This is a genomic window from Micromonospora sp. B006 (genome assembly GCF_003408515.1).
Lineage (GTDB): Bacteria > Actinomycetota > Actinomycetes > Mycobacteriales > Micromonosporaceae > Micromonospora > Micromonospora echinospora_A.
The window spans coordinates 112,389-167,271 of record NZ_CP030865.1; the positions used below are offsets into that span (position 1 = coordinate 112,389).

59 protein-coding genes (2 of these 59 only partly in view) are annotated in these 54,883 nt (G+C 72.7%); 36 read left to right on the forward strand and 23 right to left on the reverse strand.

Features of this window, described 5'->3' with window-relative positions; translation table 11 throughout:
- Positions 1–330, reverse strand: the beginning of a protein-coding gene (locus MicB006_RS00545; RefSeq protein WP_116503135.1) for an alpha/beta fold hydrolase. Its footprint begins 603 nt before the window's first position; 330 of the gene's 933 nt are visible here — the first part of the coding sequence; it begins with the start codon at positions 328–330; its stop codon lies off the left edge, out of view.
- A gap of 94 nt (positions 331–424) precedes the next feature.
- Here MicB006_RS00545 and MicB006_RS31755 point away from each other — a divergent pair, with 94 nt between their 5' ends.
- Entirely contained in the window at positions 425–787 is a 363-nt protein-coding gene (locus tag MicB006_RS31755) for a hypothetical protein (protein ID WP_161565902.1), read from the forward strand.
- Between the two features lie 146 nt (positions 788–933).
- Here MicB006_RS31755 and MicB006_RS32160 read toward each other — a convergent pair whose 3' ends face one another.
- Positions 934–1,122: a hypothetical protein gene (locus MicB006_RS32160; protein ID WP_225980596.1), complete on the reverse strand. Its 189-nt coding sequence runs from the start codon at positions 1,120–1,122 to the stop codon at positions 934–936.
- Positions 1,123–1,422: 300 nt separating this feature from the next.
- On the opposite strand from MicB006_RS32160, the gene MicB006_RS00560 reads away from it, so the two are divergent.
- Positions 1,423–2,034, forward strand: coding sequence for a dihydrofolate reductase family protein (locus MicB006_RS00560; RefSeq protein ID WP_116503139.1), 612 nt, complete (start codon positions 1,423–1,425; stop codon positions 2,032–2,034).
- A gap of 143 nt (positions 2,035–2,177) precedes the next feature.
- On the opposite strand, the gene MicB006_RS00565 is transcribed toward MicB006_RS00560, so the two are convergent.
- Together MicB006_RS00565 and MicB006_RS00570 are read right to left on the reverse strand one after the other, a co-directional pair.
- Positions 2,178–2,519 carry a GNAT family N-acetyltransferase gene (locus MicB006_RS00565; protein WP_225980597.1) on the reverse strand — a complete coding sequence of 114 codons (342 nt, stop codon included), beginning with the start codon at positions 2,517–2,519 and terminating at the stop codon, positions 2,178–2,180.
- A 9-nt stretch (positions 2,520–2,528) separates the two neighbouring features.
- A complete protein-coding gene (locus tag MicB006_RS00570) occupies positions 2,529–2,924 on the reverse strand; it encodes a VOC family protein (RefSeq protein WP_116503141.1) in 396 nt (131 codons plus the stop codon).
- An 86-nt stretch (positions 2,925–3,010) separates the two neighbouring features.
- Between MicB006_RS00570 and MicB006_RS00575 the strand changes: the two genes are divergently transcribed.
- From MicB006_RS00575 to MicB006_RS00590, 4 genes are all read left to right on the forward strand, one after another.
- Complete coding sequence (locus MicB006_RS00575; protein ID WP_116503143.1) at positions 3,011–3,904, forward strand: LysR family transcriptional regulator; 894 nt, start codon at positions 3,011–3,013, stop codon at positions 3,902–3,904.
- A 32-nt stretch (positions 3,905–3,936) separates the two neighbouring features.
- Positions 3,937–4,503 (forward strand): NUDIX hydrolase, encoded by a 567-nt coding sequence (locus MicB006_RS00580; RefSeq protein ID WP_116511037.1) that lies wholly within the window; start codon positions 3,937–3,939, stop codon positions 4,501–4,503.
- Between the two features lie 76 nt (positions 4,504–4,579).
- Positions 4,580–5,632: a MerR family transcriptional regulator gene (locus MicB006_RS00585; protein WP_116503145.1), complete on the forward strand. Its 1,053-nt coding sequence runs from the start codon at positions 4,580–4,582 to the stop codon at positions 5,630–5,632.
- A gap of 20 nt (positions 5,633–5,652) precedes the next feature.
- Complete coding sequence (locus MicB006_RS00590) at positions 5,653–6,564, forward strand: LLM class flavin-dependent oxidoreductase (RefSeq protein WP_116511039.1); 912 nt, start codon at positions 5,653–5,655, stop codon at positions 6,562–6,564.
- Here MicB006_RS00590 and MicB006_RS00595 read toward each other — a convergent pair.
- On the reverse strand, positions 6,561–6,974 hold the full coding sequence (locus tag MicB006_RS00595; protein ID WP_116503146.1) for an ASCH domain-containing protein: 414 nt from the start codon (positions 6,972–6,974) through the stop codon (positions 6,561–6,563). The two genes, MicB006_RS00590 and MicB006_RS00595, sit on opposite strands and share 4 nt — an antisense overlap.
- Positions 6,975–7,002: 28 nt before the next feature.
- Positions 7,003–7,551 carry a phosphoribosyltransferase family protein gene (locus MicB006_RS00600; protein WP_192900168.1) on the reverse strand — a complete coding sequence of 183 codons (549 nt, stop codon included), beginning with the start codon at positions 7,549–7,551 and terminating at the stop codon, positions 7,003–7,005.
- Between the two features lie 160 nt (positions 7,552–7,711).
- On the opposite strand from MicB006_RS00600, the gene MicB006_RS00605 reads away from it, so the two are divergent.
- From MicB006_RS00605 to MicB006_RS00620, 4 genes are all read left to right on the forward strand, one after another.
- Complete coding sequence (locus MicB006_RS00605) at positions 7,712–8,344, forward strand: septal ring lytic transglycosylase RlpA family protein (protein WP_116503148.1); 633 nt, start codon at positions 7,712–7,714, stop codon at positions 8,342–8,344.
- Between the two features lie 68 nt (positions 8,345–8,412).
- Complete coding sequence (locus tag MicB006_RS00610; protein ID WP_116503149.1) at positions 8,413–9,540, forward strand: PP2C family protein-serine/threonine phosphatase; 1,128 nt, start codon at positions 8,413–8,415, stop codon at positions 9,538–9,540.
- A 116-nt stretch (positions 9,541–9,656) separates the two neighbouring features.
- A complete protein-coding gene (locus MicB006_RS00615; RefSeq protein ID WP_116503150.1) occupies positions 9,657–11,513 on the forward strand; it encodes an acyl-CoA dehydrogenase in 1,857 nt (618 codons plus the stop codon).
- A gap of 186 nt (positions 11,514–11,699) precedes the next feature.
- The gene (locus MicB006_RS00620; protein WP_013283345.1) at positions 11,700–11,969 is read left to right on the forward strand and encodes a DUF6458 family protein; all 270 of its coding nucleotides are present in this window, start codon (positions 11,700–11,702) and stop codon (positions 11,967–11,969) included.
- Between the two features lie 9 nt (positions 11,970–11,978).
- Here the strand turns inward: MicB006_RS00620 and MicB006_RS00625 are convergent, their stop codons facing one another.
- On the reverse strand, positions 11,979–12,845 hold the full coding sequence (locus tag MicB006_RS00625; protein WP_116503152.1) for an aldo/keto reductase family oxidoreductase: 867 nt from the start codon (positions 12,843–12,845) through the stop codon (positions 11,979–11,981).
- Positions 12,846–12,982: 137 nt separating this feature from the next.
- On the opposite strand from MicB006_RS00625, the gene MicB006_RS00630 reads away from it, so the two are divergent.
- Entirely contained in the window at positions 12,983–13,393 is a 411-nt protein-coding gene (locus MicB006_RS00630) for a helix-turn-helix domain-containing protein (RefSeq protein ID WP_116503154.1), read from the forward strand.
- Positions 13,394–13,396: 3 nt separating this feature from the next.
- Here MicB006_RS00630 and MicB006_RS00635 read toward each other — a convergent pair whose 3' ends face one another.
- Positions 13,397–13,933: a histidine phosphatase family protein gene (locus MicB006_RS00635; RefSeq protein WP_116503156.1), complete on the reverse strand. Its 537-nt coding sequence runs from the start codon at positions 13,931–13,933 to the stop codon at positions 13,397–13,399.
- 117 nt (positions 13,934–14,050) lie between these two features.
- Between MicB006_RS00635 and MicB006_RS00640 the strand changes: the two genes are divergently transcribed.
- Complete coding sequence (locus tag MicB006_RS00640) at positions 14,051–14,341, forward strand: DUF6458 family protein (protein ID WP_073826882.1); 291 nt, start codon at positions 14,051–14,053, stop codon at positions 14,339–14,341.
- An 85-nt stretch (positions 14,342–14,426) separates the two neighbouring features.
- On the opposite strand, the gene MicB006_RS00645 is transcribed toward MicB006_RS00640, so the two are convergent.
- Positions 14,427–15,104, reverse strand: coding sequence for a hemolysin III family protein (locus tag MicB006_RS00645; RefSeq protein WP_073826881.1), 678 nt, complete (start codon positions 15,102–15,104; stop codon positions 14,427–14,429).
- Positions 15,105–15,179: 75 nt separating this feature from the next.
- Between MicB006_RS00645 and MicB006_RS00650 the strand changes: the two genes are divergently transcribed.
- The 3 genes from MicB006_RS00650 to MicB006_RS00660 are packed head-to-tail and all read left to right on the forward strand — an operon-like array spanning position 15,180 to position 17,393.
- On the forward strand, positions 15,180–15,794 hold the full coding sequence (locus MicB006_RS00650) for an allophanate hydrolase subunit 1 (RefSeq protein WP_116503158.1): 615 nt from the start codon (positions 15,180–15,182) through the stop codon (positions 15,792–15,794).
- Positions 15,791–16,660 (forward strand): biotin-dependent carboxyltransferase family protein, encoded by an 870-nt coding sequence (locus tag MicB006_RS00655; RefSeq protein WP_116503159.1) that lies wholly within the window; start codon positions 15,791–15,793, stop codon positions 16,658–16,660. Before MicB006_RS00650 ends, MicB006_RS00655 begins: the two co-directional genes overlap by 4 nt.
- Entirely contained in the window at positions 16,644–17,393 is a 750-nt protein-coding gene (locus MicB006_RS00660; protein ID WP_073826876.1) for a LamB/YcsF family protein, read from the forward strand. The genes MicB006_RS00655 and MicB006_RS00660 overlap by 17 nt, the downstream gene beginning before the upstream one ends.
- A 60-nt stretch (positions 17,394–17,453) precedes the next feature.
- On the opposite strand, the gene MicB006_RS00665 is transcribed toward MicB006_RS00660, so the two are convergent.
- The 6 genes from MicB006_RS00665 to pdhA form a co-directional block, all read right to left on the reverse strand.
- A complete protein-coding gene (locus MicB006_RS00665; protein WP_116503161.1) occupies positions 17,454–19,286 on the reverse strand; it encodes an NHL domain-containing thioredoxin family protein in 1,833 nt (610 codons plus the stop codon).
- A gap of 120 nt (positions 19,287–19,406) precedes the next feature.
- Positions 19,407–22,205, reverse strand: coding sequence for a hypothetical protein (locus MicB006_RS00670; RefSeq protein WP_116503163.1), 2,799 nt, complete (start codon positions 22,203–22,205; stop codon positions 19,407–19,409).
- Between the two features lie 337 nt (positions 22,206–22,542).
- Positions 22,543–22,680, reverse strand: coding sequence for a hypothetical protein (locus tag MicB006_RS31920; RefSeq protein ID WP_013283356.1), 138 nt, complete (start codon positions 22,678–22,680; stop codon positions 22,543–22,545).
- A gap of 224 nt (positions 22,681–22,904) precedes the next feature.
- The gene (locus MicB006_RS00675; RefSeq protein WP_116511043.1) at positions 22,905–24,365 is read right to left on the reverse strand and encodes a dihydrolipoamide acetyltransferase family protein; all 1,461 of its coding nucleotides are present in this window, start codon (positions 24,363–24,365) and stop codon (positions 22,905–22,907) included.
- A gap of 5 nt (positions 24,366–24,370) precedes the next feature.
- Entirely contained in the window at positions 24,371–25,360 is a 990-nt protein-coding gene (locus MicB006_RS00680; RefSeq protein ID WP_073826870.1) for an alpha-ketoacid dehydrogenase subunit beta, read from the reverse strand.
- The gene (gene pdhA / locus MicB006_RS00685) at positions 25,360–26,538 is read right to left on the reverse strand and encodes a pyruvate dehydrogenase (acetyl-transferring) E1 component subunit alpha (RefSeq protein ID WP_116503165.1); all 1,179 of its coding nucleotides are present in this window, start codon (positions 26,536–26,538) and stop codon (positions 25,360–25,362) included. Before pdhA ends, MicB006_RS00680 begins: the two co-directional genes overlap by 1 nt.
- Positions 26,539–27,026: 488 nt before the next feature.
- Between pdhA and MicB006_RS31760 the strand changes: the two genes are divergently transcribed.
- On the forward strand, positions 27,027–27,785 hold the full coding sequence (locus tag MicB006_RS31760) for a hypothetical protein (RefSeq protein ID WP_161565903.1): 759 nt from the start codon (positions 27,027–27,029) through the stop codon (positions 27,783–27,785).
- 846 nt (positions 27,786–28,631) lie between these two features.
- Here MicB006_RS31760 and MicB006_RS00695 read toward each other — a convergent pair.
- From MicB006_RS00695 to MicB006_RS00705, 3 genes are read right to left on the reverse strand one after another with little or no spacing between them, the layout of a single operon-like run.
- A complete protein-coding gene (locus MicB006_RS00695; protein WP_116503167.1) occupies positions 28,632–29,858 on the reverse strand; it encodes a hypothetical protein in 1,227 nt (408 codons plus the stop codon).
- A 52-nt stretch (positions 29,859–29,910) separates the two neighbouring features.
- Positions 29,911–31,569 (reverse strand): GTPase, encoded by a 1,659-nt coding sequence (locus MicB006_RS00700; RefSeq protein ID WP_116511046.1) that lies wholly within the window; start codon positions 31,567–31,569, stop codon positions 29,911–29,913.
- Between the two features lie 17 nt (positions 31,570–31,586).
- The gene (locus MicB006_RS00705) at positions 31,587–33,413 is read right to left on the reverse strand and encodes an ABC transporter (protein ID WP_116503169.1); all 1,827 of its coding nucleotides are present in this window, start codon (positions 33,411–33,413) and stop codon (positions 31,587–31,589) included.
- Between the two features lie 210 nt (positions 33,414–33,623).
- Between MicB006_RS00705 and dnaK the strand changes: the two genes are divergently transcribed.
- The 5 genes from dnaK to MicB006_RS00730 all read left to right on the forward strand — a co-directional run bounded on the left by dnaK (position 33,624) and on the right by MicB006_RS00730 (position 38,397).
- Positions 33,624–35,489, forward strand: coding sequence for a molecular chaperone DnaK (gene dnaK / locus MicB006_RS00710; RefSeq protein ID WP_073826860.1), 1,866 nt, complete (start codon positions 33,624–33,626; stop codon positions 35,487–35,489).
- 48 nt (positions 35,490–35,537) lie between these two features.
- Entirely contained in the window at positions 35,538–36,275 is a 738-nt protein-coding gene (gene grpE, locus MicB006_RS00715; RefSeq protein ID WP_116503171.1) for a nucleotide exchange factor GrpE, read from the forward strand.
- A gap of 79 nt (positions 36,276–36,354) precedes the next feature.
- Complete coding sequence (gene dnaJ, locus MicB006_RS00720) at positions 36,355–37,539, forward strand: molecular chaperone DnaJ (protein WP_073826857.1); 1,185 nt, start codon at positions 36,355–36,357, stop codon at positions 37,537–37,539.
- A 24-nt stretch (positions 37,540–37,563) separates the two neighbouring features.
- Positions 37,564–38,004, forward strand: coding sequence for a heat shock protein transcriptional repressor HspR (locus MicB006_RS00725; protein WP_073826855.1), 441 nt, complete (start codon positions 37,564–37,566; stop codon positions 38,002–38,004).
- A gap of 186 nt (positions 38,005–38,190) precedes the next feature.
- Positions 38,191–38,397: a hypothetical protein gene (locus MicB006_RS00730; RefSeq protein ID WP_043327580.1), complete on the forward strand. Its 207-nt coding sequence runs from the start codon at positions 38,191–38,193 to the stop codon at positions 38,395–38,397.
- Positions 38,398–38,493: 96 nt separating this feature from the next.
- Here the strand turns inward: MicB006_RS00730 and MicB006_RS00735 are convergent, their stop codons facing one another.
- The 4 genes from MicB006_RS00735 to MicB006_RS00750 all read right to left on the reverse strand — a co-directional run bounded on the left by MicB006_RS00735 (position 38,494) and on the right by MicB006_RS00750 (position 41,390).
- Positions 38,494–38,922 (reverse strand): hypothetical protein, encoded by a 429-nt coding sequence (locus MicB006_RS00735; protein ID WP_116503173.1) that lies wholly within the window; start codon positions 38,920–38,922, stop codon positions 38,494–38,496.
- Between the two features lie 164 nt (positions 38,923–39,086).
- A complete protein-coding gene (locus tag MicB006_RS00740; protein WP_073826851.1) occupies positions 39,087–40,304 on the reverse strand; it encodes a cation:proton antiporter in 1,218 nt (405 codons plus the stop codon).
- Positions 40,305–40,309: 5 nt separating this feature from the next.
- Entirely contained in the window at positions 40,310–40,810 is a 501-nt protein-coding gene (locus tag MicB006_RS00745) for a cation:proton antiporter regulatory subunit (RefSeq protein ID WP_030500543.1), read from the reverse strand.
- A 304-nt stretch (positions 40,811–41,114) separates the two neighbouring features.
- A complete protein-coding gene (locus tag MicB006_RS00750) occupies positions 41,115–41,390 on the reverse strand; it encodes a hypothetical protein (RefSeq protein WP_116503175.1) in 276 nt (91 codons plus the stop codon).
- 606 nt (positions 41,391–41,996) lie between these two features.
- On the opposite strand from MicB006_RS00750, the gene MicB006_RS00755 reads away from it, so the two are divergent.
- Complete coding sequence (locus MicB006_RS00755) at positions 41,997–42,410, forward strand: hypothetical protein (protein ID WP_116503177.1); 414 nt, start codon at positions 41,997–41,999, stop codon at positions 42,408–42,410.
- Between the two features lie 197 nt (positions 42,411–42,607).
- On the opposite strand, the gene MicB006_RS00760 is transcribed toward MicB006_RS00755, so the two are convergent.
- The gene (locus MicB006_RS00760; protein ID WP_030500544.1) at positions 42,608–42,826 is read right to left on the reverse strand and encodes a winged helix-turn-helix domain-containing protein; all 219 of its coding nucleotides are present in this window, start codon (positions 42,824–42,826) and stop codon (positions 42,608–42,610) included.
- A 205-nt stretch (positions 42,827–43,031) separates the two neighbouring features.
- Between MicB006_RS00760 and MicB006_RS00765 the strand changes: the two genes are divergently transcribed.
- The 14 genes from MicB006_RS00765 to MicB006_RS00835 all read left to right on the forward strand — a co-directional run.
- The gene (locus MicB006_RS00765) at positions 43,032–43,349 is read left to right on the forward strand and encodes a DivIVA domain-containing protein (protein ID WP_116503179.1); all 318 of its coding nucleotides are present in this window, start codon (positions 43,032–43,034) and stop codon (positions 43,347–43,349) included.
- Positions 43,346–43,600 (forward strand): hypothetical protein, encoded by a 255-nt coding sequence (locus MicB006_RS00770; RefSeq protein WP_116503181.1) that lies wholly within the window; start codon positions 43,346–43,348, stop codon positions 43,598–43,600. Before MicB006_RS00765 ends, MicB006_RS00770 begins: the two co-directional genes overlap by 4 nt.
- A gap of 102 nt (positions 43,601–43,702) precedes the next feature.
- Entirely contained in the window at positions 43,703–46,294 is a 2,592-nt protein-coding gene (gene clpB, locus MicB006_RS00775; protein WP_116503183.1) for an ATP-dependent chaperone ClpB, read from the forward strand.
- Between the two features lie 206 nt (positions 46,295–46,500).
- The gene (locus tag MicB006_RS00785; RefSeq protein WP_116503185.1) at positions 46,501–46,878 is read left to right on the forward strand and encodes a hypothetical protein; all 378 of its coding nucleotides are present in this window, start codon (positions 46,501–46,503) and stop codon (positions 46,876–46,878) included.
- 84 nt (positions 46,879–46,962) lie between these two features.
- Positions 46,963–47,601, forward strand: a complete 639-nt coding sequence (locus MicB006_RS00790) for a DUF4178 domain-containing protein (protein ID WP_116503186.1) — start codon at positions 46,963–46,965, stop codon at positions 47,599–47,601.
- Position 47,602: 1 nt separating this feature from the next.
- Positions 47,603–48,097 (forward strand): DUF2617 family protein, encoded by a 495-nt coding sequence (locus tag MicB006_RS00795; protein ID WP_116503188.1) that lies wholly within the window; start codon positions 47,603–47,605, stop codon positions 48,095–48,097.
- The gene (locus MicB006_RS00800) at positions 48,094–48,519 is read left to right on the forward strand and encodes a DUF4247 domain-containing protein (protein WP_073826839.1); all 426 of its coding nucleotides are present in this window, start codon (positions 48,094–48,096) and stop codon (positions 48,517–48,519) included. The genes MicB006_RS00795 and MicB006_RS00800 overlap by 4 nt, the downstream gene beginning before the upstream one ends.
- Before the next feature lie 31 nt (positions 48,520–48,550).
- Positions 48,551–48,973 (forward strand): DUF350 domain-containing protein, encoded by a 423-nt coding sequence (locus tag MicB006_RS00805; RefSeq protein ID WP_043327571.1) that lies wholly within the window; start codon positions 48,551–48,553, stop codon positions 48,971–48,973.
- On the forward strand, positions 48,973–49,746 hold the full coding sequence (locus MicB006_RS00810; protein ID WP_116503190.1) for a hypothetical protein: 774 nt from the start codon (positions 48,973–48,975) through the stop codon (positions 49,744–49,746). The genes MicB006_RS00805 and MicB006_RS00810 overlap by 1 nt, the downstream gene beginning before the upstream one ends.
- The gene (locus MicB006_RS00815) at positions 49,743–51,311 is read left to right on the forward strand and encodes a polyamine aminopropyltransferase (protein ID WP_116503192.1); all 1,569 of its coding nucleotides are present in this window, start codon (positions 49,743–49,745) and stop codon (positions 51,309–51,311) included. Before MicB006_RS00810 ends, MicB006_RS00815 begins: the two co-directional genes overlap by 4 nt.
- Positions 51,312–51,375: 64 nt before the next feature.
- Complete coding sequence (locus tag MicB006_RS00820) at positions 51,376–52,374, forward strand: hypothetical protein (RefSeq protein ID WP_192900246.1); 999 nt, start codon at positions 51,376–51,378, stop codon at positions 52,372–52,374.
- Between the two features lie 67 nt (positions 52,375–52,441).
- Positions 52,442–53,233 carry a preprotein translocase subunit SecG gene (locus tag MicB006_RS00825; protein WP_116503196.1) on the forward strand — a complete coding sequence of 264 codons (792 nt, stop codon included), beginning with the start codon at positions 52,442–52,444 and terminating at the stop codon, positions 53,231–53,233.
- Positions 53,234–53,305: 72 nt separating this feature from the next.
- Positions 53,306–54,088, forward strand: a complete 783-nt coding sequence (locus tag MicB006_RS00830) for a hypothetical protein (RefSeq protein ID WP_116503198.1) — start codon at positions 53,306–53,308, stop codon at positions 54,086–54,088.
- Positions 54,085–54,883, forward strand: partial view of an SDR family oxidoreductase gene (locus tag MicB006_RS00835; protein ID WP_116511047.1) — the 5' portion only. 11 nt of this gene lie beyond the right edge of the window; only the first 799 of its 810 coding nucleotides appear in the window; it begins with the start codon at positions 54,085–54,087; the stop codon falls past the right edge of the window. The genes MicB006_RS00830 and MicB006_RS00835 overlap by 4 nt, the downstream gene beginning before the upstream one ends.

A 54,883-nucleotide genomic window follows, 5' to 3' on the forward strand; every position in this document is an offset into this window, starting at 1 on the left:
GCATTCCGGGTGGCGCTGCGCCCAGAGCGCGGCCACCATCCCGCCGAGGGAAACGCCGACCATGGCGGGAGCGGTCAGGGCCAGGTCGTCGGCGACCGCGGCCAGGTCGGCCAGCACCTCGTTCCAGTGCCATGGGCCGTCTCCGGACCGCCCGTGCCCTCGAAGGTCGACGGTGACCACCCGGTGGGCCGGCCGCAGGTGTTGGGCCAGCCCCGTCATCTGGGCGAGATTGCCGCCGGCGCCATGCAGAAGTAGCAGCGGGCGCCCGGGCCCGCCGAAGTCGCGGACTGCGATCGGCGCGGTCCCCGAGCTGATGAAGGTTTCACCCACGTCTGGTCCTCTCCTGTAGCAATCGGTCACGGACGGAGGCGCAGAGCACGCCGCGCTCGGGGTGACGGGCCAACTTGCCGCGGGAGACCAGGTCGTGGACGCCCTGTCGGGTGATGCCGAGCATGGCGCCGGCCACGGCGTACGACACCGACTCGGCGGTGGGGTGACCCACCCGCCGCGCAACCGCCTGGCCGAGCGGGCTCCGCCACCAGTCGAGGGGAGGCTCGAACGGGCCATCCCCTGGATACAGGGTGGAGATCACTCGCATGATCGCTCCAACGGCCGCTCGATCGTCGCCGCCGAGCATCGTGGTGGCCCAGGTGCGGGCCCGCTCGTGGACGACGGCGCGCAGCGAGTCGACGCGGTCGTGGCCGTCGAGCAGGATCTCGAGGGGGTCGAGCAGGCGTATCTCGATCAACCTGACGAGCTGTTCGACAAGGTCCCCATGGCTTGGTGACATGCAGCCTCCCCACTTACTTGACGGTCATCGTCAAGTACTTGACGCAGCGTGTCAAGGACTGCGGGTGCGATGAGCGTCGTGCCGCCGAGGGACTCGCCTGACGGGCGGCTTCACTACGCGTGGGTCCGCAAGCCGGACGGCCATCAGGTCAAGTTCGTACGGAAGCGATGAGCCCACTGCGCTTGGGTGGGCAGGTTCCCGTGGTCGAGGCGATGGGCTACCGCCTGCTTCGCGGCCCGGTCCAGCGTCTCGGGCAGCCGGTCGAACGAAGCGGGCCAGACGTCGAGCAACGAGAAGATCTCCTGGCCGTCGCGCACTGTCAGCAGCAGCATGCACCGCCAGTGCGGAACGAACTCCGGCCGCCGCCCCGCCCGGTGCACCAGGAACGGGCGTAGGTAGTGCAGGGCGTGCGGGGTCGGCCAGCCAGCCGTGGCCGTGATTGCGGCTGAACCCGTACTCGATCGCCTGGCTGTCGAGTTGGATGAGCGTGGCGGTGTCGACCGCCTTGACGGTCCGGGGCACGGGAGACGGCACCCCGGAAGCATTCCACCGACCGGGTGGGCGGAGCGATGAGTCGCGGGCCGCAGCCGGGTCTGACGGGGGAAAGCAGCGGAAACCGGAGGAGCAGACCCATGGGTACGTTGATCGTGACCGAGTTCCTGACCCTCGACGGCGTGGCGCAGGCGCCCGGCGAGCCCGACGAGGACCGCGAGGGCGGCTTCAGCCACGGTGGCTGGCAGATGCCGCTGCTGGACGACGAATCCGGCGCGGTGATGTTCCAGCGGGCGAGCAGCATGGACGCGCTGCTGCTGGGCCGCAAGACGTACGACATCTTCGCCGGCTACTGGCCCAAGGCGCCGGAGGAGATCCCCTTCACCGGCCTGCTCAACGGCGTGCCCAAGTACGTGGCCAGCCGTACCCTGACCGAGCCGCTGGCCTGGGCGAACTCGACGCTGGTGAGCGGCGACCTGGCCGAGCGGGTGACCGAGATGAAGGCCCGCCACGACGAGGTGCACGTGATCGGCAGCCTCGACCTGGTGCAGTCGCTGCTGCGCGCCGGCCTCGTGGACCGGCTCAACCTGTGGGTGTACCCGGTGCTGCTCGGCACCGGCAAGCGGCTGTTCGGCGAGGGGACGGTGCCGAGCGCGCTGCGGCTCACCGAGTCGGTCACCCACGCCCACGGCACGCTCCAGCTGACGTACGAGCCGGCCGGCGCGCCCGCCTACGGGGACGCGGCCGCGTAGCGCGCGTCGAGGTCGAGCACGTGCCGCAGGCCGGGCTCCCCGTCCAGCTCCACCGGACCGTCGGGTACGAATCCGGCACGCCGGAGCACCGACAGGGAGGCCGGGTTCGCCAGTGCCGCCGAGGCGACCAGCCGGCGCAGCCCCTACTCGGTGCGGGCCAGTTCGCAGACGCGCCGTACGCCGTCCCGGGCGAGCCCGCGCCCGGCGGCGCGCTCGGCCACCCGGTAGCCCAGCTCGGCGCTGCCGCCTGCGACGTCGACCAGGTTGAACCGTCCGACCACGGCGCCGTGGTCGCCGACCAGCACGTGGAAGTGGCAGGTGCCGCGGTCCTGCTCGTCCAGCAGGGCCGCGTGCCGGGCGGCGTACCGGGTGAAGAAGTCGTCGCCCCGGTCAGGTACGTACCGGGCGAAGTACGCACGGTTCTCCCGCTCGAACCGCAGCACGGCGGGTGCGTGGTGAGCGGCGAGTCGTTCCAGCTCCGGCATCGGGCCAGGTTAGGCGTCGGCCGGGTAGGAGCGCAGTTCGATTGTGTTGCCGTCCGGGTCGCGGACGTAGATCGAGGTGCCGGTGCCGCGCGCGCCGAAGCGCGGTACCGGGCCGGTCAGCACCGTGAAAACCCCGGAGCCGATCACCCGCTGCCAGTCGACCGGCTCGACCACCAGGCAGAAGTGGTCCACGTTGGACCCGGCCGGGTCGCCCTCGACCAGGTCGATGATGGTGCCGGCGTCGACCCGTACGGACGGGAAGGGCGCCTCGCCAGCCCGCCACCTGTCGACCCGCACCGGGGCCAGCCCGAGCGTGCCGCAGTAGAAGTCGAGGGAGCGCTCGACGTCGCTCACCGAGAGCACGAGATGGTCGAATCCGGTCACCGTCACGAGATCGTTCCGCATGCGCCAACCCTGGCCCGGCGCGGCGGCGGGACCAACCCCCGATCGCACTACGATCGTTGACTCACGGGCAACGACGGAGGTGCCTTGTGCTGGAGCGGTACGAGATCGAGACGTTCCTGACGCTGGCCGGGGAACTGCACTTCGGGCGGACCGCCGAGCGGCTGCGGGTGAGCACCGGACGGGTCAGTCACGTGGTGCGCAAGCTGGAACGCCGCATCGGCGCGCCGCTGTTCGAGCGCACCAGCCGGGTCGTCCGGCTCACCCCGATCGGCGCCCGCCTGGCCGAGGAGATGCGCCCGCTGGTGGCCGGCATCGAGGAGGCGGTCCAGCGGGCCGTGGACGCCGGGCGCGGGCTCACCGGCGGGCTGCGGGTGGCGTACGTCGGCGAGTCGACAGCGCCGGTGCTGCTGCGCGCGGTGGCCCTGTTCACCGAGCGTCACCCGGACTGCGAGGTGCACGTGCACGAGGCACCGCTGGCCAGCACCCGGTCGAGCCTGCTGGACGGCACGATCGACGTGCTGATCGCCTCGTACCCCTTCGACGGGATGGCGAACGGCCCGGTGCTGCTGCGCGAGCGCCGGGTGCTCGCGGTGGCCGCGGGCCATCCGCTCGCGGCCGAGGAGTCGGTGTCGCTGGAGGTGCTGGGCGACCATCCGGTGGTGCAGTACCCGGCGGTGACGTCGACCGCGTTCAAGCAGGACCGCACGCCGGACCGCACCCCGTCGGGCCGTCCGGTGCCGAAGGGCCCGGTCGGCGGCAGCTTCTCCGAGATGCTGGCGCTCGTCGCGCTGGGGCGTGGCGTGCTGCCGGTGGGCGAGCAGGCCCGGCAGTTCTATGCCCGTCCGGACGTGGCCTACGTGCCGATCCACGACGCGCCGCCGATCTGTCGCGGTCCGGTGTGGACGGCCGGGAACACCACGTCCCGGGTACGTGAGTTCGTCCGCGCGGCGGCCGACGCCAACCCGCTGCCGCCGGACTGACCGTGTCGTACCCGGGTGGCAGCATCGGCGGGATGCGGGACGAGATCCGGGCACTGGTCGACGAGCTGACACCTGGTGACGAGCAGGAGGCGCGGCACCGGGAGGCGGCGCTGTCCTGGCTCGCCGCCACGGAGGACATCTTCCGCCGGGCCAAGCCGCGTACGCCGTCGCCGCATCTGGTCGCGTACTTCCTGCTCCGCGACCCGGCCGACGGCGCGGTGCTGCTGGTCGACCACCGTCTCGCGGGCATGTGGCTGCCGAGCGGCGGTCACGTCGAGCCCGGTGAGCACCCGGCCGACACGGTGCGCCGCGAGCTGCGGGAGGAGCTGGGCGTGGCGGCGGTCTTCGCGCCGCCGTTCGGCGAGCGCCCGGCGTTCCTGACCGTCACCGAGACGGTCGGCCCGCCGGAGCAGCGGCACACCGACGTGAGCCTCTGGTACGTGCTGTCCGCGCACCGCGACCAGCGGTTCACGCCCGATCCGGTGGAGTTCGCCGGCATCCGCTGGTGGACGACGGCCGAGGTGGCCGAGGCGCCGGCCGGCACGATCGAGCCGCACCTGGGCCGGATGCTGACCAAACTGGCGGCAGCGACGCCTTGACCCGTCCCCTGCGGCAAGGCCCAGCGTGATCAGTGCCGGTCGCGGTGACCGGCACGAGGAGCGCGAGGGAGGACACGTGCGACTGCTGACCATCGGGGCGTTCGCCCGCGCGACCGGCCTGAGCGCCAAGGCGCTGCGCATCTACGACGACTGCGGGCTGCTGCCCCCGGCCGCGGTGGACCCGCACTCGGGCTACCGCTACTACGCGCCGGAGCAGGCGGACCGGGCGCGGCTGATCGCCGGGCTGCGCCGAGCCGGGATGCCGCTGGCCGAGATCCGTACCGTCTGCGGTCTGCCGCCCACAGCCGCCGCCGAGGCGCTCGACGCCTGGTGGCGGCGGGTCAGCGCGGACACCGCGGCGCGCGGCCGGGCCGTCGCGCTCCTCGTCGACAGGCTCAGCGAGAGGGGCACCACCATGTCCGAGACGACCTTCCGGTACGCGGCGCGCTGCGAGACCGGCGCGGTCCGCGACTCCAACGAGGACACCGCGTACGCGAGCGCCACGCTGCTCGCGGTCGCCGACGGCGTACGCGGTCCGGCCGGGTCCACCGCGAGTGCGGAGGCGGTGGACGCGCTGCGGCCGCTGGAGCAGGCGGACGAGTCGCAGGCCGATCTGCTCGCCGCGCTCGCCGACGCGGTCACCCGGGCCGACCGGGCGGTACGGGCGCACGCCACCGACGCCGATCAGCCCGCCACCACGCTCACCGCGATCCTGCGGCGCGGCACCCGGCTCGCGCTGGTGCACGTCGGGGACAGCCGGGCGTACCTGCTGCGCGGCGGCGAGCTGTCCCGGCTCACCCAGGACCACACGTACGTGCAGACGCTCGTGGACCAGGGCCGGCTCACCCCGGCCGAGGCCGGGACGCACCCGCAGCGGGCACTGCTGGCCCGGGCGCTCGGCGCGGGCGTCGAGGTGGAGGCGGATCTGGCGCTGCGTACCGCACTACCGGGCGACCGCTATCTGCTCTGCTCCGACGGCCTCTCCGCCGTGGTGGACCCGGGCGCGCTGCACGCCGTGCTGACGGAGGCGGACGATCCGGAGACCGCCGTCGAGCGCCTGGTCGAGCTGGCGTACGCGGCCGGCGCGCCGGACAACATCGCCTGCGTGGTCGCCGACCTGGCGGCGTGATCCCCGCGACCCGGGTCGGCATGTCCGGCCCGGGTCGTACCCTGGCGATCATGCGAATCGGCATCGTGATCCTGCCCGACCAGCGCTGGTCGGAAGCGCGCCGGCGGTGGGCGCAGGTGGACGAGTGGGGCTTCGACCACGCCTGGACCTACGACCACCTGGGCTGGCGTGACCTGGTCGACGGCCCGTGGTTCGACTCGTGGACGACGCTCACCGCGGCGGCGGGCGTGACGTCCCGCGTCAAGCTCGGGACGCTCGTCGCGTCGCCGAACTTCCGGCATCCGGCGGCGTTCGCCCGACAGGTCACCGCGCTCGACGACGTCTCCGACGGCCGGGTGCTGCTCGGCCTCGGCGCGGGCGGCATCGGCTTCGACTCGGCTGTGCTCGGCGGGGAGACGCTGCCGCCCCGGCAGCGCGTCGACCGGTTCGCCGAGTTCACCGAGCTGCTCGACGCGATCCTGCGGGAGGACGGCACGACCTGGCGCGGGGACTGGTTCACCGCTGTGGACGCGCGCAACAACCCGGGCTGCGTCCAGCAGCCCCGGGTGCCGTTCGTGGTGGCCGCGAACGGTCCCCGCTCGATGCGGCTGGTCGCCCGGTTCGGGCAGGGCTGGGTCACCACCGGGCTCGGCGGCGACGACATCGAGGCGTGGTGGGGCACGGTGGCGGAGCTGTCCGACCGGATGACGCGGACGCTGGAGCAGGCCGGGCGCGACCCGGCGACGCTCGACCGCTACCTGTCGCTGGACTCCGCTCCGGTGTTCTCGCTCACCAGCGCCGACTTCCTCGCCGAGCAGGTGGCGCGGGCGGCCCGCCTGGGCTTCACCGACGTGGTGACGCACTGGCCCCGGGCCAGCAGCTGGTACGCCGGTGACGAGGCGGTGCTGGTGGAGGCGGCGGCGCTGCTGCCGGAGCTGCGCCGGGCCGGCTAGGTGCCGACGCTGCCCTCGGTGGAGACCAGCCGGAACCGGAGGCAGACGATCCGGGTGTCGTCGGTGACCGGGGTGCCCTGCCGGGCCCAGTAGGAGCCGTGGCCCTCGCGCCACTCCTCGATCGACCGGTCGCCCTCGCCCTCGGCGCGGGCGAAGTCCCACGGCACGTCGGCGAAGCGCACCACCTCGACGCCGGTGACCTCCACGACGCCGACGAACGTGTCGTTGTCGTCGACCAGGACCAGTCGCTCGCCGACGTACTCCAGTTCCTCGTTCTCGTCGTCGTACTCCTGGACCAGCCCGGCGGTGGCGGTCTTCACGCCGGAGAGCACGAGGGTGTTGAGCCGGGTGCGCAGCTCACCGGGCGTGCCGAGGGCGAGCGCGCGCAGTCCACCGATGCGGGGCCACATGCCGTGGACGCTACGGCACCGTCCCGCCTCACGGCAGTTCGTCGCCGGTGAGCAGGGCGCGCAGCCTCAGCCGCTCGCGTACCTCGGGCGGGCAGGTCGCCACCAGCGCCACGGCGCCGATCATGTCGGCTCCGGCGTCCCGGACGACCCGGCACAGCGCGTCCAGTTGCGCGCCGGTGTCGACCCAGTCGTCCACCAGCAGCACCCGGTCGCCGGGGCCGAGCCGTCGGCCGTCCACGCCGACCCGCAGCCGCCGTCCCCGGTAGTCGGGGGGTGTGTCGGCCCAGCGCGTCGGCCCGGCCCGGCGTCGCTCGCCACCGTCCTTGTACGCGGGCAGGAAACCGGCGCCGGCGGCGACCGCGACGAGCGGGCCGAGCAGCAGCCCGGTCACCTCGGGCGCGATGACGACGGTCGGGCGGGCGTCCGGAAAGAGCCCGGCGAGCGCGGGGCCGACCTGCGCGAGCACCTCGGGGTCACGCCACCAGCCGGAGATGTCGCTGACCAGGTGGGTGCTGCCCGGCCCGGGGTCGATCCACCGGAACAGCTCGACCAGGCGACGGTTCAGCACGGTTTCCATCCTCGCGGATCGGTGGGCCGTTCGGCCGATCGACTGTGGCGTGATCGGCTACACGTACCGGGGTAAATACGGGCATAGCACCATGATCACGTTGACTTCGGAAGTGCTTCTCTCGTTACGGTCCGGGCCGGTTTGTTCAGTTGACGAAAGGACCGGGCCGGTGGCTGCTAGGCACCTTCGTACCCGCAAGTTCTCCTCGCCCGCCGCCATCGCCGCGACCGCGGCGGTCGGCGTGGCGCTCGCGGTCGGCGGTACCGTCGGCGCCGTGCGGCTCACCTCCGCCGAGCCGCCCGCCGAGCAGGTCGCGGTCGAGGCCGTGCCCAGCACGCCCGCCCCCACCTCGGCCGCCCCCTCGCCGAGCGCGTCGCCCTCGCCGACGGCGAGCGTCAGCCCGTCGCCCAAGGCCACCGCGAGCCCGAAGTCGAGCCGCACCCAGGCGGCCTCCCGGAGCAAGGCCCGGACCGCCTCTCCGAAGCCGACGGCGAAGAAGACGAGCAGCCCGAAGGTCGTGGACAGCGGCTCGTGCGGCGCGTCCTTCTACGCCGAGGGCCAGATGACCGCGAACGGCGAGTCGTTCAACCCGAACGCGCTGACCGCCGCGCACAAGACGCTGCCGTTCAACACCAAGGTCCGGGTCACCAACCCGGACAACGGCAAGTCGGTGGTGGTGCGGATCAACGACCGGGGCCCGTTCATCGAGGGCCGCTGCCTGGACCTGTCCCGAGCCGCGTTCGCGTCCATCGCCGCCACCGGTCTCGGCCACATCCAGGTCCGGTACGAGGTCCTCGGCTGACCGTCCACTCGGCCAGAACTTCCACGGCCGACGGGCCAGGTTCATTCTCCCGTTCACGTCCATCAGGCATGCTGTCCGATGTACGCACGCAACCCTTCCAGCCGGGCCGCGGCCCGCTGAGCCCCGGATCCCGCGCCGGCCTCGGCGCGGCCCTCGGGCTGCTCGCGATCGTCGTCGCGGCGGAGCTTGCCGACGGTCGCCCGGCGCACTACCTCGCGATGATGGTCGTCGCGCCGTTCCTCGCGGCGGCGCTCGCGTCCTGGCGGGTGGTGCTCGCCGTGGGTGGGCTGGCCACCGCCGTCGGCGTCGCCTTCGCCCTGGCCGAGCGGGGCACCCCGCTGGTGACCGCCGTCAACGTGACGGCCATCGGGGTGGCGACAGCGGTCGCGGCGGCCACGGCTGCGGTACGCCAGCGGCAGGTGGACCGGATCGCGGAGCTGTCCCGGCTCGCCTCGGTCGCCCAGCAGGCGGTGCTGCGCCCGCTCGGCCCGCAGGTCGGCACGCTCGCGGTGGCCGCCCGGTACATCTCCTCCACGGCGACCGCCGAGATCGGCGGCGACCTGTACGAGGCGATGGACACCCCGTACGGCGTCCGCATGATCATCGGTGACGTCCGGGGGAAAGGGCTGGACGCGGTCCGCCTGGCCAGCATCGTGCTCGGCTCCTACCGGCACGTGGCGTACGAGCGGGCCGACCTGCGCGCCGTGGTGACCGACCTGGACCGGGCGGTGGCCCGCAACGTCGGCGACGAGGACTTCGTCACCGCGGCGCTGGTCGAGGAGCGCGGCGGCACGCTCACCATCGTCAACTGCGGGCACCCGCCGCCGTTGCTGCTGCGCCGGGGCAAGGTGATCCCGCTGGAGCCGCCCGCGCCCGCGCCGCCGCTCGGGTTCATGCCCGTGGTCCGGCCGCGGGTGGAGCGGCTGGAGCCGGGCGACCGGCTGCTGCTGTTCACCGACGGGCTGGGCGAGGCGCGGCGGGACGGCGAGTTCTTCCCCACCGCCGACCGGGCCTGGCGGCTGCTCGGTCACGGCACCGTCGCCGACGGGCTGGCCTCGCTGGAGACCGCCCTCGTCGAGTGGGTGCACGGCCGGCTCGACGACGACATCGCGCTGGTCCTGATGGAGTACGCCGGCCCGTACAGCGCCACCGCGACGCCGGTGCCGAGCTGGGAGGTCGGCGCCGCCGACGGATGAACGGGAAGTGTGTAATCGCTGTCACTTCCGAGATCCGCTTGTCGTTGCCTACCGGTGAGTAATACAGTCTGGAGTTACTGATCGGTAACACCTGTCCGGAAGCGGGGCCAGCGAGCATGACCCACTACAAGAGCAACGTGCGGGACCTCGAGTTCAACCTGTTCGAGGTATTCGGGGCGGACCGGACGCTCGGCCAGGCTCCGTTCACGGACCTGGACGTCGACACCGCCCGCAGCTTCCTCGGCGAGGTCGACCGTCTCGCCCGCGAGGACCTGGCTGCCAGCTACACGGACAGCGACCGCAACCCGCCGGTCTTCGACCCGGCGACGTTCACCGCGCCGCTGCCGGAGTCGTTCAAGAAGTCGTACAAGGCGTTCATGGACTCCGAGTTCTGGCGCCTCGACCTGCCGGAGGTCCTGGGCGGCACCAACGCCCCGCGCGCCCTCTGGTGGTCGCTCGCCGAGCTGGTGCTCGGCGCCAACGCCCCGATCTGGATGTACGCCTCCGGCCCGTCCTTCGCCCACGTGCTGCACGTCGAGGGCACCGAGGAGCAGAAGAAGTGGGCCCGGCTGTTCATCGACAAGCAGTGGGGCTCGACCATGGTCCTCACCGAGCCGGACGCCGGCTCGGACGTGGGCGCCGGCCGCACCCGGGCGATCCAGCAGCCGGACGGCTCGTGGCACATCGAGGGCGTGAAGCGTTTCATCACCTCCGGTGAGCACGACCTGAGCGACAACATCGTCCACTACGTGCTGGCCCGTCCGGTCGGCGTCGAGGGCGTGGGCGGCCCGGGCACCAAGGGCCTGTCGCTGTTCGTCGTGCCGAAGTACCACTTCGACGCCGAGACCGGCGAGCTGGGCGAGCGCAACGGCGTCTACGCCACCAACGTCGAGCACAAGATGGGCCTGAAGGTCTCGAACACCTGCGAGGTGACGTTCGGCGAGCACGGCGTACCGGCCAAGGGCTGGCTGCTGGGTGAGAAGCACGACGGCATCCGCCAGATGTTCATGATCATCGAGTATGCCCGGATGCTCGTCGGCACCAAGGCGATCGCCACGCTCTCCACCGGCTACCTGAACGCGCTGGAGTACGCCAAGAACCGGGTGCAGGGCGCCGACCTCACCCAGATGGCCGACAAGACCGCGCCGCGGGTGACCATTACCAACCACCCGGACGTGCGCCGCTCGCTGCTGCTGCAGAAGTCGTACGCCGAGGGCCTGCGCGCGCTCGTCTGCTACACCGCGACCTGGCAGGACAAGGTCACGATCGCCGAGGCGGCCGGTGACGAGAAGGCCACCAAGCTGGCCAAGCGCGTCAACGACCTGCTTCTGCCGCTGGTCAAGGGCGTCGGGTCGGAGCGGGCGTACGAGCTGCTCGGGCACGAGGCGCTGCAGACCTTCGGCGGCTCCGGCTTCCTCCAGGACTACCCGCTGGAGCAGTACGTCCGGGACGCCAAGATCGACACCCTGTACGAGGGCACCACCGCGATCCAGAGCCTGGACCTGATCTTCCGGAAGATCGTCCGGGACAACGGCAAGGCCCTGATGGCGGTCGCCGCCGAGATCCAGGAGCACATCGCCTCCGAGGCCGGCAACGGTCAGCTCAAGGAGGAGCGTCAGGCGCTCGGCAAGGCGCTCGCCGAGATCCAGAACATCCTCGGCGTGATGACCGGCTGGCTGGGCGAGGCCCAGGGCGGCGACACCCGCGCCCTCTACAAGGTCGGCCTGAGCAGCCGCCGGTTCCTGCTCGCGATCGGTGACCTGGTGGTCGGCTGGCTGCTGCAGAAGCAGGCGGACGTGGCGCTGAAGGCGCTGGCCGGCGAGGTCTCCGCGGCCGACAAGTCCTTCTACACCGGCAAGGTCGCCGCCGCCCGGTTCTTCGCCCGCGAGGTGTTGCCCCGCATCGGCGCCGACCGGCGGATCATCGAGGGCACCGACCTGGAGATCATGGACCTCCCGGAGGAGGTCTTCTGAGCCCCTCCGGGGTCTTTCTCCCCTGAAGCGTCACTCTCCCCCTCATGACGACGGCCGGCGGGCACCAGCCCGCCGGCCGTCGTCGTCAATGCTCCCGAGGTGGATAGGCGGGCCCGGTGGCGGGTAACCGTCGCGGACCACGACCGGAGTACGCCCAAGGCCATCGCACGGGGGAGTGCAGCGCACATGGGCATTGGTAGCGCCATCTTTCTCATCGCGCTCGGCGCGATCATGACCTTCGCCATCCGGGCCAACGTCTGGTGGATCGACCTGCGCGCGGTCGGCTGGGTCTTCATCCTGGCCGGGCTGGGCGTCCTGCTGACCACGCTGTGGTTCTGGCAGGACCGCCGCAAGCGGGCCCGTACGCTCATCGTGGAGGAGAACCGGCTCTCGCATCCGACAGCGATGATGCCGCCGCCGCCCGACCCGCCGCCGCCGACGGCCCCGCCGTCCTGACGCCGCGTCTCAGCGGCCGATCCGGTCCAGCTCGGCGAGATCGTCGCCGGAGAGGGACAGGCCGGCGCCCGCGACGTTCTCGCGCAGGTGCGCGACGGACTTCGTGCCGGGGATCAGCAGGATGTTCGGGGAGCGGCCCAGCAGCCAGGCCAGGGCGACGCCCATCGGCGTCGCCCCCAGGCGCTCGGCGACTGCCGACAGCGCCGAGGACTGCAGCGGCGTGAACCCGCCGAGCGGGAAGAACGGCACGTACGCGACGCCCTGACGGGCCAGGTCGTCGATCAGGTCGTCGTCGCCGCGGTGCGCCAGGTTGTACCGGTTCTGCACGCAGACGATCGGTGCGACGGTCTGTGCCTCGGCGACCTGTTCCGGCGTCACGTTGCTCAGGCCGAGGTGGCGGATCACGCCCTCCTGCTGGAGCGCGACGAGCGTTTCCAGCGCCTCGGTGAGCGAGCCGGGCTTCGGCCCTTCCGCGTCGCCGAGCCGGAGGTTGACCAGGTCGAGCGTCTCCACGCCCAGCGTTGCCAGGTTCTCCCGGATCTGCCGGCGCAGGCTCTCCGGGTCGCGTGCCGTGGGCCAGCCGCCCTGCTGGTCCCGGTCCGCGCCGACCTTGGTGACGACGTGCAGCGACTCCGGGTACGGGTGCAGCGCCTCCCGGATCAGCCGGTTGGTGACGTGTGGCCCGTAGGCCGCGCTGGTGTCGATGTGGGTGATGCCGAGCGCGACCGCCTCGCGCAGGACCGCGAGGGCGCCGTCGTGGTCGGCGGGCGGTCCCATGACCCAGGGGCCGGCGAGTTGCATCGCGCCGTAGCCGAACCGGGTGACGGTCAGGTCTCCCAGCGTCCAGGTGCCGCCGGGAAGGGTGGTGGGGGCCATGCGTGTACCTCTGGCTCTCGTCGTCCGTCACGGGCGCCGCTGGATCACGGCGCCCGGCCTCCACTATCGGGGTGTAACTTTCCGGTGGGAAGTAGGCACCTGAAAGTGCGTAGCTCACCGAGGCGGCAGGAGCACAGATGAGCAAGGCGGAGTACGACGCGTTCCTGGCCCAGTGCCCCAGCCGGCAACTGCTCGACCGGATCACCGACAAGTGGGTCACGCTCGTGCTGGCCGCGTTGCGCAGCGACGGCTCGCACCGGTTCGGGGCGGACTGCGCGGGCGACCCGCGCCCGAGGCGATACTCCGAGCTGTTCCGCACGCTCCCCGGGGTCAGCCAGAAGATGCTCACCCAGACGCTGCGTGCCCTGGAACGCGACGGTCTGATCACCCGCACCGTGGAGCCGACAGTGCCGGTGACAGTCACCTACGAGCTGACCGACCTCGGGTTCTCCCTGCACGAGATGATCCGGGGCCTGAAGTCCTGGGCGGAGGCGCACATGGACGACGTGCTCGCCAGCCGGGCGGCGTACGACACCCGCGTCGGCTGAGCCTCAGGCGCGGGCGGTGTGGCGGCCGGTGATCGGCGCGTTTCCCGGCGCGAGGTCGGCCCAGCGGGTCGTCGGCCGGTGCACCACCAGGTCTGTGGTCCGCAGGCCGTCCGGGTCGGCCCGCTGCGGGTCGAGCAGTGCCGACAGCAGAGAGATCCCCGGATTGTGGGCGACCAGCAGCACCGTGCCGGCGGTCGGCTCGACGGTCCACAGCAGCTCCAGCAGCTGATCCGGAAGCGCGTCGTACGCGGTCGCCTCGTACCGCACCGCGGGCGCCGAGCCCGCGGGACCGCCTTCCACCGGGGAACCGCTCATCCCCATCGCCACGTCGTGCCAGGTCTGCCGGGTGCGCCGGGCCGGCGAGCAGAGGACCACGTCGGGAAGCAGCCCGTGCCGGGCCAGCCAGGCGCCGGCGGTGGCGGCGTCGGCGTGCCCCCGCGCCGTCAGCGACCGCTCCGCGTCGGGGGCGTCCCCGGACGGCTCGGCCTTGGCGTGCCGCAGCAGCACCAACGTCCGCTGCCCGTTCCTGTCGTCCGTCATACCGCCCAGCTTGCCTGATTGACGATCAAAGCGCCTGGGTATGTCGATGTGTGCCGCTACCTCATCCATGGCCGCGGCGGGCAGGAAACGCCAGCAGGACGCCAAGGAGGCGACGTCATGGGCATCGGTGCAAGCATCTTCCTCATCGCGCTCGGCGCGATCTTCGCGTTCGCCGTCGACGCCAACCTGGGATGGCTGAACCTCAACGTGGTGGGCTGGGTGCTCATGCTCGCCGGCGTCGCCGGCCTGCTCACCACGCTCTACTTCTGGAACAGCCGCCGCCGGGTGGTGGCCGCGCCGGTGCGCGAGCGGGTCGTCGCCGAGCCGGTCGCGCCGGTCCGTGAGGACCGCGTCGTACGCGAGGAGTACCGCGAGGTGCGTGGTCCGGGCTCGGGCTACCCGGTCTGACCCGTACCCCCCGAACCCGAGGGCCCCGCAACGGCGCGGGGCCCTCGCGCGTGTCCGGGGCCGGTCCGGCTCGACTCGGTTCGGGTCAGGCGAACAACGCGAAGTAGATCGCGATGTGGTGGCAGATCGCCGCGACGAGCGTGCAGGCGTGGAAGAACTCGTGGTGGCCGAAGACCGTGGGCCACGGGTTCGGGCGGCGCAGCGCGTAGAAGACCGCGCCCACGCTGTAGATCGCGCCGCCCACGCTCAGCAGCACCAGCGCGGTGACGCCGCCGGAGTGCAGGATCTGCGGCAGCATGGCCACCGCGACCCAGCCGAGCGCGAGATAGAGCGGGGCGGAGACCCAGCGCGGCGCGTGCGGCCAGATCAGCTTGACCGCGACGCCCGCGATCGCGCCGCCCCAGACCAGGCTCAGCATGATCGTGGCCTGGCGGTTGTCCAGCAGCAGGGCGCAGAACGGCGTGTAGGTGCCGGCGATGAACACGAAGATCATCGAGTGGTCCATCCGGCGCATGATCTGGTAGCCGCGTTCGGACCAGACCCGCCGGTGGTAGAGCGCGCTGGTGCCGAAGAGCCCGCACACGGTGAAGCTGTAGATCAGACAGCTCACCAGTGGCGCCCAGCCGGGACGGCCGGCGGCGATCGAACAGAGCACGATGCCGCAGACGAGAGCGGCGAAGAACGCGTACGCGTGCAGCCAGCCGCGCATGCGCGGCTTCCCGATGTCGGCCGGCCGGAGCCGGAACGGTGCGGATGTGGTCACATCAACAGGTTACGGCAGCGTAGGTTACTTGCAAGTAGTGTGGACCGTCACGTCAGCCCACGGGAGGATGACCGGATGCGGATCCGGCCGGTCGGGACCCATGCCCTGCTGCTCGACTGCGACGACCCCGAGCAGGTCGAGGCGTGGCGGGCCGAACTGTGGCACCGGCGCGCGAGCGGCGAGCTGACCGCCACCGAGATCGTCCCGGGCGCTGTCACCGTGCTGCTCGACGGCGTACCGGACCCGGAGGCGGCCGCCGCCCGGATCGCCGGCTGGCGTCCACGGACCGCCGCCTCGGGCGCAGCCGCCGAGGAGGTCCGGGTGCCGACCGTGTACGACGGCGAGGACCTGCCGCGCGTCGCCGCCCACTGGGACACCGACGTGCCCGCCGTGGTCGACCGGTTGCGGCGTACCGAGTTCCGGGTCGCGTTCTGCGGATTCGCGCCCGGGTTCGCGTACCTGACCGGGCTGCCGCCCGAGCTGGCAGTGCCCCGGCTCGCCACGCCGCGTACCCGGGTGCCGGCCGGCTCGGTCGCGCTCGCCGGCCCGTACGCGGGCATCTACCCCGCCGCGTCGCCCGGCGGCTGGCTGCTGGTCGGCCGGACCGACCTGCCGCTGTTCGACGTACGCGCCGACCCGCCGGCCCGGCTCACCCCCGGCACCCGGGTCCGGCTGGTCGACGCGCCGTGATCGAGGTGCTGCGGGCCGGGGCGCTCACCACAGTGCAGGACCAGGGCCGCCCCGGCTGGGCGCACCTCGGCGTGCCCCGCTCCGGCGCGCTCGACCCGGCCGCCCTGCGCCTGGCCAACCGCCTCGTCGGCAACGACGAGCACGCCGCCGGGCTGGAGATCACCATGACCGGCTGCGTGCTGCGCTTCATCCGGGCCGTAGCGGTCGCGCTCACCGGCGCCCCCGCCGAGGTGGTCGTCGAGTGGCCGCCGCCCGGTGCGCGGCGGCGTCCGGCGGACGTGGGACGGCCGCTGGCGCTGCCGGCCGGGGCGGTGCTGCGCGTCGGGCCAGCCCGGGCCGGGGTGCGCACCTGGCTGGCGGTGAGCGGCGGGACCACCGTCGAGCCGGTGCTCGGCAGCCGCGCCACCGACACGCTCTCCGGGCTGGGGCCGCCACCGCTGCGCGACGGGGACCGGCTGCCCCTCGGCACCCCGGCCGGTCCCCCGCCCCCTGTCGACCTCACCGTCCCCGGGCCGGCCCCGGACGAACTGCGGCTGACCGTGCGCCCCGGCCCCCGGCAGGACTGGTTCACCCCGCAGGCGCTGGCGCTGCTGTGCGGCACCGCGTACACGGTGAGCCCGGACAGCAACCGGGTCGGCGCGCGGCTGGCCGGCGCGGCACTGCCGCGCGCGGTGGCCGGCGAACTGCCCAGCGAAGGACTGGTGCTCGGCGCGGTACAGGTCCCGCCGGACGGCCAGCCGCTGGTCTTCCTCGCCGACCACCCCACCACCGGCGGTTACCCGGTCGTCGGGGTGGTGGACGACGTGACCCCGCTCGCCCAGGCCCGGCCAGGCGCTACGGTGACGTTCCATGGACCTCAACGCTGACCTCGGCGAGGGATTCGGAAGCTGGCGGCTCGGCGACGACCACGCGCTGCTCGACCTGATCAGTTCCGCGAACGTCGCCTGCGGCTTCCACGCCGGCGACGCGGCCACCATGCACCGGGTCTGCGCCGCCGCCGCCGAACGCGGCGTCGCGGTCGGCGCGCAGGTCGGCTACCGGGACCTCGCCGGCTTCGGGCGGCGGCACATCGCGTACGACTTCGCCGAGCTGCGCGACGAGACGATCTACCAGCTCGGGGCGCTCGACGCCTTCTGCCGGCTGTACCGCACGCGGGTCCGCTACCTCAAACCGCACGGCGCGCTCTACCACGCGGCCGCCCGCGACGAGGCCCAGGCCGCCGCGCTGGTGGCCGCGATCAGCGGGTACGACCACGAGCTGCCCGTGCTCTGCCAGCCCGGCAGCGTGCTCGCGCAGCTCGCGACCGGCGCCGGGCTGCGGGTGGTGGCCGAGGGGTTCGCCGACCGCAACTACCTGCCGAACGGCACGCTGGTGCCGCGCAGCTCACCGGACGCGCTGGTGACCGACCCGGAGCAGGTCGCCGTCCGGGCGGTACGGATGGCTGTCGAGCAGACGCTCGTCGCTGTCGACGGGACGGTGATTCCCTGCCCGGTCGAGTCCATCTGCCTGCACGGTGACACGCCTGGGGCGGTGCGGTGCGCGGAGCTGGTGCGGGCCGCGCTTGTCGATGCGGGGGTCACGCTCACTCCGTTCGCGTGAAAGGAAGGGCCCCCTGTTAACGCCTCCGGTAGAGGAAGGGGCCCTTCTTAACACGCGCTGTCAGGCGTCCATGCCGCGCAGGACCAGCGGCACGCGGGTCGCGCCGCCGGCGACCACCCGGACCGGCACGCCCCAGTCCTGCCGCGTCAGGTGGCAGGCCGCGTGCTCGACGTCGGCGTCGCACGTCGCCGCCTGGGCGGTCACCTGGAGCACGCCCTGCGCCACGTCACCGCTGACCACCAGCTTGCGGGACAGGTCGGTGGTGGTGCCCGCGCCCTCGACCAGCAGCTCCGGCGGGGACGCCGAGACCACCAGACGGGTCGACGGCCCGTACGTCTCGTCGAGCTTCTGCCCCGGCGCCGGCGTGAAGATCACGTCCAGGGTCAGCTCCCCGGCCGCCACGTCGGTCGGCTTGCGCTCCAGCCGGTGCCGGGGGCCGTCCACAGTGTTCGCCCCGGCCGAGGTCAGCGCGCCCGGCGCCAGCCGGGTCAGCCGGTGCGCCGCCGACTCGACCACGAGCACGTCGCCGTCGCCGGTGAGCACCAGGTCGCTCGGCTCGGCCAGCCCGTCCGCGACGGTGCCCACCTGCCCGGTCTCCGGGTCGAAGCGCCGCACGGCCCCGTTGTACGTGTCGGCGATCAGCACCGAGCCGTCGGGCAGCGCGCACACGCCCAGCGGGTGCTGGAGCAACGCCTGGTCGGCCGGGCCGTCGACGTGCCCGAAGTCGAACAGGCCCTGACCGACGGCGGTGTGCATGACGCCGCCTTCGACCCAGCGGATCGCGCTGGTCTCGCTGTCGGCGATCCAGAGCCGCGAACCGTCGGCCGACACGGACAGACCGGACGGCTGGGCCATCCACACGTCCGGCAGCGGGCCGTCGCGCAGCGCCTCGACAGTGGTACCGGCGTACATGCCGGCGGTCCGCTTGATCGGGTCGAACCACCAGAGCTGGTGAATGCCGGCCATGGCGACGATCACCCGGTCGTCGTACCAGGCCACGTCCCACGGGGACGACAGGTCGACGGCGCGGGCGTCGTGCGCGTGGTCGTCGACGGTCGAGCGCCACTGCCGACCGGTGCCGGCAACGGTGACCACCTCGCCGGTGGACAGCCGTACGCCGCGCAGCAGGTGGTTGACCGTGTCCGCGATCACCACGTCGTAGCCGGCCACCTCGGCCACGTGTGGCGGCAGCAGGCAGAGCCCCTGCGGCTCGGCGAACGTGGCGGCGGTGGCCGGGCCGTCCGTCCGGCCCCGGGAACCGGCGCCGATGCGGCGGACCACTGTCTCGCCATCGGCGGCCAGCTCGACCAGGGAGTGCCGGGCCGAGTCGCTGACCAGCAGGTTTCCGCCGTCGAGCGGCAGGGCCTTGCCGGGGAACCGCAGCACGGTGTCCGGCTCGGCCGGCGGCACGTACGGGCCCTCGCCCCGGTGCAGCGTGCCCTTGGCCTCGTGGGCCGCGATCAGCTCGTCGATCAGCCGGGCGAGACCTTCGGCGTGCCCCTCGCCGGCCATGGTGGCGACCACGTAGCCCTCCGGGTCGACCACGGCCAGGGTCGGCCACGCCTTGGCCGCGTACTGCTGCCACATGTCCATGTCGGCGTCGTCGAGCACCGGGTGGTGCACGCCGTACCGTTCGACGGCCGCGGCCAGCGCCGCCGGGTCCTTCTCGTGCTCGAACTTCGGCGAGTGCACCCCGATCACGACCAGGACGTCGCCGTACTTCTCTTCGAGCGGGCGCAGCTCGTCCAGCACGTGCAGGCAGTTGATGCAGCAGAAGGTCCAGAAATCCAGCAGGACGATCTTGCCTCGCAGGTCGGCCAGCGTGACGGCCTTGCCGCCGGTGTTCAGCCAGGACCGGCCCCGCAGTTCGGGTGCCCGTACGCGTGCGCTCATGCCCCCATCGTGCCGCACCGGCCGGGCGCGCTCCCGGCGATCCCGGGGTGAACAGACGCACACCGAAACGGCGCGGAGCGCCCACCCCGGCGAGGGGTGGACGCTCCGGCGTACGTGCGGTTACTGGCCGGCGGGCTTCAGGCAGAGCACCCGGGTGGTCCCGCCGCTGTCGACGGAGACCGTCGGCTGCGTCAGATCGGCGCACTTGTCCTTGTTGTCCACCTTCGACACCACGCTGAACGCGCCCTGCTCCCCGCAGTCGGCGGCCACGGCGGTCTCGCCGGACTGCTTGACGCAGGAGCCGACCGCCGGGTCGAAGCCCGCCGGCTTGTCGTCGCCGACCTTGCCGAGCAGCGTGAGCAGACCGAGCGGTACGGCGAGGATGAGCACCGCCGCGATCAGCACCGCGGCCAGCACCCGTCCGTTGCGTACCTTCGGCGGAGGCGCCTCGGTCTGCGGCTCGGCGGCGTCCGGCTTGAACGCGTCGAACCGGCCCTGCTCCGGCTCACCGGACGGTCCGTCCTGCGACCAGGCCGGCGGGGCCTGCTGCGGCGCCGGGAAGGGGCTCGTGTCTCCCGGCCAGCCCTGGCCGGGCACCGCGACGGAGGCGCGCCCACCGGCCGGCGGGCCGAACTGGTCCGGCTGGCCGCCGAACGGCTCGGGACGGCCGGCCGGGCTGCCGAACGGATCCTGGTGGCCGCCGGGAGAACCGAACGGGTCCTGGCGGCCGCCCGGCGGGCCGAACGGGTCCTGGTGACCGCCCGGGGTGCCGTACGGGCTCTGCGGGCCGTCGAACGGGTCCCGGACCGCGCCGGGCGCCTCGCCGCCCGGGTGCACCCCGTTGGCGGGGCGGGTGTTCGCGGGCGGGTCCATGAAGGACGGCACACCGGCCGGGAACGGCGGCGGCGCGGCCGGCGACGACGGCGGCGCGGCGGCGTACCCGTGCGGTCCGTCGGCGTCCTCGGTCCGGGACTGCGGGCCGGGGAAGCCGTTGTCCGGGCCGAACCCGGACGGCCCGTCCTGGTCGGGGAAGCCGTGCCCGTCCTGCTCGGGCGCGTCCTCGGGCTCCGGGCGGGCCGGCCGGCCGTACACCCGGGGCTGCGGCGCCGGGGTGCCGGTCGGCAGGGGCTGGTCGGACGGCGGGGTGACCCGGCTGGTCACCGGGACCGACGCGCTGGCCGAGACCGGGCCGCCCTCCGGGGAGGTACGCGGGCCGGGCACGGACGCCGACTGCGGCTCGCCCCAGGCTCCGTCGCCGCGCTCCGGCTCGTACCCCTGGGGTTCGGCCGGCGCGGGCGGGTGGTCGGCGGGCGACGACGCGGCAAGCGCGGCGCCGGGCACCCGCTGCTGCTGTGCGGGCAGCGGCACGGCGTTGCCGGGCGAGATGCCCGGCGCGGGAGCGGGCTGGTACGCCGGCGCGGAGTCCTCGGAGCGGCCCCACGCCTCGGCGGGCGACCACGGCTCGGCGGCCGGTACGGCCGGGCGGTCGTCCTGGTTGCCGCCCCAGCCGGCGGGCGCGTCGGGAGCCGGTACGGAGACGCTCGCGCGGGCCGCCGGCGCCTCGACCGGCGCGGCGGAGCCCCAGCCGGGCTGTGCCGGCTCCTCCGCCGGCCGCCCGGTCTCCTGGCGCTGCGGCACTGACGCGGCGCCGCTCCAGGCGCCGGCCTGCTCCTCGGAGTCACGCTGCTGCGGTACGGCGGGGGCACCCCAGCCGCCGGGCTGCCGGCCCTGGTCCGGTTCGCCCCAGCCGCCCGGCTGTGCCGCCTCGGCCGGGTTGGCGGCGCGGCCCGCGGCCCAGCCACCGGAACGGTCCGGGTCGTCGGGGCGGGCAGGCTCGTCCCAGCCACCCGCGCGGTTCTCGGGCTGCGGGGCGGGCCAGCCGCCGGAGCGGTGTCCCTCGTCGTGCTGCGGTCCTCCCGTCGGACGCCAGCCGCCGGAGCGGTGCGGGTCGTCCTCGGGAGCGGCGGAGCGGTTGTCCTGATCGGACTGCTCCGGAGTGGACCACGAAGCGTCCGGCCGGGTGGCGCCGGGCACCGAGACCGCGGCGGCGGCCCGGGCGGGCGGATCGGCCGGCGGCCAGGTGGCGCCGGTCTGCTGACCCGGGGGCGCCCAGGCCGGCTGGCTCTCGCGCGGCGTCCAGCCGCCGGAGCGGCCCGGGTCGTCGGCCGCGGCGGGCTGCTCGTCACGCGGGTTCCAGCCGCCGGAGCGGTTCGGATCGTCCGGCGGCGCGGCGGCGGGGGGCGCGCCACCGGCGTGTCCCGGGGCGTCGTCGTGCTGCCCGCCGGTGGGTGCGAAGCCGCCGGAGCGGTGCGGGTCGTCCGGCGGAGCGGGCGTGACCCAGGTCTCGTTCGGCACGGTGGCCGGGGCGGGGACGTAACCGGTGCCGCGAGCGGCCGGGTCGCCGGACGGCGACCGGACCGGCTGCTCACCCGAGCCCCATCCCTGACGGTTCTGCTCCGCGGCCCAGGCCGGCGCCGTCGGCTCGGCGGGGCTGCCCGGCGGCGTGGCGGCCCAGGCAGGCGGCGCCGGGGCGGCGGCGCGGTCGGGGCGGGGCTGCTCGGGAGCGCCCCACGCGGGGCTGCCCTGGCCGGGACCGGCCCAGGCGGGGGCGCCCTGGTCGGTGCCGCCCCAGGCGGGCTGCTGCCCGCGGTCGGCGGGCGGTGGGACCTGGGCGGTGGCCCGGCCGGTCACCGGCTGGCCCGCGGGCGGGGCCCACGCGGGTGGCTGCTCGTCGTTCGCGGCCCAGGCCGGTTGCGCGGGCCGCCCGGCCGGCGGGGGCGGTGCCCAGCCGAGGTCGGGCGCGCCGTTGTACCCGTTGTCCTGCTGCGCCGGCTGATCGCCGTACGGCACCGGTCCGCCGGTGCCCGGCGACACCTCGCCCGGCTCCTGGCCGGGGCGGTGCGGAGCCTCGGACGTCATGGGTGCGCCTCCTCCATCACAGGTCGGCCGCCGATGCCGGTCGGGGGAACCGTCGACATGGTTGCCGGCGTCGCCGGCGGGTACCGGCCGTGCGGGCTCCCCGCACCGTATCCGGTGGTTGCCCGGAGCCGCCCGGGGGAGCATCGGCCGTCACCGAAAGTCACCGGACGACGTCGATGAGTGTCACTTGCTCGCGTCGGCCCGGAACCACCGGTTGGCGACCGTGCCAACCGTACCGGGCGCTGCGGCGAGGTGGAATCCCGGTGCCGATACGCCGAAGACCCGCCCGGTGTCGGGCGGGTCTTCGGACTGGAGGAGGTGAGAAAGGTCTGTGGCGTCAGCTCATGTGACGCTGGGCGATGGCGAGAAGCTCCTCGCGGACCGCGGGCGAGTTCGCGGAGCGCAGGGCGTGCTCGATGGCACGGGCCCGGCGGTTGGCGTCGCGGCGGGTGCGGATTCGCTCGATCATGCTCATCTTGGGTCTCTCCTCCTGGCTATTCGGTTGTCAGCCCCTTGATGTCTCTATTTAAGCGCACCAGGCCGCCGATCGCCATCGATTATTAGGTGAGCTGAGCCACGTGCCTAAGGATCGTAGGTCCAGAGCGGCATCGATCCTATGATTCGGTTCCCAAAACGGTCACGGCCGGTGTGCCGGGCGTTCACCCGTGGCACACCGGCCGTGACCGGAGCGGTGGTACGTCAGGTCCAGGCGAGCAGCGCCGCCTCCGGGTCGGCGAGGAAGTCCCCGATGTCGCGGAGGAACTTCGAGCCCAGCTCACCGTCGATGATGCGGTGGTCGAAGGAGAGGCCGAGCGTGGTCACCAGGCGCGGCTTCACCTTGCCCTTGTGCACCCACGGCTGCTCCCGTACCGCGCCGAAGGCGAGGATCGCCGACTCGCCCGGAGGCAGGATCGGCGTACCGGTGTCCACGCCGAAGACGCCGACGTTGGTGATGGTGAGCGTGCCGCCGGACATGTCCGCCGGGGACGTCTTGCCCGACTTCGCGGTCTGCACCAGATCCGTCATCGCGTCCGCCAGCTCGCGCAGCGAGAGCCGGCCGGCGTCCTTGATGTTCGGCACGATCAGGCCACGCTCGGTGGCCGCCGCGATGCCGAGGTTCACGTACTCCTTCACCACGATCTCGTCGCCGGCCCAGGTCGAGTTGACCATCGGGTGCCGCTTGACGGCCAGCAGCACCGCCTTGGCGACCAGCAGCAGCGGCGAGACCCGGACGTCGCGCCACTCGCGCCGGTCGCGGAGCCGGTCCAGCGCCTTCATCGCCCGGGTCACGTCGACGGTCAGGAACTCCGTCACGTGCGGCGCGGTGAACGCCGAGCGGGCCATGTTCTCCGCGGTGAGCTTGCGTACCCCCTTGACCGGGATGCGCTGCTCGCGGTCCGCGCCGAAGCTCGCGGCCGACGCGGCCGTCGCCGCGACCGTCAGCGGCTCGGCCGCCGCCGGGGCCGCGGTCGCCGCCCGCTGTACGTCCTCACGGGTGATCGAGCCGAGCGGACCCGAGCCGGTCAGCGTGGCCAGGTCGATGCCGAGGTCCTTCGCCAGCTTGCGGACCGGCGGCTTGGCCAGCACCGGACCGGTGACCCGGCCGTTGCCGTTGACCGTCGGGGCGGGAGCGGGCGCGGGCGCGACCGGCGCGGGTGCCACCGGGGCAGCGGCCTGAGCCGGTGCCGCGGCCGGCGCGTCACCCTTGCGCGGGCGGCGCTTGGCCGGCGCGTTGCGCGGGCCGTAGCCGACGAGCACCGCGGTGCGCCCACCCGGGGCGACACCACCGATCAGACCCGGCTCGACCATGCCCTCGGCGGGCGCGACCTGGACCGCTGCCAGCGACGCGGCCGACGGCGTGGGCAGCTCCGACGCCGGGGTCGCGGTCGTCGACTCCTCGATCGGCCCGGCGCCCGGGTCGGTGTCGATCGCGATGATCGGCACGCCGACCTCGACGGTGGACCCCTCCGGGTGGAAGATCGCCTGCACCCGCCCGGCCCACTTCGCCGGGATCTCGACCGCCGCCTTCGCGGTCTCCACCTCGACGATCGGCTGGTTCAGCTCGATGTCGTCGCCGACCTTGACCAGCCACGCGAGGATCTCGCCCTCGGTCAGGCCCTCGCCCAGGTCGGGAAGGTTGAACTCCTTGATCCGGGACATGCCGCTCACCAGCCGAAGGTGCGGTCGACGGCGTCGAGCACCCGGTCCAGGTCGGGCAGGTACTCCTCCTCCACCCGGGCGGCCGGGTAGGGCGTGTCGAAGCCGGTCACCCGCAGCACCGGGGACTCCAGGGAGTAGAAGCACTCCTCGGTGATCCGGGCCGCGATCTCCGACCCGAGACCCAGGTTGCCCGGGGCCTCGTGCACGACCACGCAGCGGCCGGTGCGCCGCACCGACTCGTACACGGCGGTCAGGTCCAGCGGCGAGAGCGTCCGCAGGTCGATGACCTCCAGCTCGCGGCCGTCCTCGGCGGCGGCGGTGGCCGCGTCGAGCGCGGTGCGGACCATCGGGCCGTACGCGAGGACCGTCGCGTCGGTGCCGGGCCGCGCGACCCGGGCCGAGTGCAGGGGGTACGCGTCGGCGATCGGCGCGTCCAGGTCCACCGGACCCTTCTCCCAGTAGCGCCGCTTCGGCTCCAGGAACACGATCGGGTCGTCCGACGCGATCGCCTGCTGGATCATCACGTAAGCGTCCTGCGGGTTCGCGCAGCTCACCACCTTGAGACCGGCGGTGTGCGCGAAGTACGCCTCGGGCGACTCGGAGTGGTGCTCGACAGCGCCGATGCCGCCGCCGAACGGGATGCGGATGACCATCGGGATCCGCACCTTGCCCTGCGAGCGGTAGTGCATCTTCGCCACCTGCGACACGATCTGGTCGTACGCGGGGTAGACGAAGCCGTCGAACTGGATCTCGCAGACCGGCCGGAAGCCACGGATGGCCAGACCGACAGCGGTGCCGATGATGCCGGACTCGGCCAGCGGGGTGTCGATCACGCGCTGGTCGCCGAAGTCCTTCTGGAGGCCGTCGGTGATCCGGAACACGCCGCCGAGCTTGCCGACGTCCTCGCCCATGATGACGACCTTGGGGTCGTTCTCCAGGGCCCGCCGCAGGCCGGTGTTGAGCGCCTTGCCGAGGGTGAGCGTCTCCGTGGCCATCAGTGGGCGCTCCCCTCGAACGACTCCATGTACTGCGAGAACCGGGCCCGCTGCTCGTCCAGCTCGGGAGACCCGTTGGGGTAGACGTGGTCGAACATGCTCACCGGCTGCGGGTCGGGCATCGCGAGCACGCGCTCACGCAGGTGCACCGACTCGGTGCGGGCCTGCTCGTCGACCTCGGTGAAGAACGACTCGTCGGCGATCTTCTGCTTGGTCAGGAACGCCTTCATCCGGGCGATCGGGTCCTTGGCCTGCCACGCCTCGACCTCGCTGGCGATCCGGTAGCGGGTCGGGTCGTCGGAGGTGGTGTGCGCGCCCATCCGGTAGGTGTACGCCTCGATCAGGCTCGGGCCCTGGCCGTTGCGCGCGTTGTCCAGCGCGTGCCGGGTCACCGCGTACGACGCGAGCACGTCGTTGCCGTCCACCCGGACGCCGGGGAAGCCGAACCCGCCGGCCCGGCGGTACAGCGGGACGCGGGTCTGCCGCTCCAGCGGCTCGGAGATGGCGTACTGGTTGTTCTGGCAGAAGAACACCAGCGGGGCGTTGAAGACGCTGGCCCAGACGAACGACTCGTTGACGTCGCCCTGGCTGGTGGCGCCGTCGCCGAAGTAGGCGATGACCGCCTCGCCGTCCTCGCCGCCGGTCTTGCCGTCCATGGCGACACCCATGGCGTACCCGGTCGCGTGCAGGGTCTGCGCCCCGATCACGATCGTGTACATGTTGAACTTGAACTCGTTCGGGTCCCAGCCGCCCTGGTCGACGCCGCGGAACAGGCCCAGCGGCATGATCGGGTCGATGCCACGGCAGTAGAGCACGCCGTGCTCGCGGTAGGTCGGGAAAGCCATGTCCTGGGTACGCAGCGCCCGGCCGGAGCCGACCTGTGCCGCCTCCTGACCCAGCAGGCTGGCCCAGAGGCCCAGTTCGCCCTGGCGCTGCAGGGCGGTGGCCTCGGCGTCGAGCTTGCGGACCAGGACGAGATCGCGGTAGAGCCCTCGGTACTCCTCGTCGGTGAAGTCGACGCGGTACTCGGTCCCGTCCGGGCCGAGCGCGGTCTCGATCCGCTCACCTTCCGGCGTGAGCAGCTGTACGAGTTCCGGTTCACCGGCCGCGGCGGCGCGCCTGGTACGGGGTGCGGCCCGCTTGCTGCGGGTGGCGGCCCCGGGGTCGCCCTTTGCCATCCGTCTCTCCCTGTCTGTCTGCGCCGGCGCCGGGGGTTACCCGAGCCGAGCACCTCGTGCGCCCGCCCGGCTGATGCCGGGTCGGTCCCTGGCGACCGCGCCTGACCCCGGTAGGGGTTGCCGCGCGGCGTGAGCCGGAGTCGGTCGGTGACAGACCCAGGCCCGGGAGCGCCGGCGCCGTTCCGCACCAGCCGCGGGGTACGCGGAGGTGGCGGCTGCGTTGCCGTCGTGTCTGAATGATTGCAGAGGAGGTGAGCGGGCCCACAGTATGGCCTCCCCCACGAGTGAGGTTCCATCTGGTTCATGACGGATAGCCGTCTTTGTCGCCAGTGGTGCGACCGGTTGACGTACAAAATGTGTGTCGACACGCGGTTGCGACTGGTGAACTGAGCGTCACTGGGTCAAGCTTGCGGTGAGCCGTTGCGCGGCATTTGTCCGAATATCCGTGCGCGCTCTCCCGTCCCCGTTCACGCGTGAGGAGTGTGCCGGTGTCCGAACCAGAGGGTCCCCCCGGCTCGCCCTTCCTCGGCCGGCACCGTGCGCTGCCCGCCTCCCCGTACCGCCGGGTGGTCGGCGCGCACCGCGCCCCCGGAGCGGGTGGACCCAGCCGGGGCTACCTGCTCACCGTGGCGCTGCTCGCCGGCACCGCGTCGATGCCGATCCTCGCCGCGGTCAGCACCGGATCGGCGACCGTGGGCAACAGCGCGCTCCCCGACACCAGCACCCCGTTCCTGCCGACGCCCTCGGTCGGGCCGGTGGTCATCCCGCCGCCCCAGCCCGCCGTGCCGCCCACGCCCACGCCCGCGGTCGACGTCACCTCCGTACCCCCGGCGCGTCCGGTGCTCCCCGCCGCGCCGAGCCTGCCCGACGACAGCGACCTGACCGCCCGCCACCGGTCCCGGCCGGCGGCCGCGCCGCCACCACCGTCCACGCCGGTCCGGCCCACCCCGGTCCGCCCGCCGCGGCCGTCCCCGGTGCCGTCGCCGTCACCGTCGCACTCGCCCTCCGATCCGGGTACGCCGACGCCCGAGCCGAGCCCCAGCCCTGAGCCGTCCGCCACGTCCGTCGAGCCGACGCCTTCGACGGGTTCGTCCGACCCGTCCGGCCCATCGGGTACGTCCGGCCCTGCTGATCCGTCCGGCCCCGCCGAGCCGTCCGGTCCCGCCGACCCGTCGGGTCCCGCCGAGCCGTCCGCCACATCCGCTACCTCCGAGCCGGCCAGCCCGTCGGCTCCGTCCCAGCCGTAGGCCACCTCGTCGGGCCCCACCGCCGAGGCGGCGTCACGCACCGGCCGCCAGGAAGCGTGATCCCGCGTCCGCACCCCTCATGATCGACACCCCTCCGGCGTAGTGGTGCAGACCCGACCGGCCCGATACAGCCACTTCGCCGAGATGGTGTCGATCAACGCGGTTGTGGGTCTTCCCGGGACCTGCCCCTGCCATGGCGGCCGGGGTGGTCCGGAGCGCAGGCCGCATGATCGACACCATTACGCCGTGGTGGTGCGGTTCCGACCGGCCCGATGCCGCCACCTCCCCGAGATGGTGGATCAACGAGAGGGAGGCAGGGCAGGGCAGGCGCATGATCGACACCACTTCCCCGTGGTGGTGTGGTCACGACCGGCTTGATCCAGCCACTTCGGGGAAGTGGTGGGTCAACGGGGCGTGGGGTGTCCAGGGGGCATGCCCTGACGTGCGCGGGTGGTCTGGGGGCGCAGCCTGCATGATCGACATCACTTCGCCGTGGTGGTGCGGTTACGACCGGCCCGATATAGCCACTTCGCCGAGATGGTGTGGATCAACGTGGGCGTGGGGTGTCCAGGGGCATGCCCCTGGACGTGTGCGGGGTGGTCCGGAGGGCGCAGGCCGCATGATCGACACCACTTCGGCGTGGTGGTGTGGTCACGACTGGCTTGATCCAGCCACCTCGCCGAGATGGTGTGGATCAACGCGGTCCGGGGGATGACCTCACGTCGGGCGAGGTGATCCGGGCCGGCTTTTGCATGATCGACCACCACTTCGGCGAAGTGGCTGGATCAGACCGATCGCGACCACGCCACCTCGCCGAAGTGGCGGCGAGCATGCGGGCGTTACTGCCTAGGCCGGGTCGTCGGTCAGCCGGTGGCGGTTCGCCTCGATCCAGGCGTTGAGCGCCTCCGGGTCGTCCGGATCCACCCCGTCCGCCATGAGCTGGGCCACCGCCGCGGTGGCCGGGCTGCGCCGCTCGCCGGTGCTGTAGAGCCGGGCGAACTCCGGGACCATCTCGGTGATCGCCTCGTCCGTCCGGGCGGCGGCCGACTGCGACAGCCCGCGCTGGCGGGCCGCGTACGCCGCCCAGGCGCGCAGCACCCGGGGCAGCATGGCCGCGTCGTCCATGTCCAGCACGGCCCGGCGGTGCACCCAGTCGAGCAGGAACAGCTCCGCGACCATCGGGCTCCACCGCATCGGATCGGCGTCCGGGAAGCTGGCCGCGTGGTCGAGCAGCAGGCCGAGGCAGAAGTGCAGCGAGGCCAGCTCGCCGTCGGCCACCTCGGGCAGGCCGAACCGGGTCGCCTCGGGCGAGTCGAGGAACGCGCGTACCAGACGGGTGCGCTCCTCGTCGGTGGGCGGCGGCACGACAGCCGGCCCGGCCGGCGGGGTCGGCCCGGGCAGTACGGCCAGCCGCGCGCCCACGAGCGCCCGGTCGGTGGCCAGTGAGCCCTGCGCGGGCAGTTCGGTGAGGTCGTCGGTGACCGCCAGGTGGCGGCTCACCTCGGCGTGCATCCGGGCCGGGTCCTCGGTACGGAACCAGGTGAACTCGTCCTCGGTGCAGATCTCCCGGGCCTGCTCCACGATCCGGGCCGCCGGACCGCCGACGAAGACGTCCTTGGTGATGCCGATGTTGTGGTCGACCAGCGCCACCAGCGCGTGCTCCGGCCCGCCCTGCTCCTCGTCGTCGTAGGCGAACGTGGCGAGGTAGGACGTCTGGTCGCCGTACACGTCGCCGTACGCCCAGGCGCCTGTGACGTGCACCCGGCCGAGCTGGGCGGCCCACGTCGGGGCGTACGCGCCGGGCCGGACCCGGGCGGCGCCCTCGGCGTCGGGCACCAGGGCGGCGAAGACGGCGCGCAGTGTGGTCGCGGCGGCGCTGCGCCGCCGGGACGTGGCGGCGAGGAAGCCGGTGACGAACTCGCGGACGGCCTGTTCCCGGTCGTGCTCCGCGACGGCGTAGACGCTGCCCAGCAACGCGGCGCCGAGCATCTCCGCGTCCAGGGCCGAGTCGAGCCTCGTCACGTCGCGCGCGGCGTGCAGCACCGCGTCGTAGGGGGTTTGTGGCGTGGCCATGCATCGACCCTACGCCGCGCGAGCCGCCCCCACACCGGTCAGCGCGCCGGGTTCAGCGCCGCTCGGCCCCGCGCAGCGCCTCCCGGGCCGTGCCGTAGCGGGTCAGCACCGCCCACACCGGGTCCAGCACGTACTTCTCGCCGACGCTGCCCACCGAGGTGAGCAGGCGTCGCTCGGCGCGCGCCCGGGCCCGGCGGGCCGCCCATCCGACCACCGGCCGGGTCAGCGCCGCGATCAGCAGCCCGGCCAGCAGGCCACCGAGCAGCAGGACGGTGGGCCACGGCACCACGCCGAGCGTCGGGTGTTCCAGCGGCGGCAGGCCGAGCAGGCGCACCGCGTACCCGAGGAGCAGCCAGACCAGGCCGGCCAGCGCGGTGAGGGTGACCACCCACTGGAGGACGCCGACCACCCGCCACCAGGCCGGCCGGCGGTCCATGCCCAGGTCGGTCGCGGCGACCGCGTGGTCGAGCGCGCCCGGCAGGTCGGTCTGCCGGGACCGGGCCGCGGCGGTCACCGCGGCCGGCCACGGCGCCGGCAGACCGGCGCCGTGCCGGTCGGCCACCGCGCGGATCGCGAGCGTCAGCGACGAGCGCTGCGCGGCCGTCGGATCGGGTACGGAGGTGGCCGCGACCAGGCTCTCCGCCGGCGCGTCCGGGTCCCGCCCGGGCAGGTGCAACCGGCGCAGCGGGTCCGGTCGCAGCTTGCGCCAGCTCCGCAGCAGCGGCCAGCCGGTGTTGCTGACGGCCCGGTGCCGGTACGCACCCTCGACCGCCTGAGCCACAGTCGGCACCCCGGCCGCCCCGGCCAGCGCCCGGGTCAGCTCCTGTGCCGAGGCGTCACCGGGCCGGGTGCTCGGCGGTTTCGGCCCGACGAGCGGTTCCAGGTCGGCCACCACGGCGTCCACGTCGCCGGAAAGCCGGCGCAGGGCGGCCTGCCGTTCGGCGACCGTACGCTCCAACTCGGCCCGCAGGCCGCTGAGCCCGTTCGGGTCCACCGCTACCGTCGGCAGCAGCGGCACCCCGCCCAGCCCGTCGGCGTCGAGCAGCCGGCGCAGGTCGTCGAGGACCTTGGGCAGCTCGGTCGGGTGCAGCCGGTCGGCCTGGTTGAGCACCACGACGGTGACGTCCTTGTGCCTGTGGAACTCGCGCAGGTAGCTGGTGTGGATCACGCGGTCCGCGTACTTCTGCGGGTCGACCACCCAGACCACCAGGTCGACCAGGCCCAGCAGGCGGTCCACCTCCAGCCGGTGGCCGTGCTGCACCGAGTCGAAGTCGGGCAGGTCGAGCAGGACGAGGCCGTGCAGCGTCGACTCGTCGTCGCCGTCCAGCGGGCTCTCCCGGACGAACCGGTGCCGGGGCAGCACGCCGATCCAGTCGAGCAGCCGGACCGCGCCGTCCAGCGGACCCCACACGCAGGCGTGCGCGACGCCGGTGGTCGGCCGGCGCACCCCGACCGGGGAGAGGTCGAGCCGGGCCAGCGAGTTGAACAGGCTCGACTTGCCGCTGCCGGTCGCGCCGGCCAGCGCCACCACCGTGTGCCGCCCGGAGAGGGCGAGCCGGTCACCGGCCCGCTCGACCACCGTGTGCGCGGCGACCAGTTGGGCGTCGGGCACGTCACCGTCCACCGCGCTCAGGAACCGCTGGATCGCCTGGAGGCGCTCGATCAGCACGTCCGGGTCGACCCGCTGCTCGCCGCGCAGCGCGTCACGCATCCGTCCGACGACGTTGCTCACGGTGCCTTCCTTGCTCGCGGCTGCTCGGTGGCCGGGAACAGGCCGCTGCGGTGCCGGGCCCGCTCGACCTCCAGGGCGGCCCAGCGCAGCGCCGCGCCGGCGTTGTCGGCCGGGCGTTCGGCCTCGGTGCGGGCCAGGAAGCGCTCGGCCTCCTCGGCCAGCAGCTTGCCGACCCGGTCGAGCAGGTCGACGCGGGCCTTGCGGGACAGGTTCCGCACCGCCTGGTCGCCGAAGATCGCCTGGAGCACTGTCTGCCCGGCGACCGCGGTGCCGGTGCCGGCCGCGACCTCCAGCCCGGTGGGGATGAACGCGGTGGAGGCGAACACGCCGATCATGACGACGAGGCCGGTGGCGTTCACCGCGTACGCCGCGGTGCGGGCCACGAAGCGCCGGTCGCCGCCCTCGACCCGGACCAGCTCCAGCACGCCGCGCTGCCAGTCGCGGACCAGCTGCTCGGCCCGCTGCGGCAGGTCGGCCGCGGCGTGGGCCAGGTCCGGCTCCAGCAGCGCCGCGCCGGCCGGGTGCGCCTTCCAACCGGTGTACGCGTTCTCCGCCGCCTCGTCGGCCACCCCGCGCAGCAGGGTGACGAGCTGCGACTCGATCGCGGTACGCAGTTCCGCGGCGGGCGCGGGCCGCCCGGTGACCGCCGCGACGACCCGGTCCCGCAGCCGGCCGATCCGTGCCTCCAGGCCCCGGAAGAACTCGCCGGTGCCGATGAACTCCTGCCAGCGGGCCAGCACCTCGCCGCGCAGCAGCCGGCCGTCCCTGAGCCCCTGGTCGACGGTCCGTTCCGCGCCCCGGTACGCGGCCCGTACCCGCTCGTCCAGCGCGTCGGCGGCGGTGCACTGCTCGTCGGCTGCCTCGGCGAGCTCCTCCACCACCGGGTGCAGCGCGGCCAGCGCGCCGTCGAGCGTCTGCCGGACCACCGCGGCGCGGGCGTCGGCGTCGGCGGCGAGCCGGGTGAACCAGTCGCTGAGCGGCGCGGTGATCCGGTCCGGCAGCAGCCCCTGCCCGTCCACCCAGGTCTCCGGCAGGACGAACAGCGGCGCCGCGCCGAGTTCCTGCTCGGCGAGCATCTCGGACAGGTGGGCGGCGACCTCGTCGGCTGCCTCCGGGGGCACCCGGTCCAGCACCATCGCGACCGCCGTGCCCCGGGCGCGGGCGCTGCGCAGCAGCTCCCAGGGGACGGCGTCGGCGTATCGGGCGGCGGTGGTGACGAACAGCCAGAGGTCGGCGGCGGCGAGCAGCTGCCCGGCGAGCGCCCGGTTGGCGTCGACCACGGAGTCGATGTCGGGCGCGTCGAGGAAGGCCAGGCCGGGCGGGAGCGCCGGGGCGGTGACCAGGTGCAGGGTGCCCGGCTGCTCGCTCGGCTCGGTGGTGCGGGTCAGGCCGGGCAGCAGCTCGCCCTGGCGGAACCAGGACGCGTCGCTGGGGCTGCACACCAGCACCGGTGAGCGGGTGGTCGGGCGGAGCACCCCGGCCGTGCTGACCCGTGCCTGGACCAGGCTGTTGACGAGCGTCGACTTGCCCGCGCCGGTGGAGCCGCCGACGACCACCAGGAGCGGGGCGTCGAGCCGGGCCAGGCGGGGAAGCAAATAGTCGTCGAGCTGGTCGGTGAGGCTCGTGGCGGCGTGCCGGGCCGGCTCGGCCGAGGGGAGGGCGAGCGGGAAGCGGGCCGCGCCGATCGCCGACCGCAGGCCGGTGAGCGCGGCGGGCAGGCCCTCCGCGGCGTGCGCAGGCTGGTCGGGGCCGGTGGTGGCTCCGGTGCGGGCTGCGACGGCGGGCGCGCCGGCACTGGTGGCGGAATCGCCATGCGTCGTCACCGCTAAAGCGTGCCCGACCGACGCAAGGTAAGACAACCGGGCAGTAGTAACGGTCGGGTTGCGCCGGGTCCGCTCAACCTCGACTTGCGGATTGGCGATGGCGTGGCACTATTGAGTCAAGTTCACTCAACTTGTGGTGCGACCGCTTCCGGGCGGTCCCCCGGGCAGGCCGTCTGACCTGCTCACCCGTTACGAAGCGAGGAAGCGAACATGGCACGTGCGGTCGGCATCGACCTCGGCACGACGAACTCCTGCGTCAGCGTTCTCGAGGGCGGTGAGCCCACCGTCATCGCCAACGCAGAGGGCTCGCGTACGACTCCCTCGATCGTCGCGTTCGCCCGCAACGGCGAGGTGCTCGTCGGTGAGGTCGCCAAGCGCCAGGCGGTGACCAACCCCGACCGGACCATTCGCTCGGTCAAGCGGGAGATCGGCACCAACTGGACCGTCGACATCGACGGCAAGAAGTACACCCCGCAGGAGATCTCGGCCCGCACGCTGATGAAGCTGAAGCGGGACGCCGAGGCGTACCTGGGCGAGCAGATCACCGACGCGGTGATCACCGTCCCGGCCTACTTCAACGACGGTCAGCGCCAGGCCACCAAGGAGGCCGGTGAGATCGCCGGCTTCAACGTGCTGCGGATCGTGAACGAGCCGACCGCGGCCGCCCTGGCGTACGGCCTGGACAAGGGTTCCAAGGAGCAGACCGTCCTGGTCTTCGACCTCGGTGGCGGCACCTTCGACGTGTCGCTGCTGGAGCTGGCCGAGGGCGTGGTGGAGGTCAAGTCCACCAGCGGTGACAACCAGCTCGGCGGTGACGACTGGGACCAGCGCATCATCGACCACCTGGTGAAGACGTTCCGCGGCGAGCACGGCATCGACCTCTCGCAGGACAAGATGGCGATGCAGCGGCTCAAGGAGGCGGCCGAGAAGGCCAAGATCGAGCTGTCCGCCGCCACCACCAGCAACATCAACCTGCCGTACATCACCGCCGGTTCGGCCGGCCCGCTGCACCTCGACGTGACGCTGAGCCGCGCCGAGTTCCAGCGCATGACGCAGGACCTGCTGGACCGCTGCAAGGGCCCGTTCGAGCAGGCCGTCAAGGACGCCGGGATCAAGATTTCCGACGTCGACCACGTCATCCTGGTCGGCGGCTCGACCCGGATGCCGGCCGTCACCGACCTGGTCAAGCAGCTCACCGGCCGTGACCCGAACAAGGGCGTCAACCCGGACGAGGTCGTCGCCGTCGGCGCCGCGCTCCAGGCCGGTGTGCTCAAGGGTGAGGTCAAGGACGTCCTGCTGCTCGACGTGACCCCGCTGAGCCTGGGCATCGAGACCAAGGGCGGCATCTTCACCAAGCTCATCGAGCGCAACACCACCATCCCGACCAAGCGCTCCGAGGTCTTCACCACTGCCGACGACAACCAGCCGTCGGTGCTGATCCAGGTGTTCCAGGGCGAGCGGGAGATCGCGGCCTACAACAAGAAGCTCGGCACCTTCGAGCTGACCGGTCTCCCGCCGGCCCCGCGCGGCGTGCCGCAGATCGAGGTCACGTTCGACATCGACGCCAACGGCATCGTGAACGTGCACGCCAAGGACCTGGGCACCGGCAAGGAGCAGAAGATGACGATCACCGGCGGCTCCTCGCTGCCGAAGGACGACATCGAGCGGATGCGCCGGGACGCCGAGGAGCACGCCGACGAGGACAAGCGCCGCCGCGAGGAGGCCGAGACCCGCAACGTGGCCGAGGCGCTCCAGTGGCAGACCGAGAAGTTCCTCGCCGAGAGCGGCGACAAGCTGCCCAGCGAGAACCGTGACCAGCTCAACGAGGCGCTCGGCGAGCTGCGCAGCGCGCTCGGCGGCCAGGACATCGAGAAGATCAAGTCCGCGCACGAGAAGCTGGCGCAGGTCTCCCAGCAGGCCGGCTCGCTGCTCTACGCCCAGCAGCAGGAGGGCGAGCAGGCCGCGCCGGGCGGCGCGGCCGGGCCGGGCGCCGGCGCGGGTGCGGCCGGTGGCCCGAAGGCCGGTGGCGACGACGACGTGGTCGACGCGGAGATCGTGGACGAGGACAAGAAGTGACATCCGGTCCCGGACACGATTCGCACGGCAGAGGGATGAGGTAACCGCATGACGGACAAGCCACGTGCGGCCGACCCGGGTGCCACCGGGTCGGCGCCGGGCGCCGGCAAGCACGCCGGCGACGAACCCCGGGTCGTCATCCGCGACAAGCGCAAGCTCGGCAAGGTGACCGAGCAGCCGGCGAACAACGTCTCGGCGGCGGACGCCGCTGCCGACGCGCCCGCCGAAGGGCTGGTCGAGGAGGCCGAGGTCGTGGTCGACGAGATCGGCGGCGAGGCCGAGGTCAACGGGCCGACGGTGGTCGACTCCCCGGCTGAGCCGAGCGGGGAGACCGAGGCGGGCGCGCCGCTCGGCGCCGAGCTGGAGTCGCTCCGTACCGACCTGGAGGAGCGCACCCGCGACCTCCAGCGGGTCACGGCGGAGTACGCCAACTACCGCAAGCGGGTCGACCGGGACCGCAACCTGGTCCAGGAGCAGGCCACCGGGGCGGTGCTCAGCGCGCTGCTGCCGATCCTGGACGACCTGGACCGGGCCCGCGAGCACGGCGATCTGGTGGGCCCGTTCGGCAGCGTGGCCGAGCAGCTCACCGGCGCGCTGGGCAAGTTCGGCCTGACCGCCTTCGGCGAGAAGGGCGACCCGTTCGACCCGACCCGGCACGAGGCGGTGGCGCACCAGACCTCCGCCGACGTGACCGAGTCGACCTGCGTGCAGGTCATGCGCCGGGGTTACCAGCTCGGCGAGCGGCTGCTGCGGCCCGCCATGGTCGCGGTCGCGGACCCGGAGTAGTGCCGACCCGTGACGTCCCGCTCGCCCGCACCGGGCGGGCGGGACGGCCGGGCTTCGACCCGTGGAAGGGGGTGGACCGGTGAGTTCCAAGGACTGGATCGAGAAGGACTACTACGCCGCGCTGGGCGTGGAGAAGTCCGCCTCCTCGGACGAGATCAAGAAGGCGTACCGCAAGCTGGCCCGGGAGTCGCACCCGGACCACAACCCCGGCGACACCGGGGCCGAGGAGCGGTTCAAGACCGTCTCCGAGGCGTACGCGGTGCTGGGCGACGAGAAGAAGCGACGCGAGTACGACGAGATGCGCTCGCTGTTCGGCTCGGGTGCCTTCCGGCGCAACGCCCGTGGCCCGGGCCAGCCGGGCGGCGTGCCGTTCGACGTCTCCGACCTGTTCGGCGGCGGCGCGGGCGGCGGCGACACCCGGTTCGGCGGTGGCGGTTTCACCGACCTGTTCAGCTCGATCTTCTCCGGAGGCGGCGGGGGCGGCGCGGCGCGCCCGCGCGGCCCGGCGCGCGGCCGGGACGTCGAGACCGAGGTGGCGCTCGACTTCTCCGACGCGGTCCGCGGCGTCACGCTGCCGCTGACGCTGCGCGCGCCCGGCGTCTGCGACACCTGCCACGGCAACGGCGCGAAGCCGGGTACGCAGCCGGTGGCCTGCCCGGTCTGTCACGGCGCCGGGGTGACCACCCGCAACCAGGGGTCGTTCAGCTTCTCCGAGCCGTGCCGCAACTGTCAGGGCGTCGGCACGATCGTCGAGGAGAAGTGCCCGGAGTGCCACGGCACCGGCGGGGTCACCAAGACCCGCACGCTCAACGTGCGCTTCCCCGCCGGAGTGGCCGACGGACAGCGGATCCGGCTGGCCGGCCGGGGTGAGCCCGGCGAGCGGGGCGGTCCGGCGGGCGACCTGTTCGTGCAGGTGAAGGTCCGCCCGGACGAGCTGTTCGGGCGCACCGGGGACGACCTGACCCTGAACGTCCCGATCACGTACGCCGAGGCGGTTCTCGGCACGGACCTGCGCGTCCCGACCCTGGACGGGACGGTGACGCTGCGGGTGCCACCGGGTACGCCGAGCGGGCGGGTGCTGCGCGCCCGCGGCATGGGCGTCGTACGCAAGGACGGCCGCGCCGGTGACCTGCTGGTCACGCTCGACGTGGTGGTCCCGGCGAAGGTCTCGGACGAGGCGCGGGCGGCGCTGGAGACCTTCGCGGCGCAGACTCCGCCCGCCGCGCGGGAACATCTCGACGCGCGGGTACGTCGATTCAGTTGACGGCGGCAGCGGAGGTGAGCGGGCATGTCGGAGGGTTACGTCGGCTCAGGTGACCCGGCCTACGAGGCCAAGGTCTTGATGATCTCGGTGGCTGCGCGGATGGCGGGGATGCACCCCCAGACGCTGCGCCAGTACGACCGGCTGGGCCTGGTGCAGGCGGGCCGGGCGTCCGGCGGTGGTCGCCGGTACAGCGTCCGGGACGTGGTGCTGCTGCGCGAGGTGCAGCGGCTCAGCCAGGACGACGGGATCAACCTGGCCGGGGTCAAGCGGATCATCGGGCTGGAGCGGCTGCTCGAAGAGGCGCAGCAGCGGGTGGCCCGTCTGGAGGCGGAGCTGGACGCCGCGTACCGGCGGATCGCCGAGCTGGAGTCGCTCGGCGGCTTTCCCCGCGGCGATCTCGTGCCGACCAACCGCACGTCCACCGCGCTCGTCGTGTGGCGACCGCGCCGCGCTCCCGACCGCTGACCTTCACCGGAAGGCCGGCGCGCCCCGCTCCCCCGGGGCCGCGCCGGCCTTCGTGCGTCCGGCCTTCGTGCGTCCATGGTCTGGGGCGCTCGTCGGAGGAATGCGGGATGCGGCAGGGCGCTGTCGACTAGGCTCGCCGGTAGGGCCAAAACCCCTAAATCGGACGCCGAGCTGGCAGGGGGAGCCATGGCGGAACCGGCGAAGAAGGTGGCGGAACGCGCCGAGGAACGGCTGGAGAAGGTGGCCGAGAACGTCCGCGAGCGGTTCGACCGGGTCACCGAGGGACGCTTCAGCGACAAGGTCAAGGAAGGGCGCTTCGCCGACCAGACGGACCACGGCGTGGACCGGGCCCGGGACGACGAGAGGCGCAAGAAGCAGGGCGGGTCGACCTGACGATCCGCCGACGTGCGGGCCGGGATCCACGGGGGATCCCGGCCCGTTCGTGTGCTCGGGATCCCGGCCCGTTCGTGTTCCGGGTAGGGCGACGCGTCAGAGGCGGCGGTTCTCGCGGACCAGGCCGCCCTCGCACCAGTCCCGGTAGACGAAGAGGTCCGGCCGGGCGAGCAACACGCGGCTGTTGTGCGCCCAGTTGCGCATCAGGTCGTCACCGGAGCGTTCGGCCTGCTCGACCAGCTTGCGGAACCGGCGCTTGGGATGGGCACGGAAGTTCGTCCGGATGCCGTCGGCGGCGTAGATGTAGAGGCAGTGCAGCGTGAACCGGCGGGCCGGGCAGCCCTGGTCCATCGCCAGGTCGAACAACGTCTGGACCAGGTGGTCACCGGCGACCAGCAGGTCCCAGTCGGGCGGCATCGAGGTCAGCGGCACCGAATCCGGTTGATAGGCCCACGCCCGGAGTTCGGCGGGCGAGGGATCGACCGGGTTGGCGAAGCCGTGGAACGTCTCTTCCTGCACGCTCACCGGCCGACCTTCCGCTTGCGCTGGCGGGGGCACCGGCCACCCGCGGACCCTGGCTGCTGGGCCGAAACGTTAACGCGGCTGAGCGGAGCAGGGGTAGACCTTCCGGGGATCAATTTGACAACGCCGGGCCGGATCTGCCTGTGGCTGGTCTGGCCCGGCGCGTGTCAGTCCCCGGTCGGCGCGGGCAACGCCGCTGCCGCACGGGCGGCGGCGGCGCGGGTGCGCAGCCACTGCTTGAACCACTGGGTGTCGGGCAGCCGGGCGAGCAGCGGCCCGGTCACCACCGTGATCAACACGTACGCGGTGGCGAGCGCCGCCAGCTTCGGGTTCACCGGGTAGGCGGCCGCGACTGCGAGTCCGGCGATGACGATGGAGAACTCGCCGCGCGGTGTCAGCGCCAGGCCGGCCCGCCAGCGACCGGGCTCGGCGATCCCCGCCCGGCGGGCGGCCAGGTAGCCGGTAGCCACCTTCGTCGCCATGGTGACCACAGCCAGCACCAGCGCGGGCAGCAGCACCGGCGGCATGTCCAGCGGGTTGGTGACCAGCCCGAAGAACACGAAGAAGACAGCGGCGAAGAGATCCCGCAGCGGGGAGAGCAGTTCGGTGGCGTGGTGCGCCACCGGCCCGGACAACGCGATGCCGACCAGGAACGCGCCGACCGCGGCGGAGACCTGGAGCTTTGCCGCGACGCCCGCCACGAGCAGGGTCAGGCCGAGCACCCCGAGCAGGAGCGCCTCCGGGTCCTTGGCCGACAGCGCGGCGGAGATCAGGTGGCCGTACCGGATCGCCACGGCCAGCACCACGACGACGGTGAACACCGCGATGGCGAGCGCGATGCCGCCCTTCATGAGGCCGACCCCGGCGAGCAGCGCGGTGACCAGCGGCAGGTAGAGGGCCATCGCCAGGTCCTCGATCACGAGGACGGAGAGGATCACCGGCGTCTCCCGGTTACCGACCCGGCCCAGGTCGCCGAGCACCTTGGCGATCACGCCTGAGGACGACACCCAGGTGACGCCTCCGAGCACCACGGCCGCGACCCAGCCCCACCCGAGCAGCAGCGCGAACCCGAAGCCGGGCAGCGCGTTGAAAACCGCGTCGATCAGACCGGCCGGCGCGGCCGAGCGGAGGTTGCCCACCAGTTCGTTGGCGCTGTACTCCAGGCCGAGCATGACCAGCAGCAGGATCACGCCGATCTCGGCGCCGACGGCGAAGAACTCCTCGCTGGCGTTGAGCGGCAGCAGGCCACCGTGCCCGAACGCCAGGCCGGCGAGCAGGTAGAGCGGGATGGGCGAGACACCGACGCGACGGCTCAGCCGGCCGAGCAGGCCGAGCAGGAGCAGCAGCGCACCGACCTCGATGAGCAGGATTGTGGTTTCGTGCATACGCGTCAGACGTCCGGGTCGGTCTCGGCGAGGATCGCGGTGACGCCGTCGAGCCCCTGACGGGTACCGACCACGACGACCACGTCGCCGGCTTCGAACCGGAAGGTGGGATCCGGCGAGACGTTCACCGTGCCCTGACGCAGCACGGCGACGATCGACGCGCTGGTCCGGGTCCGGGCCTTGGTGTCACCCAGCCGCTTGTTGACGTACTTCGACCCCGCCGGAATGGCGATCTGCTCGGTCAGCAGCCCGGCGGCCTGCTCGCGCAGCCCGGAGAGCTGACCCAGCATCAGCGACGCGCCGAGGATGTCGGCGAGCGCCTCCGCCTCGTCGTCCGTGAGGGGGATGTCGTGCTGGCAGGAGTCGGGATCTTCCGGGTCGTACAGGACCAGGTCGCGACGGCCATTGCGGTGGGAGACCACACCGAGCCGGCGGCCGGACTCCGTCATCAGGTCATGACGTACGCCGATACCTGGCAGGGCGGTCTGCTCGACACGTACTCGCACGCGGGTGAGGCTACTCCCGCCGTGCACGCGCCGATTTCGGGGCCGAACAAAGGTCGGTCAATGCGGCTCGTCTAGGCCTTGCCGCCGTACGGGCCGGTGGCAGCCTGTGGGTGCCCAAGCTCGGTCGGCTTGCCTCGTCCGTGTAGGACATCCGGCAGATCAGCGATTCCTTGCCGCGCTGCATCCGGATGTAGCTGGGCGCGCGATAACCGATCCCTTAGCCCATACGGTGACCTGTCCACGCACCACGTGGCGGCTGCCTCGACGTCAGCGTCGAGGCAGCCGCCACGTCAGCGATGACTGGTTACACGATTTCTACGATCCGCTCCTTACCTGTCTTCGTGTCACGGAAGACAAGCTCGTTGCCGTTGCGGATGTTCTCATCGACCATGGCGTAGACCGCAATGGCGCGGTTCACCACATCGGTGCGGTTGAACCGGGTTCGTGCGATCAAGTTCTGAAGGTCGGTCCAGACCTTCGGGATGATGCCGACCGTGATCCTGTTGATCACGTACTCCTCGACCTCACCCGATTCGTTGCTCGCGTCCGCCCGTTGCTGAAGCTGCGTCCGGCTGCCCATGTCGCCTCCTTTCGCTGTCAGCCGTAGCGGGGTGCGTAAGGGCCCTGTTCAGGTGCTCCACGGCGTCCCCGTGCCTCCATTCTGCCACAGAACGGTGCTGCCTGCCACCAAATCTGATGCGTCAGCGCATCACGATCGTGACTCCAGGGGGTAGAATGGTCGTAACCCCTACGCGAGGGGCTTCCACAACCCAACGGAGGTACGGCATGAGGTTCATCCACGAAGAGGCTCGAGGGCGCGGTGTCGCGCTTCTCTGGCCTGTCCCGCTGCGATTCGAAGGGGGCAGGGCATCCGTCCTGATCTCCGTCGTGCTGACCTGGGTCGGCTTCGCAGATCGGATCACCTCCCCCCAGTGGGTGGTCCGGGAGGGATCCCGCAGAGGGCTGGCAGCCGGGTCGGTCGGAGGTCCAGTGGCGAGTCGGCGTCACCGGGTCGAAGCCGCGCCTGGTCGCAGGCACCGTGCGGTGGATGTGTGCCTTGCCCTTTCACGACGGGGGTCCCTAACCCCGTCGGCGGGGTGGTCTCCTTCGATGGCCTAGAGGCAATGGGTGCCCCTCATCGAGGGAGAGGAGTAGAAGGGTGACCTAAACAGTGGAAGCTACGCGCGTGAAGGGCCAGAACATGGTCAGCGACGCCCCGTACGTGTCGCTGCGCATCCGGGACTGGGCGTACATCCCGCCCACGGGCGCCGCCCTTCCTCAGTTCACGTTCAAGACGCAGCACCCTCTGACGGAGCTGCCCGAGTCGGAGCCGACGAGTGACGCCGCGGTGGAGTTCTCCTACTACGACGTCGATCGGAAGTTCCGGAGCAAGGTCAACGTGCCTGGCAAGTTCACCGACAACTTGCTGGATACGTTGATCGTGACGATCGGTGTCGTGGGCACCGTGGCCGCGCCGGTTGCGATCCTGAAGTTGGCGAGCGGATCGCTGCCCAGTGAGCTTCTGTTCGCGCTGTGCATCGCTTCGGTCGTCGCGGTCGGTGGGCTCACCCGCTCGGTCACGAAGCGGCGGCGTGGGTAGCGCTAGGCGCACGTAGCCAGGGGGGCGCGAAAGCGCCCCCCTGCTGCTGCCCTATGGGCGCGAATGCAGCCAAGCGGCACAGCAGTCCTCGGTCACTCGGCTGTTCCTCGGCCAAGGCGCCACGACGTCGGTCGAACATCGGCTTACTCCTTCGTGTCGAACCCGAGTGGCGCCTGCTCACCGCTGACCAACACCAGCTAGGCGCGCTCGGCCACGAACACGCCGACACCTTCGAGCGTCTCGGTGAGGCCGGTAGCGCGCAGAATCATCATCGCCTTGCCGACGACGGTGTCGGAGACGCCGTACTCCTTGCACAGTTGGGCGCGGCTCGGCAGCTTCGTGCCGGGTGGCCACTCGCCCGAATCGATCTTGCTCTTCAGTTCGTCTGCGAGCACTTGGTACTGCTGTTTGGGCATACACACTCCCCGGATGGCACGCCCATTCGACCATGCAACCACCTCCAACCTCAAGCAATTGTGGGTTGGTTGTTGACCTACAACCGGTACCGATTGCAGGTTGCTGGCGAACGCTCCCGGATGGCACCTGGAGCTTTCCCGGGTCGGGGCGGGCATCCCCCGTGGCTCGTCCCGACCCCCGTCCTCCGCGAGAAGGGACAGTGTCGTGCGCAATCTCCTGCGAATATGTCCGAAGCGGCGGAGCCTGACCCCGCCAAACTCCGCGCCGGTCGGCGCCTACCGTTCCGCGTCGTACCTTCCGCTCCGGCCCTGGCAGGTGCGGGGCCGCCGCTTCGCGACGCGCCGCCGAGGGCTGGACCCCGCCGAGGTCGCCGCGTTCCTCGACCGCGTCGCCGGGGACCTCGCCGCCGCGTACGCCGAAGTCGCCCGGAGCCGTGAGGAGACGGCCCGGATCAAGAGCGCCCTGCGTGAGTGGCAGTCCCAGCAGGCCCCGTCGATGCGCGACCTGGCCGGGCGGCCGTGACCGGGCGGTACGTGATCCATCTGCCGGTGCGCGCGGCCGATCTGGCTTGGGCGAAGATGCTCGGCCGCACGGCCGGCCGTTCGTTGGCGTTCCTCGCGGTGGTGGAACTGGGCGGGATAACCGTGTCGACGGAGGACGACCAGGCCGTACGCCATTGGGTTTTCTGCGACCGCAAGCTGGACGGTGGTCGGCGTTGCGTGCTGCGCGCCGACCACGAGACTCCTTGCCTCGCACGCCTTCCGCGTCGCTGATTCGGAAGTAGGAGTGACTCAGGTCACAGGGGTGGAGTTGAGCGGAATAGACTCAACTCTGGTTGTGTCATGACCAGTGGACACGCCGATCCGGGGGAGCCCATGAACACGGAACGTCTCACCACCAAGAGCCGCGAAGCCATCACCGGTGCCGTCGCGCTGGCGAACCAGCGCGGTCACGCCACCGTGGAGCCCTGGCACCTGCTGCTGTCACTGCTGGACACCGAGGGCTCGACCGCCGCGGGCCTGCTGCGTGCCGTCGGGGCCGACCCCGCCGAGCTGCGCCGCGTCGCTCTGCGTTCGGTCGACGCGCTGCCCGCCGCGCGCGGGTCGAGCATCGCCGAGCCGACGCTAGCGCGCGAGTTCGTCAACGCCATCGGCGCCGCCGAGCAGATCGCCCGGCCGCTGGGCGACGAGTACACCTCCACCGAGCACCTGCTGGCCGGGCTGGCCCGGGTCGGCGGCGCGGTCTCGGTAGCGCTGAAGAACTCCGGCGCCACCGAGGAGAACCTGGTCGCCGCGTTCCCCACGGTCCGGGGCGGGGACCGCCGGGTCACCACCGCCGACCCGGAGCAGACCTACCAGGCCCTGGCCAAGTACGGCGTGGACCTCACGGCCAGCGCCCGCGACGGCAAGATCGACCCGGTGATCGGCCGGGACTCGGAGATCCGCCGCGTGATCCAGGTGCTGTCCCGGCGTACCAAGAACAACCCGGTGCTGATCGGCGAACCGGGCGTCGGCAAGACCGCGATCGTGGAGGGCCTGGCCCAGCGGATCGTGGCCGGCGACGTGCCGGAGTCGCTGCGGGACAAGAAGCTCGTCTCGCTCGACCTCGGCGCGATGGTCGCCGGCGCGTCCTACCGCGGCCAGTTCGAGGAGCGGCTGAAGTCCGTGCTGGAGGAGATCAAGAACTCCGACGGCCAGGTCATCACGTTCCTCGACGAGCTGCACACCGTCGTCGGCGCGGGCAAGGGCGAGGGCTCGATGGACGCCGGCAACATGCTCAAGCCGATGCTGGCCCGCGGTGAGCTGCGGATGGTCGGCGCGACCACGCTCGACGAGTACCGCGAGCACATCGAGAAGGACCCGGCCCTGGAGCGCCGCTTCCAGCCGGTGCTGGTCGGCGAACCGACCATCGAGGACACCATCGGCATCCTGCGCGGGCTCAAGGAGCGCTACGAGGTGCACCACGGCGTACGGATCACCGACGCCGCGCTGGTCGCCGCCGCCGCGCTCTCCGACCGCTACATCACCGACCGGTTCCTGCCGGACAAGGCGATCGACCTGGTTGACGAGTCCGCGTCCCGGCTGCGCATGGAGATCGACTCGCGCCCGGTCGAGGTGGACGAGATCGAGCGGGCGGTACGCCGCCTGGAGATCGAGGAGATGGCGCTGGCGAAGGAGCCGGACGCCGCGTCCGCCGAGCGCCTGGAGCGGCTGCGCAAGGAGCTGGCCGACAAGCGCGAGCAGCTCACCGCGCTCTCCGAGCGCTGGCAGACCGAGAAGAGCCACATCACCAAGCTCTCCACCGCCAAGGAGGAGCTGGAGCGCCTCGGCGGCGAGGCCGAGCGGGCCGAGCGCGACGGCGAGCTGGAACGCGCCGCCGAGCTGCGGTACGGCCGGATCCCCGCGCTGCGGACCGAGCTGAAGCAGGCCGAGGAGGAGCTGGCCCGGCTCCAGGCCGACGGCGCGATGCTCAAGGAGGAGGTCGGCGCGGACGACATCGCCGCAGTGGTCGCCTCCTGGACCGGCATCCCCGCCGGCCGGCTGCTGGAAGGCGAGACCGCCAAGCTGCTGCGGATGGAGGAGTCGCTGCGCGGCCGCGTGGTCGGCCAGGCCGAGGCGGTCGGCGCGGTCTCCGACGCGGTCCGCCGTGCCCGGGCCGGCGTCGCCGACCCGGACCGGCCGACCGGCAGCTTCCTGTTCCTCGGCCCGACCGGCGTCGGCAAGACCGAGCTGGCGAAGGCGCTCGCCGAGTTCCTCTTCGACGACGAGCGGGCCATGGTCCGCATCGACATGAGCGAGTACGGCGAGAAGCACTCGGTGGCCCGCCTGGTCGGCGCCCCGCCCGGGTACGTCGGCTACGAGGAGGGCGGCCAGCTCACCGAGGCGGTACGCCGCCGCCCGTACTCGGTGATCCTGCTGGACGAGGTGGAGAAGGCACACCCCGACGTCTTCGACGTACTGCTGCAGGTGCTCGACGACGGTCGGCTCACCGACGGTCAGGGTCGTACGGTCGACTTCCGCAACGCGATCCTGATCCTCACCTCGAACCTGGGCTCGTCGGTGATCAGCGACCTGACGCTCACCGAGAACGAGCGCCGGGAGGGTGTGCTCGCGATGGTCCGGTCCCACTTCAAGCCGGAGTTCCTCAACCGGCTCGACGACATCGTGGTGTTCGCCGCGCTCCAGGGCGAGGACCTGCGGTCGATCGTGGACATCCAGCTCGACCGGATGCGCCGCCGACTGGCGGACCGCCGGTTGGGCCTGGAGATCACCGAGGCCGCCCGGACGTGGCTGGCCGAGCACGGGTACGACCCGATCTACGGCGCCCGGCCGCTGCGCCGGCTGGTGCAGTCGGCGATCGGCGACCAGCTCGCCAAGGCGCTGCTGTCCGGCGACATCCGCGACGGCGACACGGTGCGCGTCGACCTGTCCGACACGAAGGAGTCCCTGGCGGTCACCGCCGCCTGACCCGCTCCACCCTGCGAAGGCCCGGCCCCTCAGGGCCGGGCCTTCGCCGTCCCTCGCGCCCCCGCCCCCCGACCCCGCGCCCCGCCTGCGCCCGCACGTCGTGCGGTGTTAATAGGGGGCCCTTCCTCTACCGGAGGCGTTAACAGGGGGCCCTTCCTTGCACTTGGGAGGGGTGAGGGGTGGGCGGCGTGGGCACATAGTGGGGTATGAGCGGGACGTGGGAGCGGGAACTGGACGAGGCGGCGCGGGAACTCGACCGCGCGGACACTCTCGCCTTCGGCGGGGTGGGGCTGGCGGGGCAGATGCTGCCCGCGACCGAGGCGTACCGGCGGCTGGAGCAGGGGTTGCGGGAGCACCCGGAGGCGGCCCGCAAGCGGGTCGACAAGCTGCTCCGCAAGGGTTCGCCGGCCGGCCGGGCGTACGCGGCGACGCTGCTGGAGGCGGTCGACCCGGCCGCCGGGCGGGCGGCGTGGACCCGGCTGCGCGACGACGACGGCGAGCTCACCACGTTCTCCGGCTGCCTGATGGGCCGGGCCACGCTGGGCGAGTACGCGGCCGACCGGCTCGCCGGCCGCGAGCAGTAGCTGACCGCACACTCAGCGAACGGGACTTCAAAGGCGTGCGCGCGGTTGTTACCGTTCCCGCCGAGCATGTTGGGGGAGACGGTCGTGAACGGTTCGTTGGCGTACGTGGTGACCACGCTGGGGTGCCTCGTCGGGGTGGCCGGTGTGGTGATCGCCGTGATCGCGCTGCGGAGGTCCCGCTCCGCGTCCGGCCCGAAGACGAAGGCGGCGCCGGGTGACCCGTTCCGGGACCGGGACGCGGACGCGCTGCGTGGTGACCCGCGCGCGCTCAAGCCCGGTGACATCGTCGAGATCCGCGCCGTGCCGTACACCGTGCGCGGCTCGGTGCACCTGGTCGAGGGCGGCTGGAGCTGGGCGGAGCACCTGCTCGACGACGCGGGCGGGGTGAAGCGCTGGCTCTCCGTCGAGTCCGACCCGGACCTGGAGTTGGTGCTCTGGACCAGCGAGCCGGGGGCCACCGTGACGCCGGGCGCCCCGACGCTGGAGATGGCCGGCCGCCGCTACAACTGGGACGAGTCCGGCCAGGCCCGGTACACCGCGACCGAGGGCACCGGCCTCGATCCGCACGGCACCATGCGCTACTACGACTACCAGGCGCCCGGGGGCGCGCGGCTGTCGTTCGAGGCGTACGGGGAGGCCGGCTGGGAGGTCAACCTCGGTGAGGAGCTGCGCCACGCCGAGGTGATGATCTACCCGCAGGGCGGCCCGGAGACGGTGCGCTGACGTGCTCGTCTGCCTGGATGCGCCCTACGTCGACACCAGCGCCGCCGACCTGAGCCTGGCCCTCGGCGGCCCGGAGCTGCCGGCGCTCGCCGTACGCGACATCGACCTGCCCGGGCTGCCCCGGCTGCGGCTGCGCCTGCTCGGCGCCTCCCACCAGGTGATGCTCGGCGGGCTCACCGAGACCGTCGCCTGCCTGCCCGGCCGCCCGCCGCACCTGCCGGACGCGCTGCACGACGAAACTGCCGGCTACCGGTTCATGGCCACTGTGCTCCGGCCGGACGGCGACGGCCTGCGTACCCGGGTCGCGGCGCTGCGCGCCGAGCTGGCCGAGGACCCGTACGCGCTGATCGGGGTCTTCCCCGGCGACGAGGACGCGGTCACCGCGCTCTCCGTCCGGCCCCGGCCGCCGGACGGCGTGCTCGCCTGGCGTACCTGGCACGTCTACCCCCAGACGAACGAGCTGGTCCTGACCGAGACCGTGGTGGAGGAGCTGTGACGTACCGACGGTGGTTCGTGGTGGGCGTGGCGGTCGCCGTCATCGGCGCGCTCGTCGCCGCCTTCACGATCTTCTACGGCAACTTCTCGCCCCGGGGCTACGTGGAGGACAACTTCTCCCGCGCCTCCGGGCGGGACATCGGCTCGAACGCGATCGCGTACACCTCCAGGAAGACACCGAGCGAGGTGTCCAAGCAGATCACCGACGCCTGGCGGCCGGCCGACCAGTACGTCGACGGCAGCGGGGTCTACCTGCGCTACGACGACGACTCGGTGGTGATCCTCCCGCTCGCCGTCGGCTCGGTGATCCTGCTGGAGAAGATGACCACCGCCTACCCCCGCTACCACACCGTCGTCGGCAACAGCTGGGGCTGGGGCCGAGGCAGCACGGTGCGGGGCGGCGGCCCCGGTTCCGGTAAGTAGCCCCCTTCGCCCCCTCACCCTGGAGTCTTCTGTGCAGCATCTCGTCACCGATCTGCTGGTCACCCTCGCGTACGGCGTGGTCGGCGTCGTTCTGATGGCCATCGGTTACGTCCTGGTCGACGTGGCCACCCCGGGCAAGCTTCACGAGCTGATCTGGGTCGAGCGCAACCGCAACGCGGCGCTGTTGCTCTCGTCGAACCTGGTCGGGGTGGGCACCATCGTGGTGGCCGCGATCGTGGCCAGCGACAACGATTTCAGGCTTGGGCTGATCGGCGCGGGCGCGTACGGCATCCTCGGCCTGGTGATCATGGCGGTGGCGTTCATGCTGCTCGACGCCGCCACTCCGGGCAAGCTCGGTGAGCTGCTGGTCGACCCGGAGCCGCACCCGGCGGTGTGGGTCTCGGCCACCGTGCACCTCGCCACGGGCGCGATCATCGCAGCCGCAATCATCTGATGAGCGGAAAGCCCGCACAGCATTCGGCGGGGAAGGACAAGCGCACGCAGACGGTGATCTGGTCCGTGGTCGTGGGGATCGTGGTGGTCGTCTGCGCCATCGGTGTGTTCAGCGGCGACTCGGACACCTCCGTCCCCGCGCCGGCCGCCGACGAACGCTCCGGCACCGTGCCGATCCTCCGGGCCGCCGCCGACAGCCAGGGCATCTGCTACGGCTGGGAACTGCTCGACGTGTACGACGAGGTGAGCGTCGGCTCCAACCTCGGCGACGGCACCACAGTCATCGACGCGCCCGGCTGCGCGCGCTGGATCGCGGTCTCCGCGAACGTCAGGTACACCTCGTCGAGCAGCGAGTCGGAGGACTCCGCCACGATCCGGATCAAGGGCTCGGACGACATCGAGTTCGCCGACCTGAGCGCGATCGAAACCGGGCTGGGCCGCTTCGGGCTGGACCCGGACGCGTTCCTCGACGACCCGGGCTGGGCCGTCACCCGGGCCGCCACGATCCTGCCGCTGCTCGCCGCCGAGCGAGGGCTCGCCGGACCTGCCGCGGCGCCCACCGCCGCGCCGTCCACCGCCGCCGCGCCGCTGCCGGACGCCGGCAACGACTTCTGGCGGGACCGGTGGGGTTACATCCTCACCTCGGCCGGGTTCTTCCTGCTCGCCGCGCTGTTCATCGCCGTGGGCCTGCGGCAGCGCCGCAGCCACCGGGGACGGGTGCCCGCGCAGCGCGCCGGGGCGGGAGCCGCCGGACGTACCTGGACGGGACAGTGACCGCCGACGTGGCCGCACGGCCGCGGTGGCGCCTGGCCCGCGCGGCGGTCCTGCTCGCGGTCTTCGTCTGCGCGGCCTGCGGCCTGGTGTACGAGCTGGCGCTGGTCGCGCTCGGCAGCTACCTGATCGGCGACACGGTCGGCCAGGCGTCGATCGTGCTCGGCGTGATGGTCTTCGCGATGGGCGTCGGCGCGCTGGTGGCGAAGCCGTTGCAGTCCCGGGCGGTGGTCTCGTTCGCGGTGATCGAGCTGACGCTGGCGCTGCTCGGCGGCCTCTCCGTGCTCGGCCTCTACGCCGCGTTCGCCTGGCTCGACCTGTACGGCCCGGCGCTCGTCGGTACCGCGTTCGTGCTCGGCCTGCTGATCGGCGCGGAGATCCCGCTGCTCATGGTGATGCTGCAACGCATCCGGGAGCAGTCCGCGGGCAGCGCGGTGGCCGATCTGTTCGCCGCCGACTACGTGGGCGCGCTGCTCGGCGGGCTCGCCTTCCCGTTCCTGCTGATCCCGGTCTTCGGCCAGCTCAAGGGTGCGCTCGTGGTGGGCGCGGTGAACGCGGTCGCCGGTGTGGCGCTCGTCTTCACCGTGTTCCGCGCCGAACTCAGCCGGCGGGCGCGGGCCGCGCTGGGCGCGGCCACCGTCGTGGTCGGCCTGCTTCTCGGGTACGCGTGGGTGACCGCCCACGACTTCGAAGTGACCACCCGCCAGCAGCTCTACCGTGACCCGGTGGTGCACGCCGAGCGCAGCCGCTACCAGGAGATCGTGCTGACCCGCTCGGTGCGCGAGCCCGGCCACGCCGCCACCGACCTGCGGCTGTTCCTCAACGGCGACCTCCAGTTCAGCTCGATCGACGAGTACCGCTACCACGAGGCGCTCGTGCACCCGGCGATGCGCGGGGCGCACGGCGACGTGCTGGTGCTCGGCGCCGGGGACGGGCTGGCCGCGCGGGAGATCCTCAAGTACCCGGACGTGCGCTCGGTGACGCTCGTCGACCTCGACCCGGCAGTGGTCGAGCTGGCCCGCCGCGAACCGCAGCTGCGCGAGCTGAACGGCGGCTCGCTCACCGACCCCCGGGTGCGGGTGCTGAACCTGGACGCGTTCGCGTGGCTGCGTACCGCCACGGACCGCTTCGACGTGGTGATCGCCGACCTGCCCGACCCGGACGAGACGGCCACCGCGAAGCTCTACACGATCGAGTTCTACACGCTGATCCGGCCGGTGCTGGCCCCCGGCGGGCGGCTCGTGGTGCAGTCCGGCTCGCCCTACTTCGCGCCCCGGTCGTACTGGTCGATCGAGCGGTCGATCCGCGAGGCCGGTTTCGCCACCGTGCCGTACCACGTCGACGTGCCGAGCTTCGGCGACTGGGGCTTCGTGCTCGCCGCGCCGGGGGACGTCGCGCCGGAGCTGGCGCTGCCGGACGACCCGCCGCCGCTGCGCTTCCTCACCCCGGCGGTGCTGGCCGCCGCCGCCGCGTTCCCCGCCGACCGGGCCCGGCTCGACGTGCCGGCCAACACGTTGTTGCGGCCCAGGGTGCTGGACTACGCCCGCGAGGAGTGGCGCGGCTACTAGGTTTCGGGGCATGCCACCCGAATCGCCGCGCTACCGGCCGGGGATCGGCTGGCTGGTCCGCCGGCTGCCGACCCGGGCGATCCAGGCGGCGTCCTACCTCCAGGCGTTCGTGCTCTCCGGCGTGGTCACCGTGCTGGCCGTGCGCGCGTACCTGAAGGCCACCGACTATCCGCAGCTCGGCGGCGGCGGACTGCACATCGCGCACGTGCTCTGGGGCGGTCTGCTGCTCGCCGTGGGCCTGGGGATCCCGCTGGTCTTCCTCGGCGGCGGCGCCCGTACCGGCGGCGCGATCGTCGGCGGCATCGGGTTCGGGCTGTTCATCGACGAGGTGGGCAAGTTCGTCACCACCGGCACTGACTACTTCTACGCCCCCGCCGCCGCCATCATCTACGTCGCGTTCGCGTTGCTGGTCCTGCTCACCCAGGCGGTACGCGGGCGCACCGGCCGATCCCGCCTCACCCCCGCCGAGCGCACCGCCAACGCGCTGGACGTGGTGCTCAGCGGCCTGCCCGCCGGGCTGACCGACAGGCGGCGGATCGCCGTGCTGCGTCTCGTGCAGGGCACCGGACCGGCCACCGAGACCGCAATGGCGCACCTGCTGGACGCCGTACCCCACCGGGAACCGCCGCCGGTGCGGGTCTGGCAGCGCGCGGCGGACCGGGCCCGGCGTCTCGCCGCCTGGGCGGCCGGACGCCGCTGGCTGGTCTGGCCGGTGGTGGTCTACCTGGTGGTGGAGCCGGTGCTCACAGTTGTCGCGGTGGTCCTGGACGGCGTCACCGGCCAGCTGGACCAGGAACGGGAGTGGGGCGCGGTGCTCGGCGTCAGCGCCACCGCGCTGATCACCGCCGTGCTCGGCCTCTGGGCCGCCTGGCTGCTGCGGCGGAACCGGGCCGAGGCGTTCCGGCTGTTCAAGCTGGCGCTCCTGGTCGACCTGCTGTTCGGGCAGGTCTTCAACTTCACCGTCAACCAGTTCGGCGCGGTCTCCGCGGTCGCGCTCGACCTGGCGCTGCTCGGCGTGGTCACCGCCGAGCACCGACGGCTGCGCCGCGCCGAGGACCGGTGAGCCGTTCCGGCGTGCTGACCTGGTGCGAGATCGCTACGGTGGTCACCTGATCCAGGAAGGGAGAATCATGGCCGATGCTCCGGGCACCGCGCCCCGCGTGCGTCCCAGTGTGGTGACGCTTTCCAGTTGGCTGCTCATTCTCGTCGCCGTGATCCAGGTGGTGAACCTGATCGTGGCGCTGTCCGTCGTGGGCACCGTCCGCGACGTCCTCACCGACGCGTACGCGGGCACCTCGGCCGAGGGCGCCGCCGACATCGCGTACGTGTTCAGCATCGCCACGGCGATCCTGTCGCTGCTGTTCGCGGCCGGGCTCGTCGTGCTCGCGCTGCTGAACAACAGGGGCAAGAACGCCTCCCGGATCACCACCTGGGTGCTGGGCGGCATCCTGTTCTGCTGCACCGGCGGCGGGCTGCTCACCGGCCTCACCGGTGGCATGACCGGCGGCGGCACCACTGGTGACATGCCCAGCCCGGACGAGATCCAGCGCCGGCTCGACGACGCTCTGCCGTCCTGGTACACGCCGGTCAACCTGCTGCTGGGCCTGGTGGCACTGCTCGCCCTGCTGGCCGCGCTGATCCTGCTGGCGCTGCCGAAGGCGAACGAGTTCTTCCGCAAGCCCAAGGCCGGCTGGGAGCCGCCGGTACCGGGCGGCGCGTACCCGGCGGCCCCGGGGCACCCGGGTGAGCCGTCGTACCCGTCGTACCCGGGCCCGACCGGCGACCCGGCGTACCCGCCGGCTCCCGGCACCCCGCCGCCGTCCACGCCGGGCGGTCAGCCGCCGTCGGCCGGTCAGCCGCCGGCCGGGCCGGGCGGTCAGCCGGGCGAGCGCCGCGACCCGGAGCCGCCGCCCGGAAGTTGACGTCCGGATTGCGGCGACGCCGACGATCCCTCCGAGTAGGTTGCAACCCGACGCCTACCGGAGGGATCAGTCGTGTCGTACCCCGATCGGGCCGCACCCCGGCGGCCGGGCACGGTCCTCGCCGCGGTGGCGGTGCTGCTGGCAATGGCGGTCGGCGCCGTGGCGTACGCGGTGGCCAACCTCGCCGTCACCGGCGGCACGGTGGAGCGGTTCCGGGCCGCCGCGGCGGACGAGACCGGCGCGAGCGGCGGCGACATCGACCAGGTGGCCGGCCTGCTGCGCGCCTCGACCTACCTGGCCGCCGTGTTCGGCGTGCTGGCCGCGCTGCTGCTGGTCGGGCTGGCGCTCGGCCTGCTCGCCGGCCGGTCCGGCGCCCGCGTGGGAACCTGGGTCGTCGCCGGCACCGGCCTGCTCTGCGGCTGTTGCGGGCTGGCGTTGCTGGTCGGCCAGCGGGCCGCCCCGCTGCAACTCGGTCCCGAGGACCGGATCACCGCCGACCTGCTGGGGCTGGTTGGTGACGCGTACCCGGCGTGGTGGATCCCGGTGAACGCGGCGGTGTCGGTGGCGCAGATCCTGGGCTACCTGGTGGTCGCCGCGCTGCTCACGTTGCCGTCGGCCGGCGCGTTCCTGCGTCGCGGCACCGGACCGGCCCGGCCGTCCGGCTACGGCGTCACGGTGTCCGGCGCGCCCGCCTCCGGTCCGACGCCCTGGGGACCGCCGCCCGGCCTGCACCAGCCGTCCGCGCCGCCCGCGTCCGCCCCGGCGTGGGCGCCACCGCCGGCGACCTCGCCGCCCCCGTCCGCTCCGCCCGCGCCGCCGGGCGGGTTCCCGCCGCCTCCGGAGGACCGCCCATGACCGGTGAAACCCACCCCTCCCGGCGCCGCGCCCTGGTGACCGGCGCCAGCCTGGGCATCGGCGAGGCGTTCGCCCGGCGGCTCGCCGCCGACGGCTGGGACCTCGTCCTGGTGGCCCGGGACGCCGCCCGGCTCGACGCGCTCGCGACGGAGCTGACCGGCCGGCACGGCGGCGACGCGGAGACGATCGCCGCCGACCTGTCCACGGAGGACGGTTGCGCGACGGTCGAGCGCCGGCTGACCGACGGTCCGCGGGTCGACCTGCTGGTGAACAACGCGGGGATCAGCCTGAACACCTCGTTCGTCCGCTCGCCGGTGGCCGACGAGGCACGGCTGGTCCGGCTCAACGTGCTCGCGGTGCTGCGCCTGACCCACGCCGCGCTCGGTCCGATGATCGAACAAGGTGACGGGGCAGTGATAAATGTCTCTTCCGTTGCGGGCTTCGGTGTCCCCATGCCGGGATCCACGTACTCGGCCAGCAAGGCGTGGGTGACGAATTTCAGTGAGTCGATCGGCCAGTCCGTCGCGCCGCTCGGCGTACGCGTGATGGCGCTCTGCCCCGGCTACACCCGCACCGGCAACCACGAGCGGGCCGGCATCGACATGTCGCGCCTGCCCGCCTGGGCCTGGCTGCGCGCCGACGATGTGGTCGCCGGAGGGCTCCGTGACCTGCATAAAGGCAAGTTCGTGAGTGTCCCGGACTGGAAGTACAAGGTCGCGGTGGCCGGGTTGCGGTACGCGCCGAAGCGCCTGCTGCGGGGCTTCAACCGGGACACCCGGGGCGCGGTCGACCGGC

What these genes read in the sequence shown, in the direction of transcription:
- MicB006_RS32160 (WP_225980596.1), bottom strand. Translation starts at nt 1,122, where the DNA reads ATGCTGCTGCTGACAGTGCGCGACGGCCAGGAGATCTTCTCGTTGCTC.
- MicB006_RS00560 (WP_116503139.1), top strand. Translation starts at nt 1,423, where the DNA reads ATGGGTACGTTGATCGTGACCGAGTTCCTGACCCTCGACGGCGTGGCG.
- MicB006_RS00565 (WP_225980597.1), bottom strand. Translation starts at nt 2,519, where the DNA reads ATGCCGGAGCTGGAACGACTCGCCGCTCACCACGCACCCGCCGTGCTG.
- MicB006_RS00570 (WP_116503141.1), bottom strand. Translation starts at nt 2,924, where the DNA reads ATGCGGAACGATCTCGTGACGGTGACCGGATTCGACCATCTCGTGCTC.
- MicB006_RS00580 (WP_116511037.1), top strand. Translation starts at nt 3,937, where the DNA reads ATGCGGGACGAGATCCGGGCACTGGTCGACGAGCTGACACCTGGTGAC.
- MicB006_RS00590 (WP_116511039.1), top strand. Translation starts at nt 5,653, where the DNA reads ATGTCCGGCCCGGGTCGTACCCTGGCGATCATGCGAATCGGCATCGTG.
- MicB006_RS00595 (WP_116503146.1), bottom strand. Translation starts at nt 6,974, where the DNA reads ATGTGGCCCCGCATCGGTGGACTGCGCGCGCTCGCCCTCGGCACGCCC.
- MicB006_RS00600 (WP_192900168.1), bottom strand. Translation starts at nt 7,551, where the DNA reads ATGGAAACCGTGCTGAACCGTCGCCTGGTCGAGCTGTTCCGGTGGATC.
- MicB006_RS00610 (WP_116503149.1), top strand. Translation starts at nt 8,413, where the DNA reads ATGCTGTCCGATGTACGCACGCAACCCTTCCAGCCGGGCCGCGGCCCG.
- MicB006_RS00615 (WP_116503150.1), top strand. Translation starts at nt 9,657, where the DNA reads ATGACCCACTACAAGAGCAACGTGCGGGACCTCGAGTTCAACCTGTTC.
- MicB006_RS00620 (WP_013283345.1), top strand. Translation starts at nt 11,700, where the DNA reads ATGGGCATTGGTAGCGCCATCTTTCTCATCGCGCTCGGCGCGATCATG.
- MicB006_RS00625 (WP_116503152.1), bottom strand. Translation starts at nt 12,845, where the DNA reads ATGGCCCCCACCACCCTTCCCGGCGGCACCTGGACGCTGGGAGACCTG.
- MicB006_RS00630 (WP_116503154.1), top strand. Translation starts at nt 12,983, where the DNA reads ATGAGCAAGGCGGAGTACGACGCGTTCCTGGCCCAGTGCCCCAGCCGG.
- MicB006_RS00635 (WP_116503156.1), bottom strand. Translation starts at nt 13,933, where the DNA reads ATGACGGACGACAGGAACGGGCAGCGGACGTTGGTGCTGCTGCGGCAC.
- MicB006_RS00640 (WP_073826882.1), top strand. Translation starts at nt 14,051, where the DNA reads ATGGGCATCGGTGCAAGCATCTTCCTCATCGCGCTCGGCGCGATCTTC.
- MicB006_RS00650 (WP_116503158.1), top strand. Translation starts at nt 15,180, where the DNA reads ATGCGGATCCGGCCGGTCGGGACCCATGCCCTGCTGCTCGACTGCGAC.
- MicB006_RS00660 (WP_073826876.1), top strand. Translation starts at nt 16,644, where the DNA reads ATGGACCTCAACGCTGACCTCGGCGAGGGATTCGGAAGCTGGCGGCTC.
- MicB006_RS00665 (WP_116503161.1), bottom strand. Translation starts at nt 19,286, where the DNA reads ATGAGCGCACGCGTACGGGCACCCGAACTGCGGGGCCGGTCCTGGCTG.
- MicB006_RS00670 (WP_116503163.1), bottom strand. Translation starts at nt 22,205, where the DNA reads ATGACGTCCGAGGCTCCGCACCGCCCCGGCCAGGAGCCGGGCGAGGTG.
- MicB006_RS31920 (WP_013283356.1), bottom strand. Translation starts at nt 22,680, where the DNA reads ATGAGCATGATCGAGCGAATCCGCACCCGCCGCGACGCCAACCGCCGG.
- MicB006_RS00675 (WP_116511043.1), bottom strand. Translation starts at nt 24,365, where the DNA reads ATGTCCCGGATCAAGGAGTTCAACCTTCCCGACCTGGGCGAGGGCCTG.
- MicB006_RS00680 (WP_073826870.1), bottom strand. Translation starts at nt 25,360, where the DNA reads ATGGCCACGGAGACGCTCACCCTCGGCAAGGCGCTCAACACCGGCCTG.
- pdhA (WP_116503165.1), bottom strand. Translation starts at nt 26,538, where the DNA reads ATGGCAAAGGGCGACCCCGGGGCCGCCACCCGCAGCAAGCGGGCCGCA.
- MicB006_RS00695 (WP_116503167.1), bottom strand. Translation starts at nt 29,858, where the DNA reads ATGGCCACGCCACAAACCCCCTACGACGCGGTGCTGCACGCCGCGCGC.
- MicB006_RS00700 (WP_116511046.1), bottom strand. Translation starts at nt 31,569, where the DNA reads ATGCGTGACGCGCTGCGCGGCGAGCAGCGGGTCGACCCGGACGTGCTG.
- dnaK (WP_073826860.1), top strand. Translation starts at nt 33,624, where the DNA reads ATGGCACGTGCGGTCGGCATCGACCTCGGCACGACGAACTCCTGCGTC.
- grpE (WP_116503171.1), top strand. Translation starts at nt 35,538, where the DNA reads ATGACGGACAAGCCACGTGCGGCCGACCCGGGTGCCACCGGGTCGGCG.
- MicB006_RS00725 (WP_073826855.1), top strand. Translation starts at nt 37,564, where the DNA reads ATGTCGGAGGGTTACGTCGGCTCAGGTGACCCGGCCTACGAGGCCAAG.
- MicB006_RS00730 (WP_043327580.1), top strand. Translation starts at nt 38,191, where the DNA reads ATGGCGGAACCGGCGAAGAAGGTGGCGGAACGCGCCGAGGAACGGCTG.
- MicB006_RS00740 (WP_073826851.1), bottom strand. Translation starts at nt 40,304, where the DNA reads ATGCACGAAACCACAATCCTGCTCATCGAGGTCGGTGCGCTGCTGCTC.
- MicB006_RS00750 (WP_116503175.1), bottom strand. Translation starts at nt 41,390, where the DNA reads ATGGGCAGCCGGACGCAGCTTCAGCAACGGGCGGACGCGAGCAACGAA.
- MicB006_RS00760 (WP_030500544.1), bottom strand. Translation starts at nt 42,826, where the DNA reads ATGCCCAAACAGCAGTACCAAGTGCTCGCAGACGAACTGAAGAGCAAG.
- clpB (WP_116503183.1), top strand. Translation starts at nt 43,703, where the DNA reads ATGAACACGGAACGTCTCACCACCAAGAGCCGCGAAGCCATCACCGGT.
- MicB006_RS00785 (WP_116503185.1), top strand. Translation starts at nt 46,501, where the DNA reads ATGAGCGGGACGTGGGAGCGGGAACTGGACGAGGCGGCGCGGGAACTC.
- MicB006_RS00810 (WP_116503190.1), top strand. Translation starts at nt 48,973, where the DNA reads ATGAGCGGAAAGCCCGCACAGCATTCGGCGGGGAAGGACAAGCGCACG.
- MicB006_RS00825 (WP_116503196.1), top strand. Translation starts at nt 52,442, where the DNA reads ATGGCCGATGCTCCGGGCACCGCGCCCCGCGTGCGTCCCAGTGTGGTG.